The 54,983-nt window shown below is 72.8% G+C and carries 57 protein-coding genes and 1 riboswitch (1 of these 58 running past the window's edge); of the genes, 38 read left to right on the forward strand and 19 right to left on the reverse strand.

Going from position 1 to position 54,983, the window contains the following annotated elements:
- Positions 1-922, forward strand: the 3' portion of a protein-coding gene (locus tag ABD292_RS34180) for an alkaline phosphatase PhoX (protein ID WP_344214709.1). It extends 101 nt beyond the left edge of the window; the window shows 922 of its 1,023 coding nt (coding positions 102-1,023); the start codon falls outside the window, past its left edge; it ends in the stop codon at positions 920-922.
- A gap of 16 nt (positions 923-938) precedes the next feature.
- Here the strand turns inward: ABD292_RS34180 and ABD292_RS34185 are convergent, their stop codons facing one another.
- The gene (locus ABD292_RS34185; protein WP_344214711.1) at positions 939-1,853 is read right to left on the reverse strand and encodes a bifunctional helix-turn-helix transcriptional regulator/GNAT family N-acetyltransferase; all 915 of its coding nucleotides are present in this window, start codon (positions 1,851-1,853) and stop codon (positions 939-941) included.
- Positions 1,854-1,875: 22 nt separating this feature from the next.
- On the opposite strand from ABD292_RS34185, the gene ABD292_RS34190 reads away from it, so the two are divergent.
- Together ABD292_RS34190 and ABD292_RS34195 are read left to right on the forward strand one after the other, a co-directional pair.
- Positions 1,876-2,826, forward strand: coding sequence for a lactonase family protein (locus ABD292_RS34190; RefSeq protein WP_344214713.1), 951 nt, complete (start codon positions 1,876-1,878; stop codon positions 2,824-2,826).
- A 112-nt stretch (positions 2,827-2,938) separates the two neighbouring features.
- Entirely contained in the window at positions 2,939-3,964 is a 1,026-nt protein-coding gene (locus tag ABD292_RS34195; protein WP_329580691.1) for a 6-phosphofructokinase, read from the forward strand.
- A gap of 136 nt (positions 3,965-4,100) precedes the next feature.
- Here the strand turns inward: ABD292_RS34195 and ABD292_RS34200 are convergent, their stop codons facing one another.
- On the reverse strand, positions 4,101-4,919 hold the full coding sequence (locus ABD292_RS34200; protein WP_344214715.1) for an MHYT domain-containing protein: 819 nt from the start codon (positions 4,917-4,919) through the stop codon (positions 4,101-4,103).
- Between the two features lie 81 nt (positions 4,920-5,000).
- Positions 5,001-5,864 (reverse strand): MHYT domain-containing protein, encoded by an 864-nt coding sequence (locus tag ABD292_RS34205; RefSeq protein WP_344214717.1) that lies wholly within the window; start codon positions 5,862-5,864, stop codon positions 5,001-5,003.
- A 187-nt stretch (positions 5,865-6,051) separates the two neighbouring features.
- On the opposite strand from ABD292_RS34205, the gene thiI reads away from it, so the two are divergent.
- Positions 6,052-7,251, forward strand: a complete 1,200-nt coding sequence (gene thiI / locus ABD292_RS34210; RefSeq protein ID WP_344214719.1) for a tRNA uracil 4-sulfurtransferase ThiI — start codon at positions 6,052-6,054, stop codon at positions 7,249-7,251.
- Positions 7,252-7,306: 55 nt separating this feature from the next.
- Here the strand turns inward: thiI and aroF are convergent, their stop codons facing one another.
- Positions 7,307-8,338: a 3-deoxy-7-phosphoheptulonate synthase gene (gene aroF, locus ABD292_RS34215; RefSeq protein WP_344214721.1), complete on the reverse strand. Its 1,032-nt coding sequence runs from the start codon at positions 8,336-8,338 to the stop codon at positions 7,307-7,309.
- 246 nt (positions 8,339-8,584) lie between these two features.
- Between aroF and ABD292_RS34220 the strand changes: the two genes are divergently transcribed.
- Both ABD292_RS34220 and ABD292_RS34225 read left to right on the forward strand, forming a co-directional pair.
- Positions 8,585-9,181, forward strand: a complete 597-nt coding sequence (locus tag ABD292_RS34220; protein ID WP_344214723.1) for a molybdopterin-dependent oxidoreductase — start codon at positions 8,585-8,587, stop codon at positions 9,179-9,181.
- Positions 9,182-9,299: 118 nt separating this feature from the next.
- Positions 9,300-10,040, forward strand: a complete 741-nt coding sequence (locus ABD292_RS34225; protein ID WP_344214725.1) for a LytR/AlgR family response regulator transcription factor — start codon at positions 9,300-9,302, stop codon at positions 10,038-10,040.
- A 550-nt stretch (positions 10,041-10,590) separates the two neighbouring features.
- On the opposite strand, the gene ABD292_RS34230 is transcribed toward ABD292_RS34225, so the two are convergent.
- Positions 10,591-11,433: a deoxyribonuclease IV gene (locus ABD292_RS34230; RefSeq protein WP_344214726.1), complete on the reverse strand. Its 843-nt coding sequence runs from the start codon at positions 11,431-11,433 to the stop codon at positions 10,591-10,593.
- Positions 11,434-11,608: 175 nt separating this feature from the next.
- Between ABD292_RS34230 and uraD the strand changes: the two genes are divergently transcribed.
- The 10 genes from uraD (at position 11,609) to alc (ending at position 19,782) form a co-directional block, all read left to right on the forward strand.
- A complete protein-coding gene (uraD, locus tag ABD292_RS34235; protein ID WP_344214727.1) occupies positions 11,609-12,118 on the forward strand; it encodes a 2-oxo-4-hydroxy-4-carboxy-5-ureidoimidazoline decarboxylase in 510 nt (169 codons plus the stop codon).
- Positions 12,115-12,420 carry a hydroxyisourate hydrolase gene (gene uraH / locus ABD292_RS34240; protein ID WP_344214729.1) on the forward strand — a complete coding sequence of 102 codons (306 nt, stop codon included), beginning with the start codon at positions 12,115-12,117 and terminating at the stop codon, positions 12,418-12,420. Before uraD ends, uraH begins: the two co-directional genes overlap by 4 nt.
- On the forward strand, positions 12,420-13,280 hold the full coding sequence (pucL, locus tag ABD292_RS34245; protein ID WP_344214731.1) for a factor-independent urate hydroxylase: 861 nt from the start codon (positions 12,420-12,422) through the stop codon (positions 13,278-13,280). Before uraH ends, pucL begins: the two co-directional genes overlap by 1 nt.
- Before the next feature lie 5 nt (positions 13,281-13,285).
- On the forward strand, positions 13,286-14,149 hold the full coding sequence (locus ABD292_RS34250; protein ID WP_344214733.1) for an FAD binding domain-containing protein: 864 nt from the start codon (positions 13,286-13,288) through the stop codon (positions 14,147-14,149).
- Entirely contained in the window at positions 14,149-14,622 is a 474-nt protein-coding gene (locus ABD292_RS34255) for a (2Fe-2S)-binding protein (RefSeq protein ID WP_344214735.1), read from the forward strand. The genes ABD292_RS34250 and ABD292_RS34255 overlap by 1 nt, the downstream gene beginning before the upstream one ends.
- A complete protein-coding gene (locus tag ABD292_RS34260) occupies positions 14,619-15,974 on the forward strand; it encodes an 8-oxoguanine deaminase (RefSeq protein WP_344214737.1) in 1,356 nt (451 codons plus the stop codon). Before ABD292_RS34255 ends, ABD292_RS34260 begins: the two co-directional genes overlap by 4 nt.
- Positions 15,975-16,024: 50 nt before the next feature.
- A complete protein-coding gene (locus ABD292_RS34265; RefSeq protein ID WP_329580652.1) occupies positions 16,025-16,237 on the forward strand; it encodes an EF-hand domain-containing protein in 213 nt (70 codons plus the stop codon).
- A gap of 130 nt (positions 16,238-16,367) precedes the next feature.
- Positions 16,368-17,513 carry a glycerate kinase gene (locus ABD292_RS34270; protein WP_344214738.1) on the forward strand — a complete coding sequence of 382 codons (1,146 nt, stop codon included), beginning with the start codon at positions 16,368-16,370 and terminating at the stop codon, positions 17,511-17,513.
- Entirely contained in the window at positions 17,510-18,826 is a 1,317-nt protein-coding gene (gene allB / locus ABD292_RS34275; RefSeq protein ID WP_344214739.1) for an allantoinase AllB, read from the forward strand. Before ABD292_RS34270 ends, allB begins: the two co-directional genes overlap by 4 nt.
- Entirely contained in the window at positions 18,823-19,782 is a 960-nt protein-coding gene (alc, locus tag ABD292_RS34280; protein WP_344214740.1) for an allantoicase, read from the forward strand. Before allB ends, alc begins: the two co-directional genes overlap by 4 nt.
- Positions 19,783-19,821: 39 nt before the next feature.
- On the opposite strand, the gene ABD292_RS34285 is transcribed toward alc, so the two are convergent.
- The 4 genes from ABD292_RS34285 to ABD292_RS34300 form a co-directional block, all read right to left on the reverse strand.
- Positions 19,822-21,927, reverse strand: coding sequence for a Stk1 family PASTA domain-containing Ser/Thr kinase (locus tag ABD292_RS34285; protein WP_344214741.1), 2,106 nt, complete (start codon positions 21,925-21,927; stop codon positions 19,822-19,824).
- A gap of 124 nt (positions 21,928-22,051) precedes the next feature.
- Entirely contained in the window at positions 22,052-22,807 is a 756-nt protein-coding gene (locus ABD292_RS34290; protein ID WP_344214743.1) for a thiazole synthase, read from the reverse strand.
- A complete protein-coding gene (gene thiS, locus ABD292_RS34295) occupies positions 22,800-23,000 on the reverse strand; it encodes a sulfur carrier protein ThiS (protein ID WP_344214745.1) in 201 nt (66 codons plus the stop codon). Before thiS ends, ABD292_RS34290 begins: the two co-directional genes overlap by 8 nt.
- The gene (locus ABD292_RS34300) at positions 22,997-24,232 is read right to left on the reverse strand and encodes an FAD-dependent oxidoreductase (protein WP_344214747.1); all 1,236 of its coding nucleotides are present in this window, start codon (positions 24,230-24,232) and stop codon (positions 22,997-22,999) included. Before ABD292_RS34300 ends, thiS begins: the two co-directional genes overlap by 4 nt.
- A riboswitch (TPP riboswitch) is annotated at positions 24,220-24,336 on the reverse strand. Its footprint overlaps the gene before it by 13 nt.
- 81 nt (positions 24,337-24,417) lie before the next feature.
- On the opposite strand from ABD292_RS34300, the gene ABD292_RS34305 reads away from it, so the two are divergent.
- Genes ABD292_RS34305 through thiE form a run of 3 tightly spaced genes read left to right on the forward strand, consistent with a single transcriptional unit; the run spans position 24,418 to position 26,608 of the window.
- On the forward strand, positions 24,418-25,581 hold the full coding sequence (locus ABD292_RS34305) for an NAD(P)/FAD-dependent oxidoreductase (RefSeq protein ID WP_344214749.1): 1,164 nt from the start codon (positions 24,418-24,420) through the stop codon (positions 25,579-25,581).
- Positions 25,582-25,611: 30 nt separating this feature from the next.
- Entirely contained in the window at positions 25,612-25,989 is a 378-nt protein-coding gene (locus ABD292_RS34310) for an Rv2175c family DNA-binding protein (protein WP_344214751.1), read from the forward strand.
- Complete coding sequence (thiE, locus tag ABD292_RS34315; protein ID WP_344214753.1) at positions 25,967-26,608, forward strand: thiamine phosphate synthase; 642 nt, start codon at positions 25,967-25,969, stop codon at positions 26,606-26,608. The genes ABD292_RS34310 and thiE overlap by 23 nt, the downstream gene beginning before the upstream one ends.
- 116 nt (positions 26,609-26,724) lie before the next feature.
- Here thiE and ABD292_RS34320 read toward each other — a convergent pair whose 3' ends face one another.
- Positions 26,725-27,792 carry a polyprenyl synthetase family protein gene (locus ABD292_RS34320; protein ID WP_344214755.1) on the reverse strand — a complete coding sequence of 356 codons (1,068 nt, stop codon included), beginning with the start codon at positions 27,790-27,792 and terminating at the stop codon, positions 26,725-26,727.
- A 106-nt stretch (positions 27,793-27,898) separates the two neighbouring features.
- Here ABD292_RS34320 and metF point away from each other — a divergent pair, with 106 nt between their 5' ends.
- Complete coding sequence (gene metF / locus ABD292_RS34325) at positions 27,899-28,819, forward strand: methylenetetrahydrofolate reductase [NAD(P)H] (protein ID WP_344214757.1); 921 nt, start codon at positions 27,899-27,901, stop codon at positions 28,817-28,819.
- Between the two features lie 171 nt (positions 28,820-28,990).
- On the opposite strand, the gene ABD292_RS34330 is transcribed toward metF, so the two are convergent.
- Both ABD292_RS34330 and ABD292_RS34335 read right to left on the reverse strand, forming a co-directional pair.
- A complete protein-coding gene (locus tag ABD292_RS34330) occupies positions 28,991-29,566 on the reverse strand; it encodes a GNAT family N-acetyltransferase (RefSeq protein WP_344214759.1) in 576 nt (191 codons plus the stop codon).
- A gap of 9 nt (positions 29,567-29,575) precedes the next feature.
- Positions 29,576-30,052: a YbaK/EbsC family protein gene (locus tag ABD292_RS34335; RefSeq protein ID WP_344214761.1), complete on the reverse strand. Its 477-nt coding sequence runs from the start codon at positions 30,050-30,052 to the stop codon at positions 29,576-29,578.
- Between the two features lie 97 nt (positions 30,053-30,149).
- On the opposite strand from ABD292_RS34335, the gene ABD292_RS34340 reads away from it, so the two are divergent.
- On the forward strand, positions 30,150-30,968 hold the full coding sequence (locus ABD292_RS34340) for a L,D-transpeptidase family protein (protein WP_344214763.1): 819 nt from the start codon (positions 30,150-30,152) through the stop codon (positions 30,966-30,968).
- 7 nt (positions 30,969-30,975) lie between these two features.
- Here the strand turns inward: ABD292_RS34340 and ABD292_RS34345 are convergent, their stop codons facing one another.
- Complete coding sequence (locus ABD292_RS34345; RefSeq protein WP_344214765.1) at positions 30,976-31,524, reverse strand: hypothetical protein; 549 nt, start codon at positions 31,522-31,524, stop codon at positions 30,976-30,978.
- Between the two features lie 23 nt (positions 31,525-31,547).
- A complete protein-coding gene (locus tag ABD292_RS34350; protein ID WP_344214767.1) occupies positions 31,548-32,201 on the reverse strand; it encodes a TetR/AcrR family transcriptional regulator in 654 nt (217 codons plus the stop codon).
- A gap of 96 nt (positions 32,202-32,297) precedes the next feature.
- On the opposite strand from ABD292_RS34350, the gene ABD292_RS34355 reads away from it, so the two are divergent.
- The 3 genes from ABD292_RS34355 (at position 32,298) to ABD292_RS34365 (ending at position 34,571) form a co-directional block, all read left to right on the forward strand.
- A complete protein-coding gene (locus ABD292_RS34355; RefSeq protein WP_344214769.1) occupies positions 32,298-33,488 on the forward strand; it encodes a cytochrome P450 in 1,191 nt (396 codons plus the stop codon).
- An 11-nt stretch (positions 33,489-33,499) separates the two neighbouring features.
- The gene (locus tag ABD292_RS34360) at positions 33,500-33,691 is read left to right on the forward strand and encodes a ferredoxin (protein ID WP_344214771.1); all 192 of its coding nucleotides are present in this window, start codon (positions 33,500-33,502) and stop codon (positions 33,689-33,691) included.
- 433 nt (positions 33,692-34,124) lie between these two features.
- A complete protein-coding gene (locus tag ABD292_RS34365; protein WP_344214773.1) occupies positions 34,125-34,571 on the forward strand; it encodes an SAV_6107 family HEPN domain-containing protein in 447 nt (148 codons plus the stop codon).
- Positions 34,572-35,135: 564 nt separating this feature from the next.
- On the opposite strand, the gene ABD292_RS34370 is transcribed toward ABD292_RS34365, so the two are convergent.
- The 5 genes from ABD292_RS34370 to ABD292_RS34390 all read right to left on the reverse strand — a co-directional run bounded on the left by ABD292_RS34370 (position 35,136) and on the right by ABD292_RS34390 (position 40,227).
- Positions 35,136-35,495 carry a hypothetical protein gene (locus ABD292_RS34370; protein WP_344214775.1) on the reverse strand — a complete coding sequence of 120 codons (360 nt, stop codon included), beginning with the start codon at positions 35,493-35,495 and terminating at the stop codon, positions 35,136-35,138.
- Positions 35,496-35,785: 290 nt separating this feature from the next.
- The gene (gene bldD, locus ABD292_RS34375; protein WP_026214021.1) at positions 35,786-36,280 is read right to left on the reverse strand and encodes a transcriptional regulator BldD; all 495 of its coding nucleotides are present in this window, start codon (positions 36,278-36,280) and stop codon (positions 35,786-35,788) included.
- Positions 36,281-36,581: 301 nt separating this feature from the next.
- Positions 36,582-37,448, reverse strand: a complete 867-nt coding sequence (locus ABD292_RS34380) for a universal stress protein (protein ID WP_344214777.1) — start codon at positions 37,446-37,448, stop codon at positions 36,582-36,584.
- A complete protein-coding gene (locus ABD292_RS34385; RefSeq protein WP_344214779.1) occupies positions 37,445-38,869 on the reverse strand; it encodes an amino acid permease in 1,425 nt (474 codons plus the stop codon). Before ABD292_RS34385 ends, ABD292_RS34380 begins: the two co-directional genes overlap by 4 nt.
- A gap of 113 nt (positions 38,870-38,982) precedes the next feature.
- On the reverse strand, positions 38,983-40,227 hold the full coding sequence (locus ABD292_RS34390; protein ID WP_344214781.1) for an arginine deiminase: 1,245 nt from the start codon (positions 40,225-40,227) through the stop codon (positions 38,983-38,985).
- Between the two features lie 159 nt (positions 40,228-40,386).
- Between ABD292_RS34390 and pyrR the strand changes: the two genes are divergently transcribed.
- The 14 genes from pyrR (at position 40,387) to metK (ending at position 54,874) form a co-directional block, all read left to right on the forward strand.
- Entirely contained in the window at positions 40,387-40,971 is a 585-nt protein-coding gene (gene pyrR, locus ABD292_RS34395) for a bifunctional pyr operon transcriptional regulator/uracil phosphoribosyltransferase PyrR (protein ID WP_344215055.1), read from the forward strand.
- Positions 40,968-41,885, forward strand: a complete 918-nt coding sequence (locus tag ABD292_RS34400) for an aspartate carbamoyltransferase catalytic subunit (protein WP_344214783.1) — start codon at positions 40,968-40,970, stop codon at positions 41,883-41,885. The genes pyrR and ABD292_RS34400 overlap by 4 nt, the downstream gene beginning before the upstream one ends.
- On the forward strand, positions 41,882-43,171 hold the full coding sequence (locus tag ABD292_RS34405) for a dihydroorotase (protein WP_344214785.1): 1,290 nt from the start codon (positions 41,882-41,884) through the stop codon (positions 43,169-43,171). The genes ABD292_RS34400 and ABD292_RS34405 overlap by 4 nt, the downstream gene beginning before the upstream one ends.
- Entirely contained in the window at positions 43,168-44,277 is a 1,110-nt protein-coding gene (gene carA / locus ABD292_RS34410) for a glutamine-hydrolyzing carbamoyl-phosphate synthase small subunit (protein ID WP_344214787.1), read from the forward strand. The genes ABD292_RS34405 and carA overlap by 4 nt, the downstream gene beginning before the upstream one ends.
- On the forward strand, positions 44,264-47,551 hold the full coding sequence (gene carB / locus ABD292_RS34415) for a carbamoyl-phosphate synthase large subunit (RefSeq protein WP_344214788.1): 3,288 nt from the start codon (positions 44,264-44,266) through the stop codon (positions 47,549-47,551). The genes carA and carB overlap by 14 nt, the downstream gene beginning before the upstream one ends.
- A gap of 24 nt (positions 47,552-47,575) precedes the next feature.
- On the forward strand, positions 47,576-48,442 hold the full coding sequence (locus ABD292_RS34420) for a dihydroorotate dehydrogenase electron transfer subunit (protein WP_344215057.1): 867 nt from the start codon (positions 47,576-47,578) through the stop codon (positions 48,440-48,442).
- Positions 48,432-49,409, forward strand: coding sequence for a dihydroorotate dehydrogenase (locus tag ABD292_RS34425; protein ID WP_344214789.1), 978 nt, complete (start codon positions 48,432-48,434; stop codon positions 49,407-49,409). The genes ABD292_RS34420 and ABD292_RS34425 overlap by 11 nt, the downstream gene beginning before the upstream one ends.
- 90 nt (positions 49,410-49,499) lie before the next feature.
- A complete protein-coding gene (pyrF, locus tag ABD292_RS34430; protein ID WP_344214790.1) occupies positions 49,500-50,192 on the forward strand; it encodes an orotidine-5'-phosphate decarboxylase in 693 nt (230 codons plus the stop codon).
- A 344-nt stretch (positions 50,193-50,536) separates the two neighbouring features.
- The gene (gene mihF / locus ABD292_RS34435; protein WP_020541698.1) at positions 50,537-50,860 is read left to right on the forward strand and encodes an integration host factor, actinobacterial type; all 324 of its coding nucleotides are present in this window, start codon (positions 50,537-50,539) and stop codon (positions 50,858-50,860) included.
- A 122-nt stretch (positions 50,861-50,982) separates the two neighbouring features.
- Positions 50,983-51,570, forward strand: coding sequence for a guanylate kinase (gene gmk / locus ABD292_RS34440; RefSeq protein ID WP_344214793.1), 588 nt, complete (start codon positions 50,983-50,985; stop codon positions 51,568-51,570).
- Between the two features lie 4 nt (positions 51,571-51,574).
- Complete coding sequence (rpoZ, locus tag ABD292_RS34445) at positions 51,575-51,844, forward strand: DNA-directed RNA polymerase subunit omega (protein ID WP_020541700.1); 270 nt, start codon at positions 51,575-51,577, stop codon at positions 51,842-51,844.
- A gap of 8 nt (positions 51,845-51,852) precedes the next feature.
- Entirely contained in the window at positions 51,853-53,070 is a 1,218-nt protein-coding gene (gene coaBC, locus ABD292_RS34450) for a bifunctional phosphopantothenoylcysteine decarboxylase/phosphopantothenate--cysteine ligase CoaBC (RefSeq protein WP_344214796.1), read from the forward strand.
- A 179-nt stretch (positions 53,071-53,249) separates the two neighbouring features.
- Positions 53,250-53,543, forward strand: coding sequence for a hypothetical protein (locus ABD292_RS34455; RefSeq protein WP_344214798.1), 294 nt, complete (start codon positions 53,250-53,252; stop codon positions 53,541-53,543).
- Positions 53,544-53,686: 143 nt separating this feature from the next.
- Positions 53,687-54,874 carry a methionine adenosyltransferase gene (metK, locus tag ABD292_RS34460; RefSeq protein ID WP_091076153.1) on the forward strand — a complete coding sequence of 396 codons (1,188 nt, stop codon included), beginning with the start codon at positions 53,687-53,689 and terminating at the stop codon, positions 54,872-54,874.
- Positions 54,875-54,983: the final 109 nt, after the last annotated feature.

Here is a 54,983-nt window from a genome sequence, read left to right on the forward strand (position 1 = left end):
CTCGGGGTTCACCGGCCGGGTGGTGGCCCGCAGCGGCGACAAGGTCGCCGGGCTGACCTGGCACGCCGCGCCCGACGGCGGCGCCTGTTTCCCCGACGGCGACGGCTGGATCTACGTGTCCAACTCCGAGCTGCCGCTGCTCGGCGGCGCGTCGGCGCTGCGCTTCCGCGCCGACGGCACGGTGGGCGACGCCTACCGCATCCTGTCCGGCACCGACCTCAACTGCGCGGGCGGCGCCACGCCGTGGCACACCTGGCTGTCGTGCGAGCTCGGCCACCGCGGCCGGGTCTTCGAGTGCGACCCCTACGGCGCGCGGGCCGCGCGGCCCCGCCTCGCCATGGGCCGCTTCCGGCACGAGGCCGCCGCCTGCGACCCCGAGCGGCGCGTGGTCTACCTCACCGAGGACGAGCCGGACGGCTGCTTCTACCGCTTCAGCCCCTCCGACTGGGGCGACCTCACCGAGGGCACGCTGGAGGTGCTGTGCGGCTCCGGGCAGTGGCGGGTGGTGCCGTCGCCCGCCGGGCTGCTGCGGGAAACCCGCCACCAGGTGGCCGACGCGCGCCGCTTCGACGGCGGCGACGCCTGCCACTACGCGGGCGGGGTCTGCTACTTCACCACCAAGGGCGACGCCGGCCTGTGGGCCTACGACGGGCAGACCGCCGCCCTCGACCGGCTGTGCGAGGGGGTGCGCACCATCACGGCCGCGCCCTCCGGCGACCTCTACGCGGCCCGGCGCACCACCCAGATCGACGTGATCGCCCCCGACCGGGAGGTCACGCCGTTCCTGCGGCTGGAGGGGCAGGCCGGGGTGGAGCTGACCGGCCTCGCGTTCTCGCCGCGCGGCGACCGGCTCTACTTCTCGGCCAGGCGCGGCCGGGCGGAGGGCCGCACGTTCGAGGTCGCTGGCCCCTTCCGAGCCTGAGAGCCCCGCGGGAGGCTCACAGGTCGAGCGTCCACCACTGCTCGTTGACCTCGACGCCGTTCTCCGTGCCCTTCTCCTCCGCCGTCAGCCGGAAGCCGGCCGCCTCGTAGATGCGCCGCGCGCTCACCAGGCAGTCGCGCGTCCACAGCGTGATCCGCCGGCGGCCGTCGGCCCTGGCGTGCCGCAGGCACTCCTCGACCAGCCGCCGCCCGATGCCCATGCCGCGCGCGGACGGCTCGACCAGCAGGATCCGCAGCTTCGCCTGGCCGTCGTCCTCGCGCACGTAGAAGACGCAGCCCACGCGCTCGCCGCCGGCCTCGGCGATCCAGCCGGCGTCCTTGGTGAAGTCGAGGCCCGCGACGATGCCGGCGACGGTCTGCTCGAAGGCGGTGCCCCAGCCGTACTCGCGGCTGTAGAGGTCGGCGTGCCGCTGGACGACCCAGCCGAGGTCGCCGGTGCGCGGCGGCCTGATCACGTACGGCTCCGGCCGGGGCTCCCCGTCCGACAGCAGCGACCTGATCGTGGCCATGCCGCCGACCAACCGCCCCTGGTCGGCCTCCGGCAGCCCGGACAGCAGCCGCTCGATCTGCTCGGCCGAGCGCCGGTCGAGGTCGGCGTACGTGGCCGAGCCCTTGTCGGTGAGACGGACGACCTGCTTGCGCGCGTCGGAGGCCGAGCGCTCGCGCCGGATCAGCCCCTCGGCGTCGAAGCGGGTGAGGATCCTGCTGAGGTAGCCGGCGTCGAGGTCGAGCAGCGAGCGCAGCTCCCCGGTCTCCATCGGCTCGGCGTGGGCCAGCTCGAACAGCACCCTGCCCTCGGTCAGCGAGTACGGCGAGTCCAGCATGCCCGCCCGCAGCACGCCGATCAGCTGGGTGTAGAAGCGGTTGAAGGCCCGGACCTCAGAAACCCTTGCTTGCGTCAACGAATCCATTGCCACAGTCAACCATGATTGGATGGGAGCTGTGAAGCTCCTGCGCATCGGCGGCTACGGCCCCGGCATCCTCACCTTCGGCGGCGACAGCGACGGGCGCTTCGGCCGCGAGGGTGACCTCACCCGGGTCGCCGCGCCGTCGTTCCTCGCCGTCCATCCCACGCTGCCGGTGCTCTACGCCGTCGGCGAGCTCGAACGCGGCTGGCTCACCGCCTTCGCCGTCCGCGACGACGGGCTCGCGCCCCTCGACGAACGGCCCAGCGAGGGCTCCAGCCCGTGCCACGTGGCCGTGGACCCGTCCGGCACGCTGCTCGCCGCCACCAACTACGGCGACGGCACGGCCGTGCTCTACCGGCTCGACGCGCGGGGCGCGTTCGAGGGCGAGCCGATCGCGCTGCGCCACGAGGGCTCCGGCCCCGACCCGGAGCGCCAGGAGGGCCCGCACGCCCACGAGGCCGTCTTCCACGACGGCGTGCTGCACGTCTCCGACCTCGGCACCGACGAGATCCGGCGCTACCTGCCCGACGGCACGCCGCTGGAGCCTCTCACCCTGCAGCCCGGCACCGGCCCGCGCCACTTCGCCTTCGCCGGGGGCCGCCTCTACGTCGCGGGCGAGCTCGACGGCACCGTCACCATGATCGAGGAGGACGGCCGGCGCACCGTCGCGCCCGCCTCCCGCGTCGCCGGCGTCGCCAACGCCCCCTCCCACCTCCAGCTCGACGGCGACCACGTCTACGTCGCCAACCGCGGCCCCGACACCGTCACCGTGCTGAGCGCCGCGGACCTCGCGCCGGTGGCCGAGGTGCCCTGCGGCGGCGCGTGGCCGCGCCACTTCGCCATCGACGGCGACCGGCTCTACGTCGCCAACCAGCACTCGGGCACGGTGACCGTCCTCGCGCTGACCGGCGGCGTGCCCGAGCTCACGGGGGAGTCGTACGCGGCGGAGAGCCCCGCCTGCGTGCTGGTGGGCTGATTCTCCGCCGAGAGGGTTCGGCGTTTGGTCTAGACCACTGGCGGGGGATGTGGGCAGAATGCGAGCTGAATACTGAGGTCAGGTTCGTGAACCCCAACGGGAGGAACCCGCCATGCGTATCGGAGTGCTCACAGGAGGGGGCGACTGCCCCGGGCTCAACGCCGTGATCAGGGCTGTCGTACGTAAGGGGGTGAGCGTCTACGGCCACGAGTTCGTGGGCTTCCGCGACGGCTGGCGCGGCCCCCTGGAGGGCGACACCATGCCGCTCGACATCCAGGCCGTCCGCGGCATCCTCCCGCGTGGCGGCACCATCCTGGGCTCCTCCCGGACCAACCCCATCAAGATCGAGGGCGGCGTCGACCGCATCAAGGAGAACCTGGCCGCCGGCGGCGTGGACGCGCTGATCGCCATCGGCGGCGAGGACACCCTGGGCGTCGCCAGGCAGCTCTACGAACGCCAGGTCAACGTCGTGGGCGTGCCCAAGACCATCGACAACGACCTGTCCGGCACCGACTACACCTTCGGCTTCGACACGGCCGTCAACATCGCCACCGAGGCCATCGACCGCCTCCACACCACGGCCGAGTCCCACCACCGGGCGCTCATCTGCGAGGTCATGGGCCGCCACGCGGGCTGGATCGCGCTGCACGCGGGCATGGCGGGCGGGGCCAACGTCATCCTCATCCCCGAGAAGCCGTTCGACATCGACCGCGTCTGCGAATACGTCGAATCCCGCTTCCGCACCCGCTACTCGCCGATCATCGTCGTCGCCGAGGGCGCCCATCCGCTGGAGGGGCAGATGGCGCTGCAGGCGAGCGAGCTGGACGCGTTCGGGCACGTACGCCTCGGCGGCATCGGCGAGACGCTGGCCAAGGAGATCGAGAAGCGCACCGGCAAGGAGGCCCGCACCACGGTCCTCGGCCACATCCAGCGCGGCGGCACGCCGACGGCCTACGACCGGGTGCTCGCCACCAGGTTCGGGCTGCAGGCGATCGACGCGGCCCACGAGGGCGACTACGGCAAGATGGTCGCGCTGCGCGGCACCGACATCGTGAGGGTGGGCCTCGACGAGGCGACGTCCGAGCTGAAGACGGTGCCGGTGGAACGTTACGCCGAGGCCGAGGTCTTCTTCGGCTAGCTGCAAGCCGCCTGCAAGCGCCGGCCGTACCTTTGGGTCCAGCGGGGTTTCCGCTACAACCCGCTCAAGGGTACGGCTTGCGCCGCGGAGAGTCGGCGGCCCACCACGTGTCGCAGGCCGTACCCCCACCTATAGATCACCTGCGGGGCGTGCCGAACAGGTCGACCTCCGGCGCGCCCCCCTCCCCGAGCCCGCGCAGCCGCTCGCGGAGCTCCGCCTCGCCGCGCAGCTCCTTCTCCGACGGCGACAGGATGAGCGCGAGCAGCAGCCCCACGGTCACCAGGCTGAGGCAGACGATCAGCGGCAGCAGGAAGTCGATGCCGCGCGCGCCCGGCGGCGTCGCCATCTCCGTGTGTTCGTGCACCGACAGGGCGAACATGCCCGTGTAGTGCATGCCGGAGACCGCCACGCCCATCACCAGCGCCGCCGCGCCGACCTTCAGCGCGCCGCTGACCCGCAGCGTGAACCACAGGGCCGCCGTGGCCGCCCCGATCGCGACGAGCACCGACAGCGCCACGACGACGGGGTCGTAGGAGAGGTGGGCGGACAGGTTCATAGCGGACATGCCGAGGTAGTGCATGCCGGCGACGCCGAGCCCGGTCAGCAGGCCGCCGCCGAGCAGGTAGGGCAGCCGCTCACCGCGGTGGGAGGCGAGGAACAGCCCGAGCCCCACGACGACGACGGCGAGCACCGCGGAGGCGGCCGTGCGCGGCACGTCGTAGCGGATGACCGTGCCGCTCACGGAGAAGCCCATCATGGCGATGAAGTGCATGGTCCAGATGCCTGTGCCGCCGATGGCGAGCGCGGCGCCGAGCAGCCAGTAGTTCGCCTCGCGCCCGCCCATGAGCCGCGCCCGCGAGGTGAGCATGAGGCCGAGCATGCTGCCGGCGGTGGAGATGAGGTACGCCATGACAGGCGTCAGCGGCCCGAAGGAGAAATGGTCAATCGGCGACATGACTCACCAGTCCCTTACGCAGAGATAAGGGAGTATCCACAGCGAGTCGTCAGGGCGCAACCACCTGTTGCCAAACTGTGCCTATGAGACGTGAGGGACTCTCGGCTCCTGCGGCATCGGCGGGCGCGGGCGGGCCAGGCGCTCCTGCCGGGCCGTACGCCGGCGCAGCTCCAGCTTGGCCACGAGCTCGGCGTCCTCGTGCAGCTCCTCCTGGGACGGCGACAGCAGCACCATGAGCAGCATGGTGAGCGTGATCAGGCTGATCACGGTCATGAGCGGGACGAGGAAGTCGAGGGCGTCGGCCCCCGTCGCCGGGGCGGGCCGCCCGTCGGCGGGCGCGTGCACGGTGACGCGCATGGCGGCCATGCCGGTGTAGTGCATCCCGGACACCGCGAGGCCCATGACGAGGGCGGCGGCGGTGATCCAGACCGGCTTCTTGACCCGCAGCGTGAACCAGAGCGCCGCCGTCGCCGCGACCACGGCGATCGCCACCGAGAGCACCACGGTGGGGCGGTCGTAGGAGACGTGGGCGGACATGTTCATGGCGTACATGCCGAGGTAGTGCATGGAGGCCACGCCGAGGCCCGTGAGCAGGCCGCCGCCGAGCAGCGCGGGGAGCCGGCCCCGGCCGTAGGAGACGAGGAACAGGCCGGTGCCGACGACCACGATCGCCACGAGCGCCGACGCCACGGTGAGCGGGACGTCGTAGGTGATCCTGGTGCCGTCCACGGCGAAGCCCATCATCGCGACGAAGTGCATCACCCAGATGCCGGTGCCGCCGATGGAGACGGCCGCGCCGAGCAGCCAGCGGGTCCGCGCGCCGCCGCGCGAGGCGTGCGCCTGGGCGGTGAGCCGCAGTCCCAGCATCGACCCGAGGCAGGACATCACGTACGCGAGCGCCGGCGTGAGCGGACCGTGGGTGAAGTGGTTCACGGCAGAGGTCATGGGGCGGAGGTCCTCGGGGGTTAGGGGTCACCGAATTCTTCCATCCCGGATATCCCTTACGCATGGATACTTGAACTATCTGTCAAATGTCCTGTCGGAAACGGCGCAGGCCGCACGCGGACTAAACTCGATGGGTCACGGCGTTGCGATGAAGGCCGTCCCATCCCTGTTCCCCGGAGGTTCCACCATGACGATGTCCGCCCTGGGCGAGCCGTGCGTACTGCTCAAGCTGGGCGAGATCGTCCTGAAGGGCAAGAACCGCGAGCTGTTCGAGCGCCGCCTGATCGCCAACATCCGGCACGCGCTGGAGGGCAGCACCGACCTCAAGACCGACGTGCGCAAGCGGCACGGCGTGATCGCGATCTTCCTGCCCGAGGGCACGACCGTCGAGCAGGCCGAGGTCGTCGCGCAGCGCGTCGCCGAGGTGCCCGGACTGGTCTGGATCCACCGGGCCTGGCGGGTCGCCAAGGACCCCGAGGCCGTCCTCAAGGCCGGCCTGGAGCTGGTCGGCGAGAGCGAGGAGGCCAAGCGCGGCGCCCGCTTCGCGGTCCGCTCGCGCCGCCGCGACAAGCGCTTCCCCCTGCGCTCCAACGAGCTCGACCGCCTGGTCGGCGGCGCCATCAACGACGAGTACGGCCTCCCCGTCGACCTGCGCAACCCCGAGCTGACCCTGCACATCGAGGTCGACAGGGACGAGGTGTTCGTCTTCACCGGCGGCATCCCCGGCCAGGGCGGCCTGCCCGTCGGCAGCAGCGGCCGGGCGCTGGCCCTCATGTCGGGCGGCATCGACTCCCCGGTGGCCGCCTACCGCATGATGCGGCGCGGCCTCCACGTCGACTTCCTGCACTTCTCCGGCATCCCGTTCACCACCTCCGAGTCGATCTACAAGGCGTACGCGCTGGTGCGCAAGCTCGACCGCTTCCAGGGCCGCTCGCGGCTCTGGGTGGTGCCCTTCGGCAAGGCGCAGCAGTCGATCCGCACCTCCGGCCAGGACCGGCTGGCGGTCATCGCGCAGCGGCGGCTCATGCTCAAGACCGCCGAGGAGGTCGCCCACCGCATCAAGGCGGCCGCGCTGGTCACCGGCGACGCGCTCGGGCAGGTCTCCTCGCAGACCCTGACCAACATCACCGCCCAGGACAACGCGGTCGAGCTGCCGATCCTGCGCCCGCTCGTCGGCTGGGACAAGACCGAGATCATGGCCGAGGCCCGGCGCATCGGCACGCTGGAGATCTCCGAGCTGCCCGACGAGGACTGCTGCTCCCTGCTGGCCCCCAAGCGGGCCGAGACCCGCGCCAAGATCGAGGACCTCAAGCAGATCGAGCGGCGGCTGGACGCCGAGGAGCTCTGCGTCCAGCTCGCCGACTCGATCCAGGAATACACCCTCTGAGACGAGGGGGCCGAGACCGGGGGCGGCGCTCGGAGCGCCGGCGCCGCCCCGGTCCTCAGAGCGCCAGCGCGGCCGCCGCCGACTTGCCGAGCAGCGGCGGCAGGTCCGTCATGACCTGGGCCAGCTCGCCCAGGTCGTCCTCCACCAGCGCCTGCGGGCCGTCGCAGAGCGCCTGCTCGGGGTGCGGATGCACGTCGATGATCACGCCGTCGGCGCCCGCCGCCAGGGCCGCCCGGGTCAGCGGCAGCACCAGGTCGCGCCGGCCGCCCGAGTGCGACGGGTCCACGATCACCGGCAGGTGCGACAGCCGCTGCGCCACCGGCACCGCCGCGATGTCGAGCGTGTTGCGGGTCGCCTGCTCGAAGGTGCGGATGCCGCGCTCGCACAGCACGATGTCGAGGTTGCCGCGCTGGGCGACGTACTCGGCGGCCATCAGCCACTCCTCGATGGTGGCGCTCATGCCGCGCTTCAGCATCACCGGCCGGCCGGCCGCGCCGACCGCCTGCAGCAGCGCGAAGTTCTGCATGTTGCGGGTGCCGACCTGCAGCATGTCCGCGTACGCGGCCACCAGCTCCACGTCCCGGGCGTCCACCACCTCGGTCACGATCGGCAGCCCGGTCTCCTCGCGCACGTCCGCCAGGATGCGCAGGCCCGCCTCGCCCAGCCCCTGGAAGGCGTACGGCGAGGTGCGCGGCTTGAACGCCCCGCCGCGCAGCAGCCGCGCCCCGGCCGCCTGCGCCATCCGGGCCGCGTCCAGCGTCTGCTGGTGGGTCTCCACGGCGCACGGTCCCGCGATGAGCGTCACGGTGCCGGGGCCGATCGGCACGCCGCCCACATGGACCGTCGAGCGTTCGGGATGGTTCTCCCGGCTCACCAGTTTGTACGGCGCGGAGATCCGCATCACGTCGCGCACCCCGGGCATGCCGCGCAGGCTCGCCCCGTCGAGCTGGGCCACGTCGCCGACCAGGCCGACGATCGTGCGCCGTACGCCCTTGCTGACGAACGCCTCCACGCCGGCCGCCTGCACGAGGCCCACGATCGCCTCGACGTCGCCGGACGTGGCCTCGGGCCCCATGACGATCACCATCTGAACACTCTCCTTGTCGTCCCCGGAAAACACGAAAGGCCCCGGGTCCTGTCGGACCCGGGGCCTTTCGTTCGCCTGTCTGCTAGCGCAGCGTCAGATGGCGAACGGACTCGGGTCCGTCGCCATACCAAAACAGGAACGCGTTGCGCATAGGCCCGCATCCTATCGCACGAGACCCGGCCGCGAGCCGCGCGCGGACCGGTGGCAGGATGTGCGTCAGACGCGAGTCAGGTGAGGGGAGAGATCGTGGAGGAGTCGCGCCTGCCACCAGGCCAGTACGTCCCGCGAGGCCGACCCGTCATCCACTACGGCAGGGTGCCGCAGTTCAAGCCGGAGACCTGGGACTTCAAGGTGTTCGGCGCCACCGCCTCGGGCGAGGAGCACCGTTTCACCTGGGGCGAGTTCGAGTCCCTGCCCCGCGTGACGCGCGTGGCCGACTTCCACTGCGTGACCAAGTTCTCGCTCATGGCCAACGAGTGGCGCGGCGTCACCCCGGCGACCCTCATGGCGGCCGCCCCGCCCGACCCTGGCGTCAGCCACGTCATGATCTGGGCCGAGTACGGCTACAGCGCCAACCTGCGGATGTCCGACTTCGCGGCCCCCGACACGCTGTTCGCGATGGAGCTGGACGAGAAGCCGCTCAGCGCCGAGCGCGGCCACCCGGTCCGCATCGTGGTGCCGCACCTGTACGCCTGGAAGAGCGTCAAGTGGGTGCGCGCCGTCGAATACCTCCTGGAGGACCGGCGCGGCTTCTGGGAGGAGCGCGGCTACCACAACGTCGCCGACCCCTGGCGCGAGCAGCGCTACTCCTACCAGGAAGAACCCGGCGAAGGGCCTCCCTGACACCCGTGCTCAAGCGGACACGGCGGGTGCGCCCGGCGTCACCTGGGTGTAGCTGAATCAGCACGCTCCGTTGGCGTGTCGCTTGTGACCTTCGCGTTCATGCGGCAGCGTGGCCGCCATGCTGAGAGTGCTGGCCGTGGACGACGAGGTCCCCGCCCTGGAGGAGCTGGCCTACCTGCTGCGCCAGGACGACCGGATCGAGCACGTCTCGACCGCGGCCGACGGCGTCACGGCGCTGCAGGACATGGTGCAGATGATCGGCGGCGGCGAGCGGCTCGACGCCGTGTTCCTCGACATCGGCATGCCGGGGCTCAACGGGCTCGACCTGGCCCGGCTGGTCGGCGGCTTCCCGAGCCCGCCACGGCTGGTCTTCGTCACCGCCCACGAGGAGTGCGCGGTGCAGGCGTTCGAGCTGGAGGCGGTCGACTACCTGCTCAAGCCGGTCCGGGCCGAGCGGCTGTCGGAGGCCGTGCGCCGGCTGGAGGCCGCCGCGGCGCCCGCGCCCGTGCCGGTCCAGGACGACGTCATCCCGGTCGAGCTGGGCGGGCGCACCCGGTTCGTGCCGCAGCAGGCCGTGCGCTACGCCGAGGCCAAGGGCGACTACGTGCGGCTGCACACCGTGGACGGCAGCTACCTCGTCCGCATGTCGCTGGCCGCGCTGGAGCGGCGCTGGTCGCAGGCCGGGTTCCTGCGCATCCACCGCAGCACGCTGGTGTCGGCGCGGCACGTCAGCGAGCTGCGCTTCGAGGGCGGGCGGGTGGTCCTCACCGTCGGCGGCGAGCAGCTCCCGGTGAGCCGCCGGCACAGCCGCCAGGTGCGCGAGCAGCTCGTCCGCCAGCACCGGGGCGTGATCTCGTAAGGGCGTGAAACGGGGTGCGGGCACTCCCGCCCCGGCGCCGCTCACGGGGCGGGGCCGTCCGCGCCGGTGGTAATGATTTCCCTGGTCACATGCCCTCGGGCGGCAGGGCGGACGGGCCGGATGAGAAGGCGGACGCGGGCGCCGGGCCACCGGGCACGCCCCTGATCGGCCGCTCGTCGTTCCGAGGTGACCGCTCGTCGTCAACCCACTCTCCGTACAGCGCTGACTACGGACCGTTCGACGCGCTGGTCGGCAACGGGGTTTCGCTCCCAAGATCGCATCCGTAGTGTCATGGCATCGGAAGCCACTCCGGCGCATCGGGGGGACGAGCCGGGGGGGCTCACCGCAGGTCTGATGCGCCGGACTCACCGGCGGCCCTCGCCGGCCGCCGCGGCGGCCGGGCCCTTGACCGGGGGGTGGGGCCCGCCACGCCGGACCGTGAAGGGGCGCCCGCCGAGGCCGGTTCGCCGGCCCCGCGATCCGGCCACGGGGGCGGTCGGATCGCGCGCGCGGGCGCCCCAGCGTCACAAGATCCCGCCCTGGGCGGGGCTCAGTGGGCGTCGCGCAGTTTCTTCAGCAGAGCGATGTCCTCGGCGTGCTTGGGCGCCTTGCCGGGCGTCTCGATGCAGATGGGCACGCCCGCCACCGCCGGATGCCGCATGATCTCCGCGAACGGCTCCGCGCCGATGTGCCCCGCCCCGATGTTCTCGTGCCGGTCCTTCTTCGCCCCGCACACGTCCTTGGAGTCGTTGGCGTGGATCAGCTTGAGCCGGCCCGGCGCGATGCGGTGCAGCGCGTCGAACGTCTCGGCCACCCCGCCCGGCGCGGCCAGGTCGTGGCCGGCGGCGAAGGCGTGGCAGGTGTCGAGGCAGACGCAGGCGCGCGGATGCCACTCCAGCGCCGCGAGGTAGGGCTCCAGGTCCTGGACGGTCGCGCACAGCATGGCGCCCTGCCCGGCCATCGGTTCGAGCAGCAGGTCGGGCCCGCCGTCGGGGATCTCGTCGAGCAGCGGCAGCAGGTGCTCGCGGAGCTGGCGCATGGCGTCGTCGCGCGGCTGCGTCACCGCCGAGCCCGTGTGCACCACGACACCCTTCGCGCCGGTCTCGACGCCGCGCCGCAGCGCGTGCCGGACCACGCCGACCGAGCTGGCGAGCGTGTCGGCGTTGGGCGAGCCGAAGTTGACGAGGTAGGGCACGTGGATGAAGGCCGTGACCCCCGACTCGGCCAGCTTGGCGTCCTGGTCGGGCTTGCCGTCGTTGAGCGCCCAGCCGCGCGGGTTGGTGACGAACACCTGGATCATCTCGGCGCCGATCTCGGCCATGTACTTCAGGCCGCCGGTCGCCAGGCCGCCGGTCACGGACACGTGTCCGCCGATCAGGGATGTTGGGCTCATGATGCCCTCAGTTTAGGCGCACCCCGCGCCGCCCGGAGCCGCCGCCACCTGCGCGAACCCCCGTGCCGGCAGTGAGCGTGTTGGAGCATGACACGAAAAGCGGGCCGCCCCAGGGGCGGGAGTTGGGAGTTCTCGCGGATGGACCGGGCACGAAGGGCCTGTGTGTACTTCTCACATGCCCGCAACGCTCAGCGCGCTCGCCGCGTTCAACGCCGCCCCGGCGGGACAGGCCGAGGAGGAGCTGCGCGCCTGCTGCGCCTCCACCGCCTTCGCCGCGCGGGTGGCGGCGGGCCGGCCGTACGGTGACCTCGCCGCCCTGCTGGCCGCGGCCGAGGCGGCGGCCGGCGCGCTGGCCTGGCCGGACGTGCTGGAGGCGCTGGCCGCCCACCCGAGGATCGGGGAGCGGCCGGTCGGCGCGGGCCGGGAGGCGGCCTGGTCGCGGCAGGAGCAGTCCGGCGTCGGCGACGACCTGCGCGCCGCGCTCGCCGAGGGCAACCGGGCCTACGAGGCCCGCTTCGGGCACGTCTACCTGGTGTGCGCCACCGGCCTCGGCGGGGCCGAGCTGCTGGCGCGGCTGCGCGAGCGGCTGGGCAACGACGAGGAGCGCGAGCGCGCGGCCGTACGCGGCGAGCTGGCGAAGATCACCCGGTTGCGGCTGGTCAAGCTGATGGGAGGAGGGGAGTGAGCTTCTCGACGCACGTGCTCGACGCGGTCGCCGGGCGGCCGGCCGCCGGGGTGCGGGTGCGCCTGGAGGACGCCGGCGGGCGCGTCCTGGCCGAGGGCCGCACCGACGGCGACGGCCGGATCAAGGGGTGGGACACCGCGGGCGCGGGCGTGCACCGCGTCGTCTTCGACACCGGCGGCTACCTCGCCGAGACCTTCTATCCCGAGGTGGTCATCGCCTTCACCGTCACCGACCCCGCGCAGCACCACCACGTGCCGCTGCTGCTCAGCCCCTACGCCTACTCCACCTACCGAGGAAGCTGATGACCGTCAAGCTCGGCCCCAACCGCTACGGCAAGGCGGGCGTCAGGCTCGTCCGGGTGGTCCGCGAGGGCCCCGTCCACCACCTCAAGGACCTCAACGTCTCCACCGCGCTCTCCGGCGACATGGAGGCCGTGCACCTGACCGGCGACAACGCCGCCGTGCTGCCCACCGACAGCCAGAAGAACACCGTGCACGCCTTCGCCAGGAAGCACGGCGTCGGCGAGATCGAGGAGTTCGCGCTGCTGCTGGCCCGGCACTTCGTCGGCGCGGGGCGGGCCGTCCACCACGCGCGGGTGGAGATCGAGGAGTACGCCTGGCGCCGCGGCGGCCCGCACTCGTTCGTCCGCGACGGCGGCGAGGTGCGCACCTGCGTCGTCCACCACGACCGCGACGGCCGCACCACGGTGGTGTCGGGACTCAAGGACCTGGTGCTGCTCAACACCACCGGCTCGGAGTTCCACGGGTTCGCCGTGGACGAGTACACCACCCTGCAGCCCACCACCGACCGCATCCTGGCCACGGCCGTCACGGCCCGCTGGCGGCACAGCGGGGAGAGCGCCGACCACGCGGCCTCGTACGAGCGGGCCCGCGGCTGCCTGCTGGAGGCGTTCGCCGGCACCCACAGCCTGTCGCTCCAGCAGACCCTGTACGCCATGGGCGAGCGCGTCCTGACCTCCTGTCCCGAGCTGTGCGAGGTGCGGCTCGCCCTGCCCAACAGGCACCACTTCCTGGTGGACCTGTCGCCGTTCGGCCTGGACAACGACAACGAGGTCTACCACGCGGCCGACCGGCCGTACGGGCTCATCGAGGGCGGCGTGCTCCGCGAGGACGCGCCCGACGCCGGATTCGCCTGGGAGTAGCCACGATGGACTTCTTGCGGCCCACGACGTGGGCGGAGGCGCTGGCCGCCAAGGCGGACCAGCCGGAGGCGGTGCCCCTCCAGGGCGGCACCGACGTCATGGTGGAGATCAACTTCGCGGTGCGCAGGCCGCCCGCGCTGCTCGACCTCACGCGGGTGGCCGAGCTGCGGGAGTGGTCCGTGGCCGGCGGCGAGTGCCGGATCGGGGCCGGGGTGCCGTACCGGGTGATCGTCGAGGAGCTTTGCGGCGTCGTGCCGGGGCTGGCGCAGGCGGCGCGTACGGTCGGCTCGCCGCAGATCCGCAACCGCGGCACGGTGGGCGGCAACCTCGGCGCGGCCTCGCCCGCGGGCGACAGCCATCCGCCCCTGCTGGCCGCCGGGGCGGTGATCGAGGTGGAGTCGCGGGACGGGGGCGTGCGGACGATCCCCGCCGCGCGGTTCTACCTCGGCGTCAAGCGCAGCGCCCTGCGGCCGGACGAGCTGATCAGGGCCGTACGCGTGCCGAGCGCGCCCGGCCCTCAGTACTTCTCCAAGGTCGGCACGCGCAACGCCATGGTGATCGCGGTGTGCTCGTTCGCGATCGCGCTCGACCCCGCGCGGCGGCGGGTGGGCACCGGCATCGGCTCGGCCGCCCCCACGCCGCGCCGGGCCGAGGAGGCCGAGGAGCTGATGGCCCGCGAGCTCGACTGGGACGCGCCCGTGCTCGACCCGGCGCTGGTCGAGCGGTTCGGGCGGCTGTGCGCGGGGGCGGCCGCGCCGATCGACGACGTACGCGGCACCGCCGCCTACCGTCTGCGCGCCCTCGACGTCATGGCCCGCCGCACGCTGACCTGGGCCTGGAACGACCACCGAGGAAGGAGGGCGGCCTGATGCGCGTCACGTTCACCGTCAACGGCCGCGAGGAGAGCGCCGACGGCGTGTGGGAGGGCGAGAGCCTGCTGTACGTGCTGCGCGAGCGGCTCGGCCTCCCCGGCTCCAAGAACGCCTGCGAGCAGGGCGAGTGCGGCTCGTGCACCGTCTACCTGGACGGCGAGCCGGTCTGCTCCTGCCTGGTCGCCGCCGGGCAGGCCGAGGGCCGGCGGGTGCGCACCGTGGAGGGCCTGGCCGAGGGGGACAGGCTCGACCCGGTGCAGGAGGCGTTCGTCGAGTGCGGGGCCGTGCAGTGCGGCTTCTGCACGCCCGGGCTGCTCGTGCAGGCGCACGACCTGCTGGAACGCCTGCCTGACCCGTCCGACGCGGAGATCCGCGAGGCGCTGGCGGGCAACCTGTGCCGGTGCACCGGCTACGAGAAGATCCTCGACGCGGTGCGCCTGGCCGCCACCAGGAAAAGGGCCGCCGGATGAGCCTGATCATCGAGAACGTGCACCTCGCGCCGGTCGCCGGCCCCGAGATCGCCGCGGGCTGGCTGAGGATCGAGGGCGACAGGATCGCCGGGCTGGGCCCAGGCCCCGCCCCCGACGCGCCCGGCGCGGAACGCCTCGACGGCACCGGCTGCCTGGCCACCCCCGGGCTGGTCAACACCCACCACCACCTCTACCAGTGGGCCTCCCAGGGGCTCGCGCAGGACGCCACCCTGTTCGAGTGGCTGGTGGCGCTCTACCGCGTGTGGGCCGCCATGGACGCCGAGATCGTCAGGGGCGCCTCGGCGGCCGGGCTCGGCTGGCTGGCGCTGTCCGGCTGCACCACCTCCAGCGACCACCACTACCTGTTCCCGAAGGGGCGGGGCGACCTGTTCGCGGCCGGGATCGAGGCGGCGCGCGAGGTCGGGCTCCGCTTCCATCCGGCCCGCGGCTCCATGGACAGGGGAGAGTCGCGCGGCGGGCTGCCGCCGGACGAGGTGGTCGAGGACCTGGACGAGATCCTCGCCGCCACCGCCGAGGCCGTCGACGCCTACCACGACCCGTCGCCCTCCTCGATGCTGCGGGTGGCGGTGGCGCCGTGCTCGCCGTTCTCGGCGAGCGGCGAGCTGATGACGCAGTCGGCCGCCCTGGCGCGGGACATGGGCGTACGCCTGCACACCCATCTCGCCGAGACCGTGGACGAGGACGAGCACTGCCTGGAGCAGTTCGGCCTGCGGCCCGTGGACTACATGGACAAGCTGGGCTGGCTCGGTCCCGACGTGTGGCTCGCCCACACGGTGCACCTCAGCGACGCCGACATCGCCAAGCTCGCCATCACCGGCACCGGCGCCGCCCACTGCCCGTCCTCCAACGGCCGGCTCGGGGCCGGCATCGCCCGCGTCTCGGAGATGCTGCGGCGCGGCGTGAACGTGGGCCTCGGCGTGGACGGCGCCGCCTCCTCCGAGCTGACGCCGCTGGCCGGCGAGATGCGCCAGGCCCTGCTGTTCCAGCGGGCCCGCTACGGCCCCCGGGCGCTGACCGCCCGCCAGGCACTGGAGCTGGCCACCCTGGGCGGGGCGCGCAACCTCGGCCGCGAGGGCGAGCTGGGCACGCTGGAGCCCGGCAAGCTCGCCGACGTCGCCCTGTGGCGGGTGGACGGGCCGTACGCGGCGGCCGTCGCCGACCCGGTCTGCGCGCTGGTGTTCGGGCCCGCGCTGCCGCTCGTCCGGCTGCTGGTCGGGGGACGTACGGTGGTCGCGGACGGCGAGCTCAGGACCGCCCCCCAGGACGCGCTCGGGCGGGCCGGGGCCGAGGCGGGGCGCAGGCTGCTCGAACGGGCCGGAGGCGCGGCATGACCGTTAAGGTGTGGATGTCCTGATCGAACATCCCCCCGGAAGGCGGCCCCGTGACGGCGGAACTCCCCGAACAGCGGCTGGCGCGGCTCAAGAGCACCTTCGCCGCGATCGACACCGACGGCGACGGCTACATCAGCGAGAGCGAGCTGAAGCAGCACTTTCCCGACCTGCCGGCCGAGGCGCTGGGCGCGCTGAGCCAGAGCGCCGACTCCGACCAGGACGGCCGCTACTCCCTGGAGGAGTTCATCCGTACCGTCTCCTGACGCAGGCCCGCCACGCCCGTGATGCCAGGATGATGAGGCACGCCCTCCTGCCCGCTCGCACCGGGCAGGAAGGCGTGTGCGGCCATTGTTCATCATCATGTGGGAGTTGGTAGTGGTTCAGCATGTTCTGGTGGCTCCGGACAAGTTCAAGGGGTCGCTGACGGCGGCGGAAGTGGCGGCGCGGGTGACGGCGGGGCTCGGCGTGCCCACGGTGGAGCTGCCGGTGGCCGACGGCGGCGACGGCACCGTGGACGCCGCCGTGGCCTGCGGGTTCGAACGCGTCACGATCGAGGTCACCGGGCCGACGGGTGAGCGCGTCACGGCCTCCTACGCCTGGCACCCCGGCGACGCCACGGCCGTGGTCGAGCTGGCCGAGGCGTCCGGGCTGCGCCGGCTCCCGGCCGGGCCAGAGCCTTTGACCGCCACCAGCCACGGCACCGGCGAGCTGGTCGCGCACGCGGTACGGCACGGCGCCCGGCGCGTGGTCCTCGGGCTCGGCGGCAGCGCGTGCACCGACGGCGGCGCGGGATTGGCGCAGGCGCTCGGCGCCCGCCTGCTGGACGCCGAGGGCCGCGAGCTGCCCAGGGGCGGGGCGGCGCTGCGCACGCTGGACCGCATCGACCTTTCCGGCTTCCCCGACCTGTCGGGGGTCTCGTTCGTGGTCGCGAGCGATGTGGACAACCCGCTGCTCGGCCCGCACGGCGCCGCCGCCGTGTACGGCCCCCAGAAGGGCGCCACGCCCGACGACGTCAAGGTCCTGGAGTCGGGGCTGACCCGGCTGGCCGCCGTGGCGACCCGTACGCATGGTCTGATGGGCGCGGTCGAGCACGACGACATCGTCCGGGCCATGGGCGTGGCCGGCGCGCCGGGGGCGGGCGCGGCCGGCGGCGTCGGCTTCGCGGCGCTGGCGTTCCTGCACGCCGAGATCCGCCCCGGCATCGACTACCTGCTCGGGCTGCTCGGCTTCGGCGAACACGCCGCCGGCGCCCGGCTGGTGATCACCGGTGAGGGCTCGCTCGACGAGCAGTCGCTGCGCGGCAAGGCCCCCATCGGGGTCGCGCAGGCCGCGGCCAGGGCCGGCGTGCCCGTCGTCGCCGTCTGCGGGCGGCGTACGCTCTCCGACGCCGAGCTCAAGGCGGCCGGCATCGAGGCCGCCTACGCCCTCACCGACCTGGAGCCCGACCCGGAGCGCTGCATGGCGGAGGCCGGCCCCCTGCTGGAGCGCCTGGCCGCCGGGATCGCCGCCGACCGCCGCCTCGCGGAGGGGACGCCATGACGCCGTTCGACCTCGTGGTGCGCTCCCGCAGGACCGTCACGCCGGAGGGGGAGCGGCCCGCCGCGGTGGCCGTGCGGGGGGAGCGGATCGAGGCCCTGCACCCCTACGACGCCCCGCTCGACGCCGCAGAGGACGTCGACCTGCGCGACCTCGCGCTGCTGCCCGGCCTGGTGGACACGCACGTGCACGTGAACGAGCCGGGCCGCACCCACTGGGAGGGGTTCGACTCGGCGACCAGGGCGGCGGCCGCGGGCGGCGTCACGACGATCGTCGACATGCCGCTCAACGCGCTGCCGCCCACGGTCGACGTGGCCGCGCTGGAGGCCAAGCTGGCCGCCGCGCGCGGGCGGTGCCACGTGGACGTCGGGTTCTGGGGCGGGGCGGTGCCGGGCAACGTCAAGGAGCTGGGCCCGCTGCACGAGCGCGGCGTGCTCGGCTTCAAGTGCTTCATGTCGCCGTCGGGGGTGCCGGAGTTCCCGCCGCTCGCGGGCGGCGACCTGCGGCGGGCGCTGGAGGAGGTGGCCGGGTTCGGCGGGCTCATGGTGGTGCACGCCGAGGACCCGGCGCTGCTGGCGGAGCCGGGCGGGCCGACGTACCCCGAGTTCCTGGCCTCGCGGCCGGAGGCGGCCGAGCGCGCCGCCGTCCGCCGGCTCGTGGAGCTGGCCAGGGAGACCGGCGCGCGGGTGCACGTCCTGCACGTCTCCGCCGCCGCCTGCCTGGACGTGCTGGCGGCGGCCCGCGCCGACGGCCTGCCGGTCACCGCGGAGACCTGCCCGCACTACCTGACGCTGGAGGCCGAACGGGTGCCCGAGGGCGCGACGGCGTTCAAGTGCTGCCCGCCGATCCGCTCGGCGGCCAACCGCGACCTGCTGTGGCGAGGGCTGGCCGAGGGCACGCTGAGCTGCGTGGTGTCGGACCACTCGCCGTCCACGGCCGACCTCAAGGTGCCCGACTTCGCCGCGGCCTGGGGCGGGATCGCCTCGCTGCAGCTCGGCCTGTCCGCCGTGTGGACCGAGGCGGCCCGCCGGGGGCACCGGCTCGCCGACGTGGCGCGCTGGATGGCCGCCGCCCCGGCCGCGCTGGCCGGGATCCCCGGCAAGGGCGCGATCGCGCCGGGCAACGACGCCGACCTCGTCGCCTTCGACCCGGCCGCCGCACTCGCCGTGGACGCCGCCCGCCTGCACCACAAGAACCCCGTCACCCCCTACCACGGGCAGGTGCTCAAGGGCGCGGTGCTGACCACCTGGCTCCGCGGCCGGCCCGTGGACGGCGAGCCGCACGGGAAACTCCTCCTGAGAGGAAGCACGGGATGACCCGCTTCACCGCCCTGCCCGACCTCGCCCTGCGCACCCTCGGCGGGGCGGTCGTGGCCGCCAGCGACGAGTCCTTCGCCGAGAAGGAGAGCCTGATCCGGCCGGGACGGCCCGGCTTCCGCCCCGAGACCTTCGGGCCCAAGGGCCAGGTGTACGACGGCTGGGAGACCCGGCGCCGGCGCGAGCCCGGCCACGACTGGGCGCTGGTCCGGCTCGGCGTGCCGGGGGCGATCCGCGGCGTGGTGATCGACACCGCCTGGTTCAAGGGCAACTACCCGCCGTACGCGACCGTCGAGGCCGCCCGCGTCGAGGGCCACCCGTCGCCCGCCGAGCTGCTGGCCGCCCCGTGGACGGAGATCGTGCCGCGGGCCGCGCTGAAGGGCGACGCCGAGCACCACTTCGAGGTCGCGGGCGGCTTCCACGCCACCCACGTACGGCTCGGCATCTTCCCTGACGGCGGCGTCGCCCGGCTGCGCGTGCACGGCGAACCCCGACCCGACCTGTCGGTGTACGACGGCCTCGGCCTCGACCTGGCCGCCCTCGCCAACGGCGGCGTCGTCACCGCCTGCTCCGACGACTTCTACTCGGCCCCCCACAACGTCATCGCCCCCGGCCTGGCCCGCCACCAGGCGGAGGGCTGGGAGACCGCACGGCGGCGGGACGGTGGCAACGACTGGCTGACCATCCGGCTGGCCGGGCGCGGCGTGCTCAGGCTGGCCGAGATCGACACCACGAACCTGCTCTTCAACGCCCCCGCCGCGGTCACGCTCACCGGTTTCGACGGGGAGCCCGGCGCGGCCGCGCCCGTGGAGCTGCTGCCGCGCACCCGCCTGCAGCCGGACACCCCGCACCGCTTCCGCCTGGCCGCGGCCGCGCCGGTCACCCACGTGCGGGTGGACATCCACCCGGACGGCGGCCTGGCGCGGGTCCGCCTCCACGGACACCTGACGCCCTGACCCGGCGTCCGGGGGTCGGTCCGGGGGTCAGTCCGGGGGTCACTGCCAGAGGTGGACGGTGGCTCCGGCCGGGCGCTCGCTGTTGGGGAGCGGGCGCTGGAACTGCACCACGCCGCGGTTGCCGAGCCGGTGGACCTGCACCTTGAAGCCCTGCGCCTCCAGGTCGCGGCGGGCGTCGTTGACGTTCTTGCCGATCACCTGAGGGACGATGGCGAGCTGCTGGTCGTCGCGGGCCTGGGTGTCGCCCTGGCCGAACCACTGCCAGAAGTCGGTCTGGCAGCGCGCCACCGTGACCATGACCTGCGCGCCCCCGTCGACCTCGGACTTGGCCTTCGGCACCTGGGCGATGACGGTGCACGGCTCGGCGTCGTCGTCCACCTCCTGGACCTGCACCTGGAAGCCCTGCTGGCCGAGGTAGGCGGCGGCCTCGTCCTTCGGCATGCCGCCGACGTCGGGCATCAGCAGGCCGGCGCTGACGAAGATGTCGACCCGCGCGCCCTCCTTGACCTTCTCGCCCACCTGCGGCGAGGAGCGGATCACCTTGTCGCGCTCGACCTCCGTGTTGGGCAGGCGCTTCACCGAGCCCGGGGTGAGCCCTTCCTTGGCGAGCGCGGCGCGGGCGTCGTTGCCGGTCATGCCGGTGACGTTGGGCACGACCACGCGCTTGGGGCCGAGCGAGGGCGTCAGCGTGATCGTGCTGCCCTGCTCGACCTCGGTGCCGGCGACCGGCTCGGTGGCCAGCACCAGGCCCTCGGCGGTCTTCTCCGAGTACTGGCCGGGAGCCTTCTGGACCTTGAAGCCGCCGTTGACCGCGCTCTGCTCGGCCAGCAGCATGTTCCTGCCGACCAGGCTGGGCACCTTGACGTAGTCGGGCTGGGCGAAGAACCACCCGGTCAGCGCGATGGCGGCGACCATGACGACGGCCAGCGCCACCAGGAACCAGTTGGGCCGGAACCCGCGCCGCCGCGCCGGCTCGGGCACCTCGACGCGCGGCTGGATGAGCGTGTGCGCGGGGGCGTCCTGCGGCATCGACGGGGCCGCGTGCACGGCGGTGCGGTCGTTGGGCTGGGACGGCGGCTGCGGGCGGAACTGCGCCCCGGACCCGGCCATCGGGCCGGACAGCGCTCCAGGAACCGCACCCGACACCGCACCCGACATCGCCCCCGACACCGCGCCGGACGCCGCGCCCGACACCGCCCCCGAGCCCGTCATCGCCCCCGAGCCGGGGAACGGCACCGGCCCGGAGCCCGGCCCCGGCCCGTACGGCTGCCCCTGCGGCGTCGGCGGGAGCGTGGTGCGCGGCAGCATGCGGTGCGCGTCGACCGCCGCCACCAGCAGGGCCGTGGCGTCCTTCGGCCGGTCGTGCGGCTCGCGCGCGGTCGCCTGCGCCACCAGCGTGTCGATCAGCGGCGGCACGTCGGGCACCAGCGCGGAAGGCGGCGGCACCGTGTCGTGGACGTGCCGGTAGGCGATCGACATCGGCGTCTCGCCGTCGTAGGGCTGCTGCCCGGTCACCAGCTCGTACAGCATGATGCCGGCCGCGTAGACGTCGCTGCGCACGTCGGCCGCGCCGGTGAGCACCTGCTCGGGCGCCATGTAGCCGATGGTGCCGATCATCACGCCGGTGCGCGTCTGATTGGTCGCCTCGATGGCCTTGGCCAGGCCGAAGTCCACGACCTTGACCCGCCCGTCGTCGGTCATCAGGACGTTCTCGGGCTTCACGTCGCGGTGCACCATGCCGGCCTGGTGGGCCGCGCCCAGGGCGGCCAGCACCGGGATCAGGATCTCCAGCGCCTCGCGGGCGGGCAGCCGGCCGCGCTCGCGCAGGACGTCGCGGAGCGTGCGGCCCGGCACGTACTCCATCGACAGGTAGACGACGTCGTTGTCGGTGCCCTGGTCGAAGACGTGCACGACGTTGGGATGGGAGAGACTGGCCACCGACTTCGCCTCGCCGATGAACCTCCTGACGAACGCCGGGTCCTCGGCGAGCGAGCGGTGCATGACCTTCAGCGCGACGGTCCGGTCCAGCCGGACGTCGAGCGCCAGGTAGACGGTCGCCATACCGCCCCGGGCGATCCGGCTCTCGATGCGATAGCGTCCATCGAGGAGCCGCCCGACCAGAGGGTCCGCAGTCGTCGTATCCACCCCGCTGAGTTTACGGGCGTTTTGGCACCGGCAGGGCCCGGCCGCCCGAAACCGATGCCGAGCCGTGCCCCCTGCGACGCGCCGGAGCCCCGCGAGCCCCGGCGCGTCCCTCCTGTCTCCCGCGTCAGGGCGTCATGGGGGAGGACGCCTCGGCGTAGCGGCGGCGCGGGATGCGCCCCGCCTGCCGCGCCAGCCGCCCGGCCGTCACCGCCGCCTTCATGGCCGCCGCCATCAGGTCGGGGCGCTGGGCCCGGGTGACCGCCGTCGCCAGCAGCACCGCGTCGCAGCCGAGCTCCATCGCCAGCGCGGCGTCGCTGGCCGTGCCGATCCCCGCGTCGAGGATCACCGGCACCGACGCGGCCTCCACGATCAGCTCGATGTTGTGCGGGTTGCGGATGCCGAGGCCCGACCCGATCGGCGCGCCCAGGGGCATCACCGCCGCGCAGCCCGCCTGCTCCAGCCGCCGGGCCAGCGCCGGGTCGTCGCCGATGTACGGGAGCACCACGAACCCGTCGGCCACCAGTCGCTCGGCGGCGTCGAAGGTCTCGATGGGGTCGGGCAGCAGCGTCCGCTCGTCGGCGATGACCTCCAGCTTGACCCAGTTCGTGCCGAGCGCCTCCCTGGCCAGCCGGGCCGTCAGCACGGCGTCGCCCGCCGTGAAGCAGCCGGCCGTGTTGGGCAGCACCTTGATGTCGCGCTCGCGCAGCACGTCGAGCACCGAGCCGCGGGCGCGCGGGTCGAGCCGCCGCATGGCGACCGTGGTCAGCTCGGTGCCGGAGGCCGCCAGCGCCTGGTCCAGCACCTCCAGCGAGGGGGCGCCGCCGGTGCCCATGATGAGCCGGGAGGAGAACTTCTCCCCGGCGATGATCAGATCATCCACCCTGCACCGCCGTCAGCACCTCCACGCGGTCGCGCTCGCGCAGCGCCGTGGTCTCCCAGGCGCCGCGCGTGACCACCTCGTCGTTGACCGCCACGGCGACCCCGGTGGTCGCCGCGGTCAGGGCCCGTACGGCCTGCGCCACGGTCGTCCCGTCGGCGACCTCGTGCGTGGCCCCGTTGATCTGCACCATCATGCGATCTCTCCAAATCTCGCCGGCGAGCACAACGCCGCCAGCCCGCCCTCCTCGCCGCCCGCCTCCCCGGCCACCAGGGCCGCCGTCAGAGGCGCGAGCAGCACGCCGCCCCGGTGGTGTCCGGTGGCGAGCACCAGCCCGTCGCCGGCCGGCCCGACGATCGGCACGTTGTCCGGCGTGCCGGGGCGCAGGCCCGCCACCACGTCGGCCAGCTCCAGCTCGGTCACGCCGGGCACCAGCTCCCTGGCGTCGCGCAGCAGCTCGTACAGGCCGCCGGCGGTCACCCGGGTGTCGAAGCCCAGCTCCTCCTGGGTCGCGCCGACCACCAGCTCGCCGTCGCCCCGGGGGACGAGGTAGACGGGGGAGCCGTGCACGGAGCCGCGTACGCACCGGGTCAGCAGCGGCTGCGGCGAGCGCAGGCGCAGGATCTGCCCCTTGACCGGCCGCACCGGCACCCCGGCCAGCGCCGCGCTCCAGGCCCCGGCCGCCAGCACCACCGTCGTGGCGGGCAACTCGGCACCCCCCTCCAGCCGCACACCCGTCACCCGCCCCTCCGGCGCGTCCCCGTGCCGCGGCCCGGCCCCCCGCCCCTCCGGCGCGTCCCCGTGCCGCGGCCCGGCCCCCCGGCCCTCCGTCGCGTCCTCGCGCCGCCCGGCGACCCGGGCCGCCGGCCCGTCCTCGCGCAGCAGCGCGGTGACGCGGGCGCGGACGAGCGGCACCTCCCGCCGTTCCAGCGCGGCCAGCAGCGCCGCCGTCACCCGGCGCGGGTCCACCCAGGCGTCGCCGGCGGCCAGCAGGCCGCCGCGCACCGACGGCGCCAGCATCGGCTCCAGGCGGCGGCACTCGCGCCCGGTCAGCCGCTCCACCGGGAGCCCCAGCTTTTCCGTGAACGCGGCCAGCTCGTCCAGCGCCGCGAGGTCGTCGGCCCCGAACGCCACGTCGAGCGTGCCCTCCGCGCGCAGGTCCACCCCGCGCGCCCCCTCGGGCAGCCCCGCGTCGGCGGCCAGCTCAGCGGCGAAGGCCGGCCAGCGACGCAGCGACGCCAGGCCCAGCCGCAACAGCGGCTCCTCGGTGTAGGTCACCTCGCTGACCGGCGCCAGCATGCCCGCCGCCGCGTGCGAGGCCCCGCCCGCGGGATCGGGATCGACCACGGTGACCGGCCGCCCCGCCCGCGCCAGCCGCCACGCGACCGACAGCCCGACGACTCCGCCGCCGACGATGACCTCCACCATGCGCTCCCTTCGCCGGCATGATCCGGATCAGGTGTCTTGCGGTCGAAGGCCCTGTGCAGCCTTCCTCTCAGCCCGGTCACGGCCGGACTCCCGCGCGTCTTACGCCCCCAGCCTACGACCTCGCCGGCGGCGCCAGGCACGCCCCCCTTCGCCGCCGGGCCCCGTACCCGTCTATGGTCTTGGTCGTGGACCATGTCGTGGTGGTGGGAGCGGGCCTGGCCGGCGTACGCACGGTCGAGGCGCTGCGCGGGCGCGGATTCGGCGGCAGGATCACCCTCGTCGGGCGGGAACGCCATCGCCCCTACGACCGGCCGCCCCTGACCAAGAGCGTGCTGCTCGGCGAGTCCGACACCACGTTCGTCGACACCGACCTCGCCGCGCTGCGCGTCGCCTTCCGTCCCGGCGTGTCCGCCACCGCGCTGCGGCCGGGCGCCGTCGAGACCACCGAAGGCGAGCTGCGCTACGACGGCCTGGTCATCGCCACCGGCGCCGACCCGGTCCGGCTGCCCGGCGACGGCCCGCAGCACGTCCTGCGCACCCTCGACGACGCGCACGAGCTGCGCGCCGCGCTCGTGCCCGGCGCCCGCGTCGTGGTCGCCGGGGCGGGCTGGGTGGGGGCCGAGGTGGCCACCGCCGCCCGCCGGGCCGGCTGCGCGGTCACCGTGGTCGAGGCCGGTCCCGCGCCGCTCGCCACCGCCGTCGGCCCGGAGATCGGCGCCCGCACCGAACGCTGGTACGACGGCATCGACCTGCGGCTCGGCGCCATGGTCCACTCCGTCGAGGAGGGCGGCGTCGAGCTGGTCGGCGGCGAGTTCCTCGACGCGCACGTGGTCGTCGCCGGCATCGGCGTGCGCCCGGCCGTCCAGTGGCTGGCCGACGCCGACCTCGACCTGCACAACGGCGTCGTCGTGGACGAGCACCTGCGGGCCTCGCTGCCCGGCACGGTAGCGGTGGGCGACTGCGCCGCCTGGTGGTCGCGCCGCTTCCAGGACAGGCTGCGGGTCGAGCACTGGGACACCGCGCTCAACGCCCCCGAGGTCGCCGCCGCGAGCCTGCTCGGCGAGGACGCCGTCTACGACCCGGTGCCGTACTTCTGGTCGGAGCAGTTCGGGCACATGGTCCAGTACGCCGGCCATCACCCCGCGGGCGAGCGCCTGCTCTACCGCGGCGGCCCCGAGGGCAAGTGGTCGGCCGTCTGGCTGAGGGGCGACGACACCCTCGCCGCGGTGTTCGCCGTCGACCGGCCGCGCGACCTCGTCCAGGGCCGCCGCATCATCGGCGCGGGCTCCCGGCTGGACGCGGAACGCCTGGTAGATCCAGACGTCCCCCTACGGGATTGTGTTGTTTGAGCAAGCACGGCATGTGGTAGTTGTGGTTCCGTGACGCTTTCTGTTGCACAGATCGACCGGGAGACCGACCAGCTCGTCAGCGAGTGGCTCACGCTCCCCGAAGTGGCCCAGCGCCTGGAACTCCCGATCGGGCGGGCCAAGCAACTCCTCAAGGATCACAAGCTCCTCGGCGTACGCCGGGAGGGCAGCGGGTCCCCGCAGGTGCCCGCGGTGTTCCTCGACGGGAAGGACGTGATGAAGGGCCTGCCCGGCACCCTGACCGTGCTGCAGGACGCCGGCTACGACGACGCCGAGTCCCTGCGCTGGCTCTTCACCCCCGACGACTCGCTGCCAGGCTCGCCCATCGAGGCGATCAAGGCCGGCCGTCACACAGAGGTCAAGCGGCGTGCCCAGGCCCTCGCTTTCTAACGCCCGCCTCTATCTCTGCACCGACGGCCGCCGCGACCGCGGCGACCTCGCGCAGTTCCTCGACACGGTGCTGGCAGGCGGCGTGGACATCGTCCAGCTGCGGGAGAAGGGCCTGGAGGCCCGCGAAGAGCTCGCCCTCCTCGAGGTCTTCCGCGACGCCTGCGACCGGCACGGCAAGCTGCTGGCGGTCAACGACCGGGCCGACATCGCCCACGCCGCCCGTCCCGACGTGCTCCACCTGGGGCAGGACGACCTTCCCACGACGGTCGCGCGAGAGATACTCGGCGACGACATCGTCATCGGACGGTCCACCCACTCCGCCGCCGAGGCCTCCGCCGCGGCCGTGGAGGAGGGCGTCGACTACTTCTGCTGCGGGCCGATCTGGCCCACGCCGACCAAGCCCGGCCGCCCGGCCCCCGGCCCGTCGCTGCTGCGGCACGCGGCGTCGCTGGGCGAGGCGCGGCCGTGGTTCGGCATCGGCGGCATCGACCTCGGCAACCTCGACGAGGTCCTGTCGTACGGCGTGCGCCGGGTCGTCGTCGTGCGCGCCATCACCGAGGCCGACGATCCCGGCGCGGCGGCGGCGGAGTTCGCCAAGCGCCTGGCCGCGGCGGCCTGACCCACCCACCCGACCCTCGCGCCGCCCCGCCCTCCGGCGGGGCGGCGCTCGCATGTCCGGCCCGGCTGCTCAGGTGGCGGCGGTCGCCGGCTCCTTCGGCTGTCCGGCGCGGCCGGTCAGGTGGTGCGGGACGTGGCGGCGATCGCCAGCTCCTTCAGCGCCGTGCGCGCCTCCTCGGTCACCGGGGCCCGGTCGAGCGCGGCCAGCGCCTCGCCGAGGTAGTCGCCGATGAGGCCCTCGCACGCGCTCAGCGCGCCGGTGCCCTCGATGACGCCGCGCAGCGTGGCGACGCCGTCCTCGTCGAGGCCGGGGTCGCCGAGCAGGCGGCGCACGGTCGCGGCCTCGACGGGAGAGGCGGCGGAGAGCGTGCGCGCCACGAGCATGGTGCGCTTGCCCTCGCGCAGGTCGTCGCCCGCGGGCTTGCCGGTCTGCGCCGGGTCGCCGAAGACGCCGAGGATGTCGTCGCGGAGCTGGAAGGCGATGCCGACCCGCCGCCCGTAGCCGGTGCACAGCTCGTCCATCCAGGGCGCGAGCTCGCGGGCGGCCAGCGCGAGGCCGAGGCGCAGCGGCTGCTCGACGGAGTACTTGCCGCTCTTGTAGAGCGCCACCCGCAGCGCCGAGTCGAAGGTGTTCTCGCCGTGGGCCTGCTCCAGCAGGTCGAGGTACTGGCCGCACATCAGCTCGGTGCGCATGTGGTCGTGCACGGGCTGGGCCGCCTCCAGCGACTCGCGGGGCAGCCCGCTGGTGCGCCACATCTCGCCCGACCAGATCAGCAGCAGGTTGCCCAGCAGGATCGCGGCGCCCTCGCCGAACTGCGCGGCCGAGCCGTGCCAGCTCTCCTTCTCGTGCAGCGCCTCGAAACGGCGGTGCGCCGCCGGCATGCCCCTGCGCAGGTCGCTCTTGTCCATCACGTCGTCGTGCACGAGCGCGCTGGCCTGCAGCAGTTCAAGGGAGGCGGCGGCGTTGAAGATGCCGGGGCCGTCCGCGCCGCCCGCGCCGCGCCACCCCCAGTAGCAGAACGCGGGCCGCAGCCGCTTGCCGCCGGCCAGCAGGTCCTCGGCGGCCGTGCGGAGCGGCTGGAAGTCGGGGTCGCCGGAGGCGGGCAGCTGGCGTTCGACGAAGGCGCCCAGGGCACGCTCAACCCGCGTGCGCAGGACGTCCATGCTCGCGGCGTCACTGGTCATGACTCCGAGACTAGTGGCCGGTTCGAGCGGTTCCGATCGGGGCGCGCGCGAGCGGCGCCGATCCGCGGCCACGGCGGGCCGCGCCGCTGCCTGTAACCTGTGGGGCATGGCGCTTGGTCGACCCTCCGTCCTGCCGGGACGTGTCCCCACCGTCCGCGACATGCTCGCCTCCGGCAAACGCACGTTCTCGTTCGAGTTCTTCCCGCCGAAGACCGACGAGGGCGAGCGGCAGCTGTGGAAGGCGATCAGGGAGCTGGAGTCCCTGCGGCCGACGTTCGTGTCGGTGACCTACGGCGCCGGCGGCTCCACCCGTGACCGCACCGTCGACATCGTCGAGCGCATCGCGCACGACACCACGCTGACCCCCGTGGCCCACTTCACCGCGGTCAACCACTCCGTACGCGAGCTGCGCCACCTGGTGGGGCGCTTCGCCGACGCCGGGGTGCGCAACATCCTGGCCGTGCGCGGCGACCCGCCCGGCGACCCCACGGGCGAGTGGGTGCGGCATCCCGAGGGCGTGCTCTACGCCGAGGAGCTCGTACGCCTGGTCCGCCAGGCGGGCGACTTCTGCGTGGGCGTGGCGGCGTTCCCGTACAAACATCCGCGCTCGGAGTCCATCGAGTCCGACACCGACTACTTCGTACGCAAGTGCCGGGCCGGGGCCGACTACGCCATCACCCAGATGTTCTTCCAGGCCGACGACTACCTGCGGCTGCGCGACAGGGTGGCGGCCCAGGGCTGCGACACGCCGATCATCCCGTGCATCATGCCGGTCACCCAGATGAGCACGATCGCGCGTTCCGAGCAGTTGTCGGGTGCGCCGTTCCCGGCGGACGTGGCGGCGCGCTTCGAGGCGGTCAAGGACGATCCCGCGGCGGTGCGGCGGCTCGGCATCGACCACGGCGCCGAGCTGTGCCAGCGGCTGCTGGACGAGGGCGCGCCTGGCATCCACTTCATCACCTTCAACCGCTCCAGCGCCTCCCGCGAGGTGTTCCAGCGCCTGGAGCCGGCCTCGCTGCCCGCCTGAGAGGCCCGCCTGAGAGGCCCGCGTAAAGGCCCGCCCATGAGCGGGTGCGGGCCGTCATCCGCCCGCAGGGGGACCGGGCGGATGACGGCAGGGTAACCGGATCGGTCGGTAAAGGGTCGGTCACTTTCCGTGATGACTCATGCCCGAGGTCATCACGCGGTAAACCACGATTCAGGGGAGAGGGAGCGGGCGGCCCGCGATGGCGTACTCCTCGTAGCCGCCGGGGAAGACGAACCCGGACAGCAGGTCGACGAAGCCGAGGCTCGCGTAGAGGTGGCGGGCGGCGGTCGGCTGGTCGTGGGTGGACAGCACGGCCGAGCGTTCGGGGCGGCCCGCGCAGATCGTCCTGATCATCGCGCGGCCGATGCCCTTGCCCTGGTAGTCGGGGTGCACGTGGATCTCGGCCAGCTCGAAGGCGTGGCCCAGCCAGGCGTGGGCGGCCTCCGGCCCGGTCCGCTCGGTGAGCGCCCGCAGCACGACGTCGTGCCACCACTGCCCGGGCGCGCCGCGGAAACCGTAGGCGAAGCCGACGACGTACGGCTTCTCCCGGTGACCCGGCGAAAGGGATGAATCGCGCAATTCTGCGAAATAAGCCTGGAAATAGGGATATGACGCGTGGTTGCGCATGATGGTCTTGCGGCCGGCGATCTGGTCCGCGGGCGGGCGCATCGCGGCCGTGTAAATGCCGATCACCGTGTCCAGCCGCTCGGTGAACTCGGCCGGTCCCGCCCCGCGAAACTCGATCACCGTCGCACCCTACTCGACGTCCACCGCGACGCCTCCGGTGATCCGCACCAGCTCCTCGAACGTGGTCGGGAACACCGTCAGCGGATGCCCGCCCGCTGCCCACACCACCTCGTGCTTGCCCAGCCAGTTGTCCACCAGCGTGCGCACCGGCGCGGGATGCCCGACCGGGGCCACGCCGCCGATGGGCTGACCGGTCGCCGCCCGGACGAACTCGGGGGTGGCCCGCCGTACCTGCGCCGCGCCCGCCGTACGGGCGATGAGGGCGGTGTCGACGCGGTGCGCCCCGCTCGTCAGCACCAGCAGCGGCTCGCCGTCGGCGTCGAAGATCAGGCTGTTGGCGATGGCGCCGACCTCGCAGCCGAGCTGCGCCGCCGCGGTGGCCGCCGTGGGCGCCTTCTCCGGCAGCACGATGACCTCGCCGTCCGCGCCCAGCTCGCGCAGGGCGGCCTGCACGACGACGGCGTTTGGTGGCAACTTCTCAGACATGGGGACACTCTAAACAGGTTGACGGCTTCATTACCCGTTCATGGTGACTGGTGTAGGGTCCTGTGATCCGTTGTCCACGGCATGAGAGGTGGTACGGGTGGGAGTTTCGCGACTGCCCGGAATGGCGGCTCTGCTGACGGCCGGAGCCTTGGCGCTCTCGGGATGCGGCACGGCGGCGCTCAACCCGCCCGCGCGGAGCCTCTCCACCCCCGCGACGGCCGTCGCGCCCGCGGGGGCGCAGGCCGGTCCCACGACCACCGCTCCCGCGGCCGCCCCGCGCAAGACGCTGAAGCTGGGCGCCAAGGGCAAGGCCGTCACCTGGGTGCAGCGGCGGCTCACGGAGCTGGGCTACCGTCCCGGCAAGGCCGACGGCAGCTACGGCGGCACCACGCTGGCCGCCGTGTGGGCGTTCCAGAAGGTCAACGGGATCAAGCCGACCAGCACGATCGCCAAGCGCACCTGGGACGCGCTGGAGAGCCCCAGGGCCCCCAAGGTCCTGGTGCCGCGCGGCCGGGCGACCCGCGCCGAGGTCAACCTGAGCAAACAGATCATGGTGCTGTACGTCGGCGGCAGGCCCGAGCTGATCACGCACATCTCCTCCGGCAGCGGCGTGCCGTACTGCGAGACCGCCGTGTGGCAGGGCAAGGAGCAGCGCTTCTGCGGCTCGGCCACCACCCCCACCGGCGACTACCGCACCACCTGGCGCGCGAGCGGCTGGCACCGGTCCTACCTCGGCGAGCTGTACAACCCGATCTTCTTCAACGGCGGCATCGCCTTCCACGGCGCGCTCTCGGTGCCGCTCGCCCCGGCCTCGCACGGCTGCGTCCGCCTGCCGATGAACGTGGCCGAGGCGCTGCCCGGCCTGCTGGGCAAGGGCGTGCCGGTGCACGTACGAGGCCGCTTCAGAGGGCTGTGAGCGGGCCTCACGACGCGGGACGGGGCTCCTCCTCCCGCAGCGGCGTCCGCGGGGCCTTGGCGGGCCTGCGGCGGGCCGTCAGCGCCAGCCCTGCGGCCTGCGCGAGCCCCGCAGCGGGCAGCAGGAAGGCCGTGGCCGGCTGCCAGGCGGGCAGGCCGGCCACGAAGTCCGCCGCCTGGTAGAGGCCGCCCAGGAGCCGCGGCGGGTTGACGAACGCCACCACGCAGCCCAGCGCGTACGGCACGATCAAGAAGCCCGACAGCACGAGCAGGAACGTCCGCCCCCGCCCGCCGCGCCCCAGCAGCGGCCCGATGACCAGGTAGGCCAGCGCGGCCACCCCTACGACCAGGGCGGTCAGCGCCACCACGCGCCAGGCGTCCACGCCGAGCGAGGTCAGGCCGTCGGCGCCGATCCGGCCGCCCTCCCACCGTGGGCCGCGCACCTGCGCTTCAGCGGCCTGATGGACAGCCGTCCGCCCGGCCAGCGCGTACGCCGCCACCAGCACCGGCCCCGACACCAGCAGCGCCACGCCGATCCGCCGCCCCCGGCCGCCCATGCGCCTCCCTTGCTCGCCCGGTCTCAGCTTGCCATCCCCGGCGGCTCGACCGGGATCCGGCCGGCGGCCCGGGCCTCGATGGAGCGCAGCCCTTCCAGCGCCAGCTCGGCCGCGCGCATGCCGGTCGTCTGGAGGTCCTTCAGCGACCGTTCGTGCCCGACGTGGGCCATCACGGCCAGCTTGACCGCCCCGAACAGCGCGCCCACGGCGGCGGCCGCCTCGACCTCGTCCAGCTCGTCCGGGCACGCCTGGCGCAGGGCCGCGGCCAGCTTGAGCTGGCTGTCGTACATGAGCAGCAGCGCCCGCGCCCGCAGGGCGGGCTCGTCCATGATGAGCCGCATCCGCAGCTCGGCCTCCTCGAACGTCGGCGCCTCGTCCTCCAGCGTCCACCCGAACCCGGCCTCGACGAGCCGCAGCAGCAGCGCCGCGGCCGTCTCGCCGGGGCGGCGGCCGGCCAGCAGCTCCAGCGCGCGCTCCATGCGCTCCTCGCCGTCGTGGAAGACCAGGTCGTCCTTGCCGCTGAAGTAGCTGAAGAACGTGCGGGTGGAGACCTCCGCCGCGGCGGCGATCTCCGCGAGCGTCGTGTCGGCGTAGCCCTTGCGCGCGAACAACCGGAGCGCCGCGTCGATCAGCGCCCGGCGCGTGCGCTGCTTCTTGCGCTCCCGAAGTCCCGCCATGTCCGAACTTTACTGCATGCGAAGTTCTCTTTCATTCATTGCAATTTTGCAATGGCTGAGGTTTTCTGGGAGTACGTTTCGGAGAGGAGCCGAGGCATGTCCGATCTGACCCTTCCCATGGCCCGGCGGCGCCCGCTGGACCCACCCGACGAGCTCGGCGAGCTACGGCGGCAGGCACCCCTGCACCGCCTGACCTTCGCCGACGGCCATCTGGGCTGGCTCGTCACGGGCTACGCCGCCGCCCGCGCGGTGCTGGCCGACCCGCGCTTCTCCAACCGGCCGGAGGGGATGCACCCGCCGCTCCCCGGCAGGATGGAGCTGGCCAAGCGGCAGGACTTCCAGGTGCCGCCGGGCATGTTCCTGCGTACCGACCCGCCCGAGCACACGCGCTTCCGCCGGCTGCTGACCGGGCAGTTCACCGTACGCAGGATGAAGGCGCTGGAGCCGCGCATCGCCGAGATCACCGAGGAGCACCTGGACGCCATGGAGGCCGCGGGGCCGCCCGCCGACCTGGTGGAGTCGTTCGCGCTGCCCATCCCCTCGCTGGTGATCTGCGAGCTGCTCGGCGTCCCGTACGAGGACCGCGCCCGCTTCCAGGAGGACGCCAGGGTGCTGTTCAACCTGGAGACCAAGGTCGAGGACGCGCTGGCCGCCGTGGGCAGCACCATGGGCTACCTGCACGACCTCATCGGCCGCAAGCGCGACAAGCCGGACGACGACCTGCTGAGCGGGCTCATCGAGGGCGGCGAGCTGACCGACGAGGAGCTCACCGGGGTCGGGTTCCTGCTGCTCGTCGCGGGACACGAGACCACCGCCAACATGCTCGGGCTCGGGACGTACGCGCTGCTCACCAACCCCGCGCAGCTCGCCGCGCTCCGCGACGACCCCTCCATCGCCGAGACCGCCGTCGAGGAGCTGCTGCGCTACCTCACGATCGTCCACCTGGGACCGCTCAGGAGGGCCCTCGAGGACGTCGAGATCGAGGGCGTCCTCATCAGGGCGGGGGAGACGGTCGCGCTCAGCCTGGCCGCCGCCAACCGCGACCCGGAGCGCTTCCCCGGCGGCGACACCCTCGACGTCACCCGGCCCGCGACGGGCCATCTCAGCTTCGGCCACGGCATCCACCAGTGCCTCGGACAGCAGCTCGCGCGTACGGAGATGCGCATCGCCTACCCTGCGCTGCTGCGCCGCCTGCCTGGCCTACGCTTGGCCGTAACGCCGGAGGAGGTGCCGATGCGCTCGGACATGAGCATCTATGGAGTGCACCGCCTCCCTGTCACCTGGTAGAGGTCATCACCATGGAAATCAAGGCAGACACGACCGTGTGCATCGGTGCCGGCATGTGCGCGCTGACGGCTCCGGAGTTGTTCGACCAGAGCGAGGACGAGGGCACGGTGCTGGTCCTGCGGCGCGAGGTGCCGGCTGACAAGGAGGACGCCGTACGGCGGGCCGTCAACCTGTGCCCCTCGGGCGCCATCTCCGCCACCTGACCGCCGCCCTTCTCCCGCCGGGAGGGGCCGCGAGCAGTGGCCGCCGCCGTCGCGACACGCCGTCGCGTCGGCGGCTTTCCTGCTTTCCAGCTGCTTTCCTTCAAGGTCATCGAACCTGTGTTCGTGGAACCGGTTGACATCGGAGGGTGATCGAAATTATGTTCGACCTAGTGACGGTGAGGCTCGCGGCTCAACGTCACGAGGACCTGGTCGCGGGCTGATCGCTTCCCCAAGCGCGACCCGCGGCCAGGCTCCACGGGCGAAGGTCACGTCCTCGTCGTCGGCGGAGACGAACGGGCGTGTCCTGGCCGGACGGGGAGAGGGGAAGCTCCTCGTCCGGCCGGCCCGGCGGAAATGTCGGTGGCGTCTGAGAGTGTTGACATCACCGGTGGAGATGCCGGCAGCCGCCCACGATTTCGAGGAGGCGCGCAAGATGGCACCAAGGCCGAGAGACACGCCCGGGCCCCGGCTGTCGCCCGCGGTCCGGGCACACCTGGCCGACGCACGTTCCAGCCTGGCGGAGGCGAGCGCCGCTCGCACCCCGGCGACCCGATACGTGGCCGCGCACCTGGCGGCCCTGAGAGCGGCCGCGGCGATGCTCGCCGCCCGCCCCCGTCCCGGCGAGACTCGCAGGCGCAAGCTGCGCAGCGCGTGGGACCTGCTGCCCGAGGCGGAGCCGCACCTGACCGAGTGGGCCGCCTACTTCTCGGTGACCGCCGCAAAGCGGGCCGCCGCGGAGGCGGGCATGACCAGCCGGATCAGCGCGGCCGACGCCGACGAGATCCTGGCCGAGGCCGACACGTTCGTGTCCACCGTCGAAGATCTGCTGGGGGTTCCCGTCCAGCCCCAACTACCACTGAACGTCCCCCTCGCCGGCTGACTACCTGACTCCGCCGCCGACGGCGACGAGGGGACATCTGGGACGACCTGACCGCCGACCCGTCGGGGCGATCTGACCATCGGCCCGTCAGTGCGCTTGGCCGCCGACCCGACCGTTGGCCTGTCCGCTGGCCCAACCGCCGGCCTGTCTGCCGGCCCGTAAGAACGATTTGACCGTCGGCCTAGCAGCGTGGCCCGACCACCGGCTCGACCGTCGGCCGTCAGGGGGCCTGCCGTCGGCCTGTCGGCGCGGCCTGGCCACCGGTCCGGCTGTTGGCCCGTCCGTGCGACCCGACCACCGGCGCGATGTCGGCCCCGATCGCCGGTCATCAGTGCGACCTGTGTGCGCGACCTGTCCGCGCAGCTCGACCGCCGGCCTGTCGGTGGCTCAGCGGCTGCTTTCTGTGTGCCCAGGACGTCCGCCCCGCCTTCGCTGCTTTCGCGTACGGCGCTCGCGAGCCGACCGGTGTCCGAGGTCGGGATGGGGGCCGAAATGGTGAGCGCTTCCGGCCGAGGCCGGTCGGAATCGGGCCCTGGCGGGAAGCGCTCGGCTACGTCACTCCTGTCAGTCGGCGCAGATCGCGAAGACGCTGATGCCGACGTCGTTGTAGCCGATCTGGCGGCCGATGCCGATCCAACCGCGGCCGTCGTCGGTGGGGAACGAGCCGACCAGGATCGCTCCGTTGCCGCGGGCCTCGGCGCCGCCGCCGAGAACCCTCTTGCTGCCGGGGCAGTACAGCGTGCGGCGCTGGAAGTTGGGGACGTTGGCGTTGGGCAGCGTGACGAGCTGGTAGCCCGCGGGCAGCGCCGACGCGCGGGTCGCGGTGGCGGAGGCGGTCGAGGTGCTGGCCACGGCCACGGTGGTCACGCACGCGCCCGCCGCCAGGAGGGCGAGGGGGAGGGTCAGGAGCTTCTTGGACTGCATTCGTTCTCCTTCTTGCGAACCCCGGTGGACGCGATCCGGGCAGCACGAGACACGCCGGCGTATCCGGTGCTTTGCGGAGTGCGGTCACGAGGGCTAGAGGGCCTGACACGAAGAGTATCCATGTGATTACGCTGCGCGTCCAGAAGTCTTTACCCAGGGGCCGGAGAAGGGCGGAAAAGCGAAGGAGCCCGCCGGGCGTGGCGGGCTCCTTGAAAAGGGTCAAACGGCCGGGCGGTCGGCCCGTACGGGTCCGGGGGCCGGCCCCGATGGGGCGGGACGACCGCGCGGGGTCAGAAGGACTCGACGGCCCTGCGGGCCTCCGCGTCGAGGACGCCCCAGCTGATGAGCTCCTCGGTCAGCTCGCTCGGCGACTTGTCATAGATCACGGCGAGGGAGCGCAGGTCCTCCTGGCGGATGGACAGCACTTTGCCGTTGTAGTCGCCACGCTGGCTCTGGATGGTGGCGGCGTAGCGCGCCAGCGCCCCGGCCTTCTCCTTCGGCAGCGTCGCCAGCCGCTCCAGGTCGATCACAAGCTTGGGTGTCGGCCCCAGCGGGCTGGGCGCGGCCCCACCCGGCAGCAGCTCCGAGACGGGCACCCCGTAGAAGTCGGCAAGCTCGGCAAGCTTCTGCACCGTGACCGCGCGGTCGCCACGCTCGTACGAGCCCACGACCACGGCTTTCCACCTGCCACGCGACTTCTCCTCGACTCCATGCAGGGACAGGCCCTGCTGGGTGCGGATGGCGCGAAGTCGTGCACCCAGCGACTTTGCGTACTCAGACGGCATCGTGTGGCCCCCCGGCTCTCGTATGTATCGCTCTCAGTAGATTGTGCTCCCTTGCGGCATATGCCCCAGCCACCGGGGGGTCTGGTGCCAGGCTCGGCACCATCGGTAGCCATGGCTCTGGGTTTACCCCAGAAGGCCGCGAGGTGTGGTTACGCACAGTGACGGTAAAGGGGTGGACGCCGAAGGTCAAGCTGATTGGAAAAAAGATGCCGAATCCGGTCCGGTATGGATCGCCGCAAACGCCCCTCATGTCCCAGAGGTAACACTACTTTGTCACAGAATGCCCATGCGTGCGCCCATGTCAGGGCTGCCGCGTGAGAATCATGACAGGGCGGGTCGAGGCCCGTACGATCTTCAGCGAGGTGTCCCCGAGGAACACCCGCCGAAGTGGCCCGGTGTCACTCGAAGCGCATATGATCATCTCGCCGGGCAGCCACGAGGCCGCGCCGAGCGCCTGCGCGACCGTCCGCCCCTCCAGCACCTCGACCTCCACGCGCAGCCGCCGGGCCTGGCCGCGGGCCGCCACGCGCAGGTCGGCCGCGGCCTGCTCGCGCAGCCGCGCCAGCATGTCCTCCTCGGCCCTGACCCGGCGGGCGGGACCGACGACCAGCGTCACCAGCCGCAGCGGCAGGCCGAGCGCCACCGCCGTGCGGGCGGCGTCCTTGACCGCCGCGTCGCAGCCGGGGCCGCGCCGGTAGGCGAGGGTGAGCCGGTCGAAGGCGGGGGGCGGCTCGTCGCTGTACCCGCGCGGGGCGAGCAGGACGGGCACGGACGAGGCGTGCAGGAGCTGGTCGGCGGTGCTGCCGACGGAGATGCGCCCTCTGGCGCCGCCGGGGGCCGAGCCGATCACCACGACGTCGGCCGAGCGCCTGCGCGCCAGCTCGACCAGCCCGCGCCCGCTGTGCCGGCCGGCGTGGACGACGTACCCGGCCTCGTCGCCCGCCAGCTCGCGGGCCTCGGCGAGCGCGGCGTCGGCCTGCTCGGCCAGGTACGCCCGCCAGGCGCTGTCCTCCGCCCGCGCCGGGCCCGGGGGCGACCAGACGGGCGGGCGGACGTACGCCACCGTCAGGCGGGCGCCGGCCCGCCGCCGCAGCAGCAGCGCCAGCGCCAGCCCGTCCCGGCCGCGCGGCCCCGGCACGTAACCCGCGAGCAGTTCGCCCAGTCTCATGGCTCCACCTCGGTGTTCAGCCGCGACCGGCGGAAGCCGTACAGGAAGTAGCAGGCCAGCCCGGCCGCCATCCACAGCCCGAATGCCGCCCAGGTCACCCCGGCCAGCCCCGCCATCACCAGCACGCACATGACGGCCCCCAGCACCGGCGTGAGCGGGAAGAACGGGACGCGAAAGCCGCGCGGCAGGTCGGGCCGGCGTCGCCGCAGCACCACCACGCCCACGTTGACCAGCGCGAAGGCGAACAGCGTGCCGATGCTGGTGGCCTCGGCGAGCTGCCCCAGAGGCACCAGTCCGGCCAGCACCGACACGAACCCGGCCACGATGAGGGTGTTGGCGACCGGCACCTGCCGCCGCGGATCCACCCGCTGGAACACGCGCGGGACGAGCCCGTCGCGCGACATCGCGAACAGGATGCGGGTCTGCCCGTAGAGAACGGTCAGCACGACGCTGGCGATGGCCACGACCGCGCCGAACGAGATGATCAGCCCCGGCCAGGTCGCCCCCACGGCGAGGTCCGCGATGGCCGACAGGCTCGCCTCCGAGCTGTTGCGGCCGAACTCCGTCCACGGCCTGGCGCCCACGGAGGCCACCGCCACCAGCACGTACACGGCGGTCACGACGGCCAGCGACAGGATGATGGCCAGCGGCAGGTCGCGCCGCGGGTCGCGCGCCTCCTCACCGGCCGTGGAGGCCGCGTCGAAGCCGATGTAGGAGAAGAACACCTGCGAGGCCGCCGCGGTCACCCCCGCCACCCCCAGCGGCGCGAACGGCGTCATGTTGCCCGCCTGGAAGGCCGTGAACGCCACCGCGCAGAAGAACAGCAGCACCGCCACCTTGATCAGCACGAAGACGACGTTGGCCCGCGCGCTCTCCGACGCCCCGTGCAGCAGCAGCCAGGTCGCCAGCGCCACGATGAGGATCGCGGGCAGGTTGACCACGCCGCCGTCCTGGCCGGGGGAGCGGGTGATCGCCGCCGGCAGCTCGAAACCGGCCAGCGAGCGCAGGAACGCGTTGAGGTAGTCGCCCCACCCGACGGCCACGGCCGCCACCGACACGGCGTACTCCAGCATCAGGCACCAGCCGCACACCCAGGCCACCAGCTCGCCCATCGTCGCGTACGCGTACGAGTACGACGACCCGGACACCGGGATCGTCCCGGCCAGCTCCGCGTACGACAGGGCCGACAGCAGCGCCGTGAACGCCGCCAGCACGAACGACAGCACCACGGCCGGGCCCGCCTTGGGCACCGCCTGCCCGAGGATGACGAAGATGCCGGTGCCGAGCGTCGCGCCCACGCTGAACAGCGTGAGCTGCCACAGCGACATCGTCCGCCGCAGCTCGCCGCCCTCGCCGTGGCCGCCCTCGGCCACGATCCGCTCGGTGGGCTTGGTGCGGAAGAGCCGCCCGACCGGCGTCATCCGCCCCACCCCCTGCCCCCGCGAAAGCACTGCCGGCCTGCGGCGTCGTCCGCGCCGGCGTGACCGGATCGTGCCCGAGGACCGGCCGAGTATGCGCAGCTTCCGGCCGGTCCCTAGATGCCGTCGCGTTCGAGCGGGCAGCTCATGCAGCGGGGCCCGCCGCGGCCCCGCCCCAGCTCGCTGCCCCTGATGGTGATCACCTCGATGCCGTGGTCGCGCAGGTAGGCGTTCGTCGTGGTGTTGCGCTCGTATGCGACGACCACGCCGGGCTCCAGCGCCAGGCCGTTGCAGCCGTCGTCCCACTGCTCGCGGGCCGCCGCCCGCACGTCCTGCGCCGCGCTCAGCACCGTGATCTCCGGCAGGTCCAGCGCGTGGGCGATGGCCTTGTGCATGTCCTCGGGCGGGTGGTCGGTGAACCTGAGCTCCTTGGCGGTGCGGCCGGGCTCGATCGTGTACGCCGGCAGCATCCCGAGGCCCGCGTACTGGGTGAACACCCCCTCGTCGAGCATCGTCATCACGGTGTCGAGATGCATGAACGCCCGCGCCTTCGGCAGGTCCACGGCCACGATCCGGTTCGCCGCTCCGGCGCGGAACAGTCGCCGCGCCAGCATCTCCACCGCCTGCGGCCGGGTGCGCTCGCTCATCCCCACCAGGACCGCGCCGCGGCCGAGCACCAGCACGTCGCCGCCCTCCATGGTGGCGGGCGCGGCCGCGTGCCCCGGCGTCCAGCAGTGGAAGCCGCCCTGCTCGGGACGGTCGAAGCCGGCGGCGAACATCGGGTGGAACATGTAGACGGCCTCCATGTTGACCGTCTCGCGCATGCGGGCCTTCCTGCGCATCGCGTTGATGGCCACGCCGTCGTACACCCAGCAGGAGGGGTCGCGGGTGAACAGGTGGTTAGGCAGCGGCGGCAGGATGAAGTCGTGCTCGCCCATGGCGTGGAAGGTCACCGACTGCGGCGCGCACCCCAGCTCGGCCAGCTCGCCCTTGGTGATGCCGCCGGTCAGGTAGAGCTGGAGCGTCGCGGAGTCCATGCCGTCCAGGGTGTTGCGGATGTCGTCGATGGCCACCGGCCCGAGCCAGCGCTCGTCCACGACGGCGTCGAGGATGTGCTTGCGGGCCTCCGGGATCTCGACCGTCTCCCGCAGCAGGTCGCCGAGCATGTGGATGACCACGCCCCGCGAGCGCAGCACCTGCTGGAACTCCTCGTGCTCCTCGATGGCGCGCTGCACCCACAGCACGTCGTCGAACAGGAACGCGTCCTTGTTGGCGGGGGTGAGCCGTTTGAGCGCGAGGTCGGGCCGGTGCAGGAGGACCTGCCGGAGCCGCCCGACCTCAGAATCGACGTGAAAGGTCATCCTTGCGGTATCCCCGTGCGGTGGCGGATCTCACGCCGCGCCACGCCCGGCGCACCACGGGGCGCTCACGTCGTACCTGGTCGCCCCTGGTACTGTGTGTCACGGCCAACACCCTTTAATGACCCGTCCCGTGAGGCGGGAAAGGCGGTGAGTTTCGTCATGTCCGACCCCCGGCCCGAGCCGCGGGCCGATGCGCGGGCGGTCCTTGAGGCCCCCGATGTCCACCGGGCGCTGACCCGCATCGCGCACGAGATCCTCGAACGCACCAAGGGCGGCGACGGCGTCGTCCTTCTCGGCATCCCCACCCGCGGCGCCACCCTGGCCCGCCGCCTCGGCGACCGCATCGAGCAGTTCGAGGGCGTCAAGATCCCCGTCGGCTCCGTCGACGTCACCATGTACCGCGACGACCTGCGGCTCCGGCCCGCCCGTCCGCTCGGCCGCACCGAGCTGCCGCCCGACGGCGTCGACGGCAAGATCGTCGTCCTGGTCGACGACGTCCTCTACTCCGGCCGCACCGTCCGGGCCGCGCTCGACGCGCTCAACGACCTCGGCCGCCCCACCGCCGTCCAGCTCGCCACGCTGGTCGATCGCGGCCACCGCGAGCTGCCCATCCGCGCCGACTACGTCGGCAAGAACCTTCCCACGGCCAAGAGCGAGAAGGTCAGGGTCTACCTGCAGGAGACCGACGGGCGCGACGCGGTGCTGCTGATGAAGGGCCTGCCGGCGAAGGAGGGATCCAGGTGAACCGCCACCTCATCTCCGCGGGCGACCTGTCCAAGGACGACGCCCTGCTCATCCTCGACACCGCCGAGGAGCTGGCGAGGGTCTCGGAACGTTCCATCAAGAAGCTGCCGACGCTGCGCGGCCGCACCGTGGTCAACCTGTTCTTCGAGGACTCCACCCGCACCCGCATCTCGTTCGAGGCGGCGGCCAAGCGGCTGTCCGCCGACGTCATCAACTTCTCGGCCAAGGGGTCGAGCGTGTCCAAGGGCGAGTCGCTCAAGGACACCGCGCTCACCCTGGAGGCCATGGGCGCCGACGCGGTCGTCATCCGCCACGGCTCCTCCGGCGCGCCGCACCGCCTGGCCACCTGGGTGCACGGCAGCGTCGTCAACGCCGGCGACGGCACCCACGAGCACCCCACGCAGGCGCTGCTCGACGCCTTCTCGATGCGCCGCCGCCTCGGCGGCCTCGAGGGCCGCAGGATCACGGTCGTGGGCGACATCCTGCACAGCCGGGTCGCCCGCTCCAACGTGCTGCTGCTGCACACGCTCGGCGCCGAGGTCACCCTGGTCGCGCCGCCCACGCTGCTGCCGGTCTCGGTCGGCGACTGGCCGTGCGAGGTCTCCTACGACCTCGACGCCGTGCTGCCCAAGTCCGACGTGGTCATGATGCTGCGGGTGCAGAAGGAGCGGATGAACGCCGCGTACTTCCCGAGCGAGCGCGAATACTCCCGCCGCTACGGGCTCGACCGCGACCGCTTCGCCAAGATGCCGGACGAGGCCATCGTCATGCACCCCGGCCCGATGAACCGGGGCATGGAGATCGCCGCCGAGGTGGCCGACTCGGCCCGGTCCACCATCGTGGAGCAGGTCGCCAACGGCGTCACCATCCGGATGGCCGTCCTTTACCTGCTCCTCGGGGGAGAGACCGCATGATCGTCGTCAAGAACGTCAGGATCCTCGGCGGCGAGCCCGCCGACATCAGGATCGACCAGGGCGTCATCGCCGAGATCGGCCAGGGGCTGAGCGGCGGCGAGGAGATCGACGGCGGGGGCGCCGTCGCGCTGCCCGGCCTGGTCGACCTGCACACCCACCTGCGCGAGCCCGGCCGCGAGGACGCCGAGACCGTGCAGACCGGCACCCGCTCGGCCGCCCGCGGCGGCTACACCGCCGTGCACGCCATGGCCAACACCTCGCCCGTCGCCGACACCGCCGGCGTGGTCGAGCAGGTGTGGCGGCTCGGCCGCGAGTTCGGCCACTGCGACGTGCACCCGGTCGGGGCCGTCACCGTCGGCCTGGAGGGCCGCCAGCTCGCCGAGCTCGGCGCGATGGCCGACTCGGCGGCCCGGGTGCGGGTCTTCTCCGACGACGGCCGCTGCGTGGACGACGCGGTCCTCATGCGCCGCGCCCTGGAGTACGTCAAGGCGTTCGACGGCGTCGTCGCCCAGCACGCCCAGGAGCCGCGCCTGACCCAGGGCGCCCAGATGAACGAGGGCGTCGTCTCCGGCCGGCTCGGCCTGACCGGCTGGCCCGCGGTCGCCGAGGAGGCGATCATCGCCCGCGACTGCCTGCTGGCCGCGCACGTCGGCTCCCGCCTGCACGTCTGCCACGTCTCCACGGCCGGCTCGGTCGAGATCATCCGCTGGGCCAAGTCCAAGGGCTGGGACGTCACCGCCGAGGTGACCCCCCACCACCTGCTGCTCACCGACGACCTCGTCGAGGACTCCCCGGTGGGCGCCTACAACCCCATCTACAAGGTCAACCCGCCGCTGCGCACCCGCGCCGACGTCGAGGCGCTGCGCGCCGCGCTGGCCGACGGCACGATCGACATCGTCGCCACCGACCACGCGCCCCACCCGGTCGAGGACAAGGAGACCGAGTGGTCGGCGGCGGCCATGGGCATGGTCGGCCTGGAGACGGCGCTCAGCGTCGTCCAGGAGGCCATGGTGGAGACCGGGCTGCTCGACTGGGCGGGCGTCGCCCAGCGCATGAGCGCCGTGCCGGCGCGCATCGGGCGGCTGTCCGGGCAGGGGCAGCCGCTGGAGGAAGGCGCTCCGGCCAACATCACGCTGTACGACCCGTCCGCGCGGACCGTGGTGGATCCGTCCGCCTTCGCGTCCAAGAGCAGGAACACCCCCTACGAGGGCATGACGCTGCCCGGCAGGGTGGTGGCCACGTTCCTGCGGGGCAGGCCGACCGTACTCGAAGGGAAGCTGGTTTGAACACGCCCGCCGTGCTCGTACTGGAAGACGGCCGCGTCTTCCACGGAACCGCCTACGGAGCCGAAGGCGAGACGTTCGGCGAGATGGTCTTCAACACCGGCATGACCGGCTACCAGGAGACCCTCACCGACCCCTCCTACCACCGCCAGATCGTCGCCATGACGGCGCCGCACATCGGCAACACCGGCGTCAACGACGAGGACCCCGAGTCCCGCCGCGTCTGGGTCGCCGGCTACGTCGTGCGCGAGCCGTCGCGGGTCGTCTCCAGCTGGCGGGCCAACCGCTCACTGGACGACTACCTCAAGGAGCAGGGCGTCGTCGGCATCGCGATCCCCGGCACCCGCGCCCTGACCCGCCACCTGCGCGAGCGCGGCGCCATGCGGGCGGGCATCTTCACCGCCCCCGCCGCGCCGGTCGAGGAGCTGGCCGAGCGGGTCAGGCAGGCGCCGCGCATGGAGGGCGCCGCCCTCGCCGGCGAGGTCGCCACGACCGAGCCGTACGTCGTGCCCGCGATCGGCGCCAAGCGGTTCACCGTCGCCGCCGTCGACCTCGGCATCAAGGGCATGACCCCGCAGCGCATGGCCGAGCGCGGCTGCGAGGTGCACGTGCTGCCCGCCGACGCCACCTTCGAGCAGGTCATGGCCGTCGAGCCGGACGGGGTGTTCCTGTCCAACGGCCCCGGCGACCCCGCCACCGTGGACGTCACGACGCTGCGCCGGGTGCTGGAGGCGAAGGTGCCGTTCTTCGGCATCTGCTTCGGCAACCAGATCTTCGGCCGGGCGCTCGGGCTGTCCACCTACAAGCTGCGCTACGGCCACCGGGGCGTCAACCAGCCGGTCCAGGACGTACGCACCGGCAAGGTGGAGATCTCCGCGCACAACCACGGGTTCGCGGTGGACGCGCCGCTCGACGGGCCCTTCGACACCCCCTACGGTCGGGCCGAGGTCAGCCACGTCAACCTCAACGACCGCTGCGTGGAGGGGCTGCGCCTGCTCGACGGCAGCGCCTTCAGCGTCCAATACCATCCGGAGGCCGCGGCGGGGCCGCACGACGCCGCCTACCTTTTCGACGAGTTCTGCGAGGTCATGAGCCGTGCCCAAGCGTGAGGACATCAGGTCGGTCCTGGTGATCGGCTCGGGGCCGATCGTGATCGGCCAGGCGTGCGAGTTCGACTACTCGGGCACCCAGGCGTGCCGGGTGCTGCGGGCCGAGGGCTTCCGCGTCATCCTGGTCAACAGCAACCCGGCCACGATCATGACCGACCCCGAGTTCGCCGACGCCACCTACGTCGAGCCGATCACCCCGGAGTTCGTCGAGAAGATCATCGCCAAGGAGCGGCCGGACGCGCTGCTGCCCACCCTCGGCGGCCAGACCGCGCTCAACACGGCGGTCGCGCTGCACGAGTCGGGCGTGCTGGAGACGTACGGCGTCGAGCTGATCGGCGCCGACTTCGACGCCATCCAGGCGGGCGAGAACCGCGAGCGGTTCAAGGAGATCGTCGCCAAGGTCGCCCGCGAGCACGGCCTCAACGCCGAGTCCGCCCGCTCGGTCATCTGCCACACCATGGACGAGGTGCTGGCCGGCGCGGCCGAGCTCGGCTACCCGCTGGTGGTGCGGCCCTCGTTCACGATGGGCGGCGCCGGCTCCGGCTTCGCCTACACCGAGGACGACCTGCGCCGCATCGCCGGCGCCGGCCTCGACGCCTCGCCGACCACCGAGGTGCTCCTGGAGGAGTCCATCCTCGGCTGGAAGGAGTACGAGCTGGAGGTCATGCGCGACAAGGCCGACAACGTCGTCATCGTGTGCTCCATCGAGAACATCGACCCGATGGGCGTCCACACCGGCGACAGCGTCACCGTCGCGCCCGCGCTGACCCTGACCGACCGCGAATACCAGAACATGCGCGACGTCGCCATCGCGGTCATCCGCGAGGTCGGCGTCGACACCGGCGGCTGCAACATCCAGTTCGCGGTGGACCCGCGCACCGGCCGCATGATCGTCATCGAGATGAACCCGCGCGTGTCGCGCTCGTCCGCGCTCGCCTCCAAGGCCACCGGCTTCCCGATCGCCAAGATCGCGGCCAAGCTGGCCATCGGCTACACCCTCGACGAGATCCCCAACGACATCACCAAGGAGACCCCGGCCTCCTTCGAGCCGACCCTCGACTACATCGTGGTCAAGGTGCCGCGCTTCGCCTTCGAGAAGTTCCGCGGCGCCGACCCCACGCTCACCACGCACATGAAGTCCGTGGGCGAGGCGATGGCCATCGGCCGCTCCTTCCCCGAGGCGCTGCAGAAGGCGCTGCGCTCCCTGGAGAAGAAGGACTCCGCCTTCACCTGGGCGGGCGAGCCCGGCGACAAGGACGAGCTGCTGGCCGCCTGCCGCACCCCGCACGACGGCCGTCTGCGCACCATGCAGCAGGCCATCAGGGCCGGCGCCACGCCCGAGGAGCTGTACGAAGCCACGAGCGTCGACCCGTGGTTCATCGACCAGCTCTTCCTGCTCGACGAGGAGGCCGCGGCCGTCGCCGCGGCGCCCGAGCTGACCGCCGAGGTGCTGGGCCGCGCCAAGCGCCACGGCTTCAGCGACGCCCAGCTCGGCGAGATCCGCGGCATCGACGAGGCGCGGGTGCGCGACCTGCGGCACGCCCTCGCGCTGCGGCCCGTCTACAACACCGTCGACACCTGCGCCGCCGAGTTCGCCGCCAAGACGCCCTACCTCTACTCGACGTACGACGAGGAGAGCGAGGTCCCCTACGGTGAGCGGCGCAAGGTCATCATCCTCGGCTCCGGGCCCAACCGCATCGGCCAGGGCATCGAGTTCGACTACGCCTGCGTGCACGCCTCGTTCGAGCTGTCGCGGGCCGGGTTCGAGACCGTCATGGTCAACTGCAACCCCGAGACCGTCTCCACCGACTACGACACCTCCGACCGGCTCTACTTCGAGCCGCTCACCCTGGAGGACGTCCTGGAGGTGGTCCACGCCGAGCAGCAGACCGGGCCCGTCGTGGGCGTGATCGTGCAGCTCGGCGGGCAGACGCCGCTCGGGCTCGCGCAGGCGCTCAAGGACGCCGGCGTGCCCGTCGTCGGCACCTCGCCGGAGTCCATCCACCTCGCCGAGGAGCGCGGCGCGTTCGGGCGGGTGCTGGCCGAGGCCGGGCTGCCTGCGCCCAAGCACGGCACCGCGCTCACGGTGGCCGAGGCCAAGGAGATCGCCGACGAGATCGGCTACCCGGTGCTGGTGCGGCCCTCGTACGTGCTGGGCGGGGCCGGCATGGCCATCGTCTACGACGAGCAGACGCTGAGCACCTACATGGCGGCCCAGGAGGGCGGCCACCCGGTGCTCGTCGACAAGTTCCTCGACGAGGCCATCGAGATCGACGTGGACGCGCTCTACGACGGCGAGGAGCTCTACCTCGGCGGCGTCATGGAGCACATCGAGGAGGCCGGCATCCACTCCGGCGACTCGGCGTGCGCCCTGCCGCCCATCACGCTCGGCGGCCACGACATCAAGCGCATCCGCGCGGCCACCGAGGCCATCGCGCGGGGCGTGGGCGTGCGCGGGCTGCTCAACGTCCAGTACGCGATGTCGGCCGGCGTCCTCTACGTCCTGGAGGCCAACCCGCGGGCCTCGCGCACCGTGCCGTTCGTGTCCAAGGCCACGGCCGTGCCGCTGGCCAAGGCGGCGGCCAGGGTGATGCTGGGCGCGTCGATCGCCTCGCTGCGCGCCGAGGGCATGCTGCCGGCCGAGGGCGACGGCGGCACGCTGCCGCTCGACGCCGCGATCGCGGTCAAGGAGGCGGTGCTGCCGTTCAACCGCTTCCGCGGCGTCGACATCGTGCTCGGGCCTGAGATGCGCTCCACCGGCGAGGTCATGGGCATCGACGCGTTCTTCGGCATCGCCTTCGCCAAGTCGCAGGCCGCCGCGTACGGCGAGCTCCCGACCAAGGGACGCGCGTTCGTGTCCGTGGCCAACCGCGACAAGCGTGCGATGATCTTCCCTGTGAAGGCTCTGGCGGATCTCGGCTTCGAGATCCTCGCCACCGAGGGCACCGCCGAGGTGCTGCGCCGCAACGGCGTCCATGCCAAGATCGTGCGCAAGCACAGTGAGGGGCAGGGCCCGGGAGGTGAGCCGACGAGCGTGCGCGCCATCCTCGACGGCGAGGTCGACCTCATCGTCAACACGCCCTTCGGCAGCCCGGGCCAGTCGGGGCCGCGTCTCGACGGCTACGAGATCCGCACCGCCGCGGTGCTGCGGGGCATCCCGTGCATCACGACCGTCGCGGGGCTCGCGGCCGCGGCGGCGGGCATCCAGGCGATCGTCCGCGGCGACGTGGGCGTACGGTCGCTCCAGGAGCACGGGCAGGCGCTGCGGGGCTGAGCCCCGCAGGGGAGGTGAGGACGACTGGCCGGCACACCGGTGCAGGTGACGGGCACGGTGCTGACGACGCGCCGGGTCGACGCCTACCATGCGCTGACGGTGGTCGCGCCCGGCATCGCCGAGCGCTTCCGCCCCGGTCACTTCGTCTCCGTGGCCGTGGGCGGGACGCACACCTCGATGGTGACGCGCCGCGCGTTCTCCGTCCACGACGTCAAGTCCGACTACGGCGGCACGGTCGAACTGGTCTTCACCGTACGCGGCCGGGGCACGGCCTGGCTGGCCGAGCGGCGCGCCCGCGACACGCTCGACCTGGTCGGGCCGCTCGGCCGGCCCTTCCCGCTGCCCCGTGACCCGGCGCACTGCGTGCTGGTGGGCGCCGAGTACGGCTCGGCCGTGCTGTTCCCGCTGGCGGACGCGCTGCTGGCGCGCGGCTGCCGGGTCGACTTCGTGCTGGGCGGCGCGGGCGCCGAGCGGGTCTTCGGCGCCATGCGGGCCCGCCGCATCGCCGAGACGACGACGCTGACCACCGAGGACGGCTCGCTCGGGCTGCGCGGAAAGGTCACCGACGCGCTGCCCTCGGTGATCGCCGACACCCGGGCCGACGCGGTCTACGCCTGCGGGCCGATGGAGACGCTGCGGGCGGTGACCGCGGTGGGCATGGAGTTCGACATCCCGGTGCAGGTGGCCGTCGAGGAGCGGATGGCCTGCGGCATCGGGGTGTGCATGACGTGCGTTATCCCGGTCATCGGGGAGGACGGGGCGACCAGGATGGTCCGGGCGTGCGCGGAGGGGCCGGTGTTCCGGGGGGAGCGGGTGCGGTTCGAGGACGTGGGAACGATCCCGTTCGACGCGCTCGGCGCCCCCGGAGGCGGTGCACGACATGTCAGTTGATATGCGTACGTTCCTGGCGCACGTGGAGCTCGCCAACCCGATCACCACGGCCGCCGGGTGCGCCTCCTCCGGGCGGGAGCTCGCCCAGTTCTTCGACCTGCACCGGCTCGGCGCCCTCACCACCCGCTCCATCACCATGGCGCCGCGTGCCGGCCGCCCGACGCCCCGCATGGCCGAGACGCCCTCGGGCATGCTCAACGCGGTCGGGCTGCAGGGGCCGGGCATCGAGGCGTTCCTGGAGCGCGAGCTGCCCTGGCTGGCCCAGCGCGGCATCAAGACCATCGTCTCCATCGGCGGCGGCACCGTCGCCGAATACTCCGAGCTGGCCCGCAGGCTCGCCGACGCGCCCGGCGTCACCGCGCTCGAGGTCAACCTCTCCTGCCCCAACATCGAGGACCGCGGCCGGATCTTCGCCCGCGAGGGCAGCGCCGCCGCCGAGGTCATCGCCTCCGTACGCTCGATCATGCGCTACGACGTGCCGGTCGTGGCCAAGCTCGCCCCCGACGTGGCCGACATCGTGTCCGTGGCGCGGGCCTGCGTGGACGCCGGCGCCGACGCGCTGTCCATGATCAACAATCCGCTCGGCATGGCCATCGACACCGAGGCCCTGCGCCCGTCATTGGCCGCCGTCACCGGCGGGCTGTCGGGGCCGGCCATCCTGCCGCTCGCCGTACGCTGCGTGTGGCAGGTGCACGCCGCGCTGCCCGGGGTGCCGCTCATCGGCATCGGGGGCGTCATGAGCGGCAGGGACGCCTTCCAGCTCGTCCTGGCGGGCGCCTGCGTGGTCGGCGTGGGCACCGCGCTGTTCCACGACCCCTACGCCTGCCTGCGCATCGAGCGCGAGCTTGAGGACCTCCTGCGGGCCCGCGGGTTCCAGCGGCTCGCCGACGCCGTCGGGCTGGCCCACCGCCCGCCGGGGAGCGCACCCAGGCACCTGCTCGTCGACACCGGGGAGAGCGCGCCGTGACACGCCCCCGGCCCACGACGCACCTCAATAACGACGCACCTGAACCACGACGCACCCGAACCACGACCGAACGACCGAGGAGAGCACGACTTGACCCCCGCACCGATCGCTGTCGCACTCGACGCCCCTGACCTGGAGACCGCCGCGCGCTGGGCATCGCTGGTGACTCCGCACGTCAGCACGGTCAAGGTGGGCCTGGAGCTCTACCTGCGCTACGGCCCCGACGTGATCGCCTCCGTGCGCGGCGCCAGCGGCGTGCGGGTCTTCCTCGACCTGAAGCTGCACGACATCCCCAACACCGTCTCCGGCGCCGCCCGCGCGGTCGCCCGCCTGCGGCCGGCAATCCTGACCGTGCACGCGGGCGGCGGCCCGGCGATGATCCGCGCCGCGGTCGAGGCCGCGCCGCACACGGCGATCGCCGCGGTCACCGTGCTGACCTCGCTGGACGAGGCCGACCTGGAGCGCATCGGGCTCCGCGGCCCGGCCGACGACGCGGTGCGCCGCCTCGCCGCGCTGTCGGTGGAGGCGGGGGCCACCGCGCTGGTGTGCTCGCCGCACGAGGTGTCGGCCGTGCGGCGCGAGGTGGGAGACGGCATCACCCTCATCACGCCCGGCGTACGGCCGGCCGGCGCGGACGTGCAGGACCAGGCGCGGGTGGCGACGCCGGAGCAGGCTCTCGCCGACGGCGCGGACCTGCTCGTCATCGGCCGGCCCATCACCGGCTCCCCGGACCCGGGCGCGGCCGCCGCCGCGATCGCCGCCTCGCTGCGGCGCGCGTCCTGACGGGACACACCGGGGCACGGGCCGGTGCGGCCTGTCCGGCAAGATCATAGCGGGGTGCCATCCCAAGATCAAAGCAGGTTTCGGGCCTGGTGGGGACGGGGTTTCGGACATCGGCCCGGCGCGGGGACACGATCACCGATGCGTTTCGCGACAGCGGCGGGATCGGACGTCCGTACGCGGATGTGAGGGCGATTTGATCAGCACTGTGTGATTTTACTGTCACCCACAGTGATGAAGTGGATTTTGTGAGGAGAGAAACTGCTCTTGGCGTTGCTTAGGGGGCGATGACCAGCTAGTTTCCCTTCCCGTCCGAGTACATCGACAGAAATTCGAGGTGACCCGGCGTGGCTCTTCCTCCCCTGACCCCTGAGCAGCGCGCCGCAGCCCTGGAGAAGGCTGCCAAGGCCCGTAAAGAGCGTGCCGAGGTCAAGAACCGGCTCAAGCATGGCGCGGTTTCTCTGGCTGAGGTGCTCAAGGATGGGCAGACCGACGACGTCATCGGCAAGATGAAGGTGTCGGCTCTGTTGGAATCACTCCCCGGCGTGGGCAAGGTCCGCGCCAAGCAGCTCATGGAGCGGCTTGCCATCGCCGAGTCCCGTCGCGTACGGGGCCTCGGCGCGAACCAGAGGGCCTCCCTCGAGCGCGAGTTCGGTGGCAACGAGAGCTAATCTCGGTTCCACACGGAAACGCGGGTTCAACAGGGGGTAGGAAAGTGACCGACAGGTCCTGGTCCGGCGGTGCACGTGCCCACGAGGCGGTCGGGCCGGGGGCGGAGGTCGGATTCCTGCCCATGAACGAACGACGCCTGACGGTCCTGTCGGGGCCGTCGGGCGTCGGCAAGTCCACGGTCGTCGCCGAGCTCCGGCGGGCACACCCCGAGGTGTGGCTGTCGGTCTCGGTGACCACCAGGAGCCCGAGGCCCGGCGAGGTCAACGGGGTCCACTACTTCTTCGCCGACGGCGAGGAGTTCGACCGGCTGGTGGAGTCGGGCGAGCTGCTGGAGTGGGCGGAGTTCGCGGGCAACCGCTACGGCACGCCGCGCGAGCCGGTGCTGAAGAAGCTCGCCGACGGCGTCCCCACCCTGCTGGAGATCGACCTGGAGGGAGCCAGGCAGGTGCGCCGCACCATGCCGGAGGCCCTGCTGGTGTTCCTGGCCCCGCCCACCTGGGAGGAGCTGGAGAAGCGGCTGCGCGGGCGCGGCACCGAGCCGGAGGACGTCATCGCGCGCCGGCTGGCGGCCGGGCGCGTCGAGATGGCCGCCGAGCCGGAGTTCGACCTGACCTTGGTCAACACGAGTGTCCAGGACGTGTGCGACCGGCTGATAGCCTTGATGACTGACCCTCAGGGGGTCACGACTACCACCAAACGAGAGGTCTGACATCGTGGCAGGCACCGTTGCGGCCGCGGAGGGCATCACCAACCCGCCGATCGACGCGCTGCTCGACATCGTCGACAGCAAATACTCCCTGGTGATCATGGGCGCCAAGCGCGCTCGCCAGATCAACGCCTACTACTCGCAGCTCGGCGAGGGCCTGCTGGAATACGTCGGGCCGCTGGTCGAGACGCACGCCCAGGAGAAGCCGCTGTCCATCGCGCTGCGCGAGGTCTCCGAGGGGCTGCTGACCGCCGAGCCCATCGAGGGCGCGGCCTGACCCTTTCGATGAAGGTCGTCCTGGGCGTCAGCGGCGGCATCGCCGCTTACAAGGCGTGCGAGCTGCTGCGGCTGTTCACCGAGTCCGGTCACGAGGTGCGGGTCGTCCCGACCCGTGAGGCCCTGAATTTCGTGGGCGCGCCCACCTGGGCCGCCCTGTCGGGCAACCCCGTGTCGGCCGAGGTGTGGGACGACGTCCATCAGGTGCCCCACGTGCGGATCGGCAAGAGCGCCGATCTCGTCGTGGTGGCGCCGGCGACCGCCGACCTGCTCGCCAAGGCGGCGCACGGGCTGGCCGGCGACCTGCTCACCAACACGTTGCTCACCGCGACGTGCCCGGTCGTCTTCGCGCCCGCGATGCACACCGAGATGTGGCAGCACCCCGCCACCCGCGCCAACGTCGCCACGCTGCGCGAGCGCGGCGCGATCGTCCTCGATCCGGCCGTCGGGCGGCTCACCGGAGCCGACACCGGCCCCGGGCGGCTGCCCGACCCCGCCGAGATCTTCCAGGTCTGCCTGCGCGTGCTGCGCGGCAGGCCGCGCGACCTGGCCGGGCGCCGGGTCGTGGTGTCCGCGGGCGGCACCCGCGAGGCCATCGACCCCGTCAGGTTCCTCGGCAACCGCTCGACAGGGCTGCAGGGCTACGCCCTGGCCCGCACGGCGGCGGCGCGCGGCGCGGAGGTCGCGCTGGTGGCCGCCAACGTCGCGCTGCCCGACCCGGCCGGGGCCACGGTCGTCCGGGTGGAGTCGGCGGCCCAGCTGCGCGAGGCGGTGCTGGCCGCGTCGGAGGGGGCCGACGTCGTCGTCATGGCCGCCGCGGTGGCCGACTTCCGGCCCGCGGACCGGCACGACATCAAGATCAAGAAGACGGACGGCGAGCCGGAGCCCATCCGCCTCACCAAGAACCCCGACATCCTCGCCGAGCTGGGCGAGCTGCGCCGCGCGGCCCGCGAGGCCGCGGGCGGCCCCGTGGCGGCTGGGCCCGCGGTCATCGTCGGGTTCGCCGCCGAGACGCACGACGTGCTCGCCAACGGGCAGGCCAAGCTCGCCCGCAAGGGCTGCGACCTGCTGGTGGTCAACCAGGTGGGGGAGGGCCGGGCCTTCGGCACCCCCGACAACGCGGCCACCGTGCTGGTCGCCGGCGGAGAGCCGGTGGAGGTGCCGCTCGGGCCCAAGGAGGACGTGGCCGACGCCGTCTGGGACCTGGTGGCAGAGCGACTCCCGTGACCTGTGTCACAAAAGCGGCGAAAACGTACAAAGCGTGTTAGACCGATTACCCGATCACCTGTTGCGACATTCCACCCTGCCTGCGGATACTTGGGGCGGAGGGGGACGGAATGCCGCTGGGTTCTGCTGTCAGGGATCGGTGCCGGACGTTGCTCGGGGGGCAGGGGGACATCCATTACGTGTTCCCCGCGTCCGCGGTGGGGCCGGCGGGCACGGGACACTTCCTCGTCGTCGTCACGGAGGCGTCCATCGCGGTGCTCGCCACCCGTACGCTGAGGACCGACCGCCCGATCGGCGTGTACGCCGAGTTCCCGCGCATGACCCGCCTCGGCCCCGTCCTGCCGGGACCGGTTCTGGAGCTGGGCTCGATGATGTTCGCCTTCGACGAGGAGTACGCCGCGGTCGTGGCGGCGGCCGACGCGGAGGTGTTCGCCCCCGAGACACTGCCTCACGATCCGCTGCCGGACCTGTGACCCGCGCGACGCGAGCGTACGGATGGGGCATGGTTTCGCGACCCGGCACCCGGTAGGGCTAGACTTCGGCGAGGCCCCGGCGCGCGTCCCGATGTCCCGGGCCGTCGATACGTCAGCAGCCGCTGCATTGAGGAGCCACTGAGTTGTCACGTCGCCTGTTCACCTCCGAGTCGGTCACCGAGGGCCACCCGGACAAGATCGCCGACCAGATCAGTGACGCGATTCTCGACGCCATGCTCAAGGACGACCCCAAGAGCCGGGTCGCCGTCGAGACACTGATCACCACTGGCCAGGTCCACGTCGCAGGCGAGGTCACGACCGAGACCTACGTCGACATCCCCGGCGTCATCCGCGAGAAGATCCTCGAGATCGGCTACGACGCCTCCCACAAGGGTTTCGACGGCGCCTCGTGCGGCGTGTCGGTGTCCATCGGCGCCCAGTCGCCGGACATCGCGCAGGGCGTCGACGACGCCTACGAGCACCGCGTCGACGGTGACGGCGACGAGCTCGACCGCCAGGGCGCGGGCGACCAGGGTCTCATGTTCGGCTACGCCTGCCGCGAGACCCCCGAGCTGATGCCGCTGCCGATCACGCTGGCCCACCGGCTCTCCCAGCGGCTGTCGCAGGTCCGCAAGAACGGCACCGTCCCCTACCTGCGCCCCGACGGCAAGACCCAGGTCACCATCGAGTACGACGGCGACACGCCGGTCCGCCTCGACACCGTGGTCGTCTCCACGCAGCACGCTGCCGAGATCGACCTCAAGGAGATGCTGACGCCCGACATCAAGGAGCACGTGGTCGACCCGGTGCTCGCCGACCTCGAGATCGAGGTCGAGGGCTACCGGCTGCTGGTCAACCCGACCGGGCGCTTCGAGATCGGCGGCCCCATGGGCGACGCCGGCCTCACCGGCCGCAAGATCATCATCGACACCTACGGCGGCATGGCCCGCCACGGCGGCGGCGCGTTCTCCGGCAAGGACCCGTCCAAGGTCGACCGCTCGGCCGCCTACGCCATGCGCTGGGTCGCCAAGAACGTCGTCGCGGCCGGCCTCGCCGACCGCTGCGAGGTGCAGGTGGCCTACGCGATCGGCAAGGCGCAGCCCGTCGGTCTGTTCGTCGAGTGCTTCGGCACCGAGAAGCTGCCGGTGGAGCAGATCCAGGGCGCCGTGCTCCAGGTGTTCGACCTGCGCCCGGCGGCGATCATCCGCGACCTCGACCTGCTGCGGCCCATCTACTCCGAGACCGCCGCCTACGGGCACTTCGGGCGCGAGGGCTTCTCCTGGGAGTCCACCGACCGCGCCGAGGCGCTCCGCACGGCCGCCGGTCTCTGACCGATCTCCGGTGACGCCCGGAGGGCCGCCCTGAGGGGCGGCGCCTCCTGCAGACGTCGCCTGCGCGAGCCCGGATGGCACCACTCGGTGCGATCCGGGCATTCGCCTG

It is taken from the genome of Nonomuraea bangladeshensis (genome assembly GCF_039529455.1).
Taxonomy (GTDB): domain Bacteria; phylum Actinomycetota; class Actinomycetes; order Streptosporangiales; family Streptosporangiaceae; genus Nonomuraea; species Nonomuraea bangladeshensis.

What these genes read in the sequence shown, in the direction of transcription:
- ABD292_RS34185 (WP_344214711.1), bottom strand. Translation starts at nt 1,853, where the DNA reads ATGGATTCGTTGACGCAAGCAAGGGTTTCTGAGGTCCGGGCCTTCAAC.
- ABD292_RS34190 (WP_344214713.1), top strand. Translation starts at nt 1,876, where the DNA reads ATGGGAGCTGTGAAGCTCCTGCGCATCGGCGGCTACGGCCCCGGCATC.
- ABD292_RS34195 (WP_329580691.1), top strand. Translation starts at nt 2,939, where the DNA reads ATGCGTATCGGAGTGCTCACAGGAGGGGGCGACTGCCCCGGGCTCAAC.
- ABD292_RS34200 (WP_344214715.1), bottom strand. Translation starts at nt 4,919, where the DNA reads ATGTCGCCGATTGACCATTTCTCCTTCGGGCCGCTGACGCCTGTCATG.
- ABD292_RS34205 (WP_344214717.1), bottom strand. Translation starts at nt 5,864, where the DNA reads ATGACCTCTGCCGTGAACCACTTCACCCACGGTCCGCTCACGCCGGCG.
- thiI (WP_344214719.1), top strand. Translation starts at nt 6,052, where the DNA reads ATGACGATGTCCGCCCTGGGCGAGCCGTGCGTACTGCTCAAGCTGGGC.
- aroF (WP_344214721.1), bottom strand. Translation starts at nt 8,338, where the DNA reads ATGGTGATCGTCATGGGGCCCGAGGCCACGTCCGGCGACGTCGAGGCG.
- ABD292_RS34225 (WP_344214725.1), top strand. Translation starts at nt 9,300, where the DNA reads ATGCTGAGAGTGCTGGCCGTGGACGACGAGGTCCCCGCCCTGGAGGAG.
- ABD292_RS34230 (WP_344214726.1), bottom strand. Translation starts at nt 11,433, where the DNA reads ATGAGCCCAACATCCCTGATCGGCGGACACGTGTCCGTGACCGGCGGC.
- uraD (WP_344214727.1), top strand. Translation starts at nt 11,609, where the DNA reads ATGCCCGCAACGCTCAGCGCGCTCGCCGCGTTCAACGCCGCCCCGGCG.
- pucL (WP_344214731.1), top strand. Translation starts at nt 12,420, where the DNA reads ATGACCGTCAAGCTCGGCCCCAACCGCTACGGCAAGGCGGGCGTCAGG.
- ABD292_RS34250 (WP_344214733.1), top strand. Translation starts at nt 13,286, where the DNA reads ATGGACTTCTTGCGGCCCACGACGTGGGCGGAGGCGCTGGCCGCCAAG.
- ABD292_RS34255 (WP_344214735.1), top strand. Translation starts at nt 14,149, where the DNA reads ATGCGCGTCACGTTCACCGTCAACGGCCGCGAGGAGAGCGCCGACGGC.
- ABD292_RS34260 (WP_344214737.1), top strand. Translation starts at nt 14,619, where the DNA reads ATGAGCCTGATCATCGAGAACGTGCACCTCGCGCCGGTCGCCGGCCCC.
- allB (WP_344214739.1), top strand. Translation starts at nt 17,510, where the DNA reads ATGACGCCGTTCGACCTCGTGGTGCGCTCCCGCAGGACCGTCACGCCG.
- alc (WP_344214740.1), top strand. Translation starts at nt 18,823, where the DNA reads ATGACCCGCTTCACCGCCCTGCCCGACCTCGCCCTGCGCACCCTCGGC.
- thiS (WP_344214745.1), bottom strand. Translation starts at nt 23,000, where the DNA reads ATGATGGTGCAGATCAACGGGGCCACGCACGAGGTCGCCGACGGGACG.
- ABD292_RS34300 (WP_344214747.1), bottom strand. Translation starts at nt 24,232, where the DNA reads ATGGTGGAGGTCATCGTCGGCGGCGGAGTCGTCGGGCTGTCGGTCGCG.
- ABD292_RS34320 (WP_344214755.1), bottom strand. Translation starts at nt 27,792, where the DNA reads ATGACCAGTGACGCCGCGAGCATGGACGTCCTGCGCACGCGGGTTGAG.
- metF (WP_344214757.1), top strand. Translation starts at nt 27,899, where the DNA reads ATGGCGCTTGGTCGACCCTCCGTCCTGCCGGGACGTGTCCCCACCGTC.
- ABD292_RS34335 (WP_344214761.1), bottom strand. Translation starts at nt 30,052, where the DNA reads ATGTCTGAGAAGTTGCCACCAAACGCCGTCGTCGTGCAGGCCGCCCTG.
- ABD292_RS34345 (WP_344214765.1), bottom strand. Translation starts at nt 31,524, where the DNA reads ATGGGCGGCCGGGGGCGGCGGATCGGCGTGGCGCTGCTGGTGTCGGGG.
- ABD292_RS34350 (WP_344214767.1), bottom strand. Translation starts at nt 32,201, where the DNA reads ATGGCGGGACTTCGGGAGCGCAAGAAGCAGCGCACGCGCCGGGCGCTG.
- ABD292_RS34355 (WP_344214769.1), top strand. Translation starts at nt 32,298, where the DNA reads ATGTCCGATCTGACCCTTCCCATGGCCCGGCGGCGCCCGCTGGACCCA.
- ABD292_RS34360 (WP_344214771.1), top strand. Translation starts at nt 33,500, where the DNA reads ATGGAAATCAAGGCAGACACGACCGTGTGCATCGGTGCCGGCATGTGC.
- ABD292_RS34365 (WP_344214773.1), top strand. Translation starts at nt 34,125, where the DNA reads ATGGCACCAAGGCCGAGAGACACGCCCGGGCCCCGGCTGTCGCCCGCG.
- ABD292_RS34370 (WP_344214775.1), bottom strand. Translation starts at nt 35,495, where the DNA reads ATGCAGTCCAAGAAGCTCCTGACCCTCCCCCTCGCCCTCCTGGCGGCG.
- bldD (WP_026214021.1), bottom strand. Translation starts at nt 36,280, where the DNA reads ATGCCGTCTGAGTACGCAAAGTCGCTGGGTGCACGACTTCGCGCCATC.
- ABD292_RS34380 (WP_344214777.1), bottom strand. Translation starts at nt 37,448, where the DNA reads ATGAGACTGGGCGAACTGCTCGCGGGTTACGTGCCGGGGCCGCGCGGC.
- ABD292_RS34385 (WP_344214779.1), bottom strand. Translation starts at nt 38,869, where the DNA reads ATGACGCCGGTCGGGCGGCTCTTCCGCACCAAGCCCACCGAGCGGATC.
- ABD292_RS34390 (WP_344214781.1), bottom strand. Translation starts at nt 40,227, where the DNA reads ATGACCTTTCACGTCGATTCTGAGGTCGGGCGGCTCCGGCAGGTCCTC.
- pyrR (WP_344215055.1), top strand. Translation starts at nt 40,387, where the DNA reads ATGTCCGACCCCCGGCCCGAGCCGCGGGCCGATGCGCGGGCGGTCCTT.
- ABD292_RS34405 (WP_344214785.1), top strand. Translation starts at nt 41,882, where the DNA reads ATGATCGTCGTCAAGAACGTCAGGATCCTCGGCGGCGAGCCCGCCGAC.
- ABD292_RS34425 (WP_344214789.1), top strand. Translation starts at nt 48,432, where the DNA reads ATGTCAGTTGATATGCGTACGTTCCTGGCGCACGTGGAGCTCGCCAAC.
- gmk (WP_344214793.1), top strand. Translation starts at nt 50,983, where the DNA reads ATGAACGAACGACGCCTGACGGTCCTGTCGGGGCCGTCGGGCGTCGGC.
- coaBC (WP_344214796.1), top strand. Translation starts at nt 51,853, where the DNA reads ATGAAGGTCGTCCTGGGCGTCAGCGGCGGCATCGCCGCTTACAAGGCG.